This window comes from Citrobacter sp. Cpo012 (assembly GCF_030333015.1).
Classification (GTDB): Bacteria; Pseudomonadota; Gammaproteobacteria; order Enterobacterales; family Enterobacteriaceae; genus Citrobacter; species Citrobacter portucalensis.
Map to the genome: position 1 here is coordinate 344,751 of NZ_JAOWGR010000036.1, position 57,671 is coordinate 402,421.

Here is a 57,671-nt window from a genome sequence, read left to right on the forward strand (position 1 = left end):
TCTGCGTTCTCGGGGAGATTTGGCTGCGAAACAGTCTGATCTCATACAGTTCATTATTGATGGTGGCCTGAATCACTCCCTGATGCTGCTCTGCCATATTGGTAATGTTTTGCAGATTTAAATGCGGCAGCAGGTGGTCGGCAATTTTATTGCTGATAACCGTGCGGTTTGCTTCCTGATCGTGTACCAGTAGTCCCAGCGGCAGAAGGGAAACAATCTCTTCATTGATTGCGCGCAGAACACGCAGCTCATTATTTGCCGCAAGGTTTGGCGCCACTTCAGTCGAACGGGCAGGGAGGTGGCGAAAGGTGGTATAACCAAACAGCGCCAGGGCCAGCAATGCGATGTTCAATAACAGCGGCAGCAGAATGTTTTGCAGCGTATCCAGCAGCAAGGAACCGAATGGAACTTGCCATACCAGTCGCATATCCGTTGAATTCAGCGCTGAAGAGATTTCAATCTTGCCATTGTTGAAGCTGATACTGACGCTGTCTGGTGACTCTTTTTCAGTAACATGCTCGGTTGTTGAGGTGGCATCAGGTTCCAGATGGAAACCGTCCAACGGCATCCCGGGAGGGATCAGGTCATTAATGGGGAGGTCAAAGGCGACAACGGTGGCCAAATGCCCTGGCTGATTAAAGGTCGTGCGTAGCGTGAAGTAATGTCCGTTCTGCCAGACCTGGCGGCGCAAAGAAGAGAAGCTTTCACGCTCATCCAGCGCATTAGCCTGTTGCAGCATTTCAGCGCGTCGGGAATCGACAATATTCCCAATCGTCGATTCTTTAAAACCGGAGGTAAGATCTTTCAGTGGTAACGTTGAGATTAGGATCAGGCTGTTATCCTGACCATTCAGGTAATACATTGACCATGGGACATTCTCCGCGCCCCATAGAGTATCCAGATACGTTGAAATGCGCTGGGTCATTTCCAGTGTAGAACTGTCATGCGAGCCGAAAATCAGCGCTTCAGTCTTTCTGCGGGGTTTCTCAAGATAATAGATATCTTGTTTCAGACGCGTTTCCTGTAGCCCATCTGCGCCTGGCGAACTGGTTGTAGCGGCAATATTGTCATAGATTTGCCAGGTCACGTATCGCCAGGTATCGACCCTTTTATGAATGGCATGGGTAATATCGACAATCTGATAACTCTTATCCTTTAGCCAGGTGTTGACGGCGCTCTGGACCATAACACCCATCATCACCAACAGCACAACGATCAGTAATAAGAAGAAACGGGTAATACTTCCTGGTAACAGGGAGAATCGGGTGGAAACCGTTGTGTCAGACTGACTCATTCGTGTTTATGACCTGTTAAACGACGCGAAAGATGAAAGGGCAGTATAAAGGGTAATGTATGAATTACCACACTTACACCGCGCCGCCTGGCCTGCATTCTTTGCGCCTGATTTTGTTGCAGTCATGGCGGTGCAAAGGTGTACAGTGGATAAAGGTGGGTACAAATATTCGTACGGAATGTATACATTTAGCATTAAATAACAAGAAATTATTTATCAAACTTATATCTGATCGTGACGCCCGAGATAGTTAATAGTCGTTATAGTTTTTCATCGGTAGCACAGAAAGGTAAGCTTTGTGTAAAGAAGGGTAAAAAAAAACCGAACGCTGAGCATTCGGCTGAAATAGGGGTAAACAGACATTCATAAATGAATGACGGTAATAAATAAAGTTAATGATGATAGCGGGTCTATTTTAGTTGCGAGTGAAGATTTTGTTTTGTCATTCAGTGCTATAAGATATTTTTGTGTAATGTATTGATTTTAAATAAAATTGAAATGATTCTTGATTATTTGTGCTTATTTCGACTGTTTTTTGATTTTAAAAAAGTTCCCTTGTATTAACATTTAGAAACATCTATGCCGATAAATGAAACACCTTAAAAGTTTTAGTATCATATTCGTGTTGGATTATTCTGTGTTTTTGCGGAGAATGAAGTTGCCGACTGGTTAATGACCTTAATCAGTATGCAGTGGCATAAAAAAGCAATAAAGGCATATAACAGAGGGTTAATAACATGAAAGTTAAAGTACTGTCCCTCCTGGTACCAGCACTGCTGGTAGCAGGCGCAGCGAATGCGGCTGAAATTTATAACAAAGACGGCAACAAATTAGATCTGTACGGTAAAGTCGACGGTCTGCACTATTTCTCCGACAACAAAGGTGATGATGGTGACAAGACTTACATGCGTATCGGCTTCAAAGGCGAAACTCAGGTTAACGACCAACTGACCGGTTACGGCCAGTGGGAATACCAGATTCAGGGTAATGCGGCTGAAAGTGAAAACAACGCCTGGACGCGTGTGGCGTTTGCGGGTCTGAAATTCGCTGACGTAGGTTCTTTCGACTACGGTCGTAACTACGGCGTAGTTTACGACGTAACGTCCTGGACCGACGTCCTGCCAGAATTCGGCGGCGATACTTACGGTGCTGACAACTTCATGCAGCAGCGTGGTAACGGCTTCGCGACCTACCGTAACACCGACTTCTTCGGTTTGGTTGATGGCCTGAACTTTGCCATTCAGTATCAGGGTAAAAACGGTAGCGTAAGCGGCGAAGACGAGAACGGCAGAACGTTCACTGGCGTGACCAACAACGGTCGTGACGCGCTGCGTCAAAACGGCGACGGCGTTGGCGGATCTATCACTTATGATATCGGTGAAGGCTTCGCACTGGGTACTGCTGTCACCAGCTCCAAACGTACTGACGAGCAGAACCGTTTGAACTTCGGTACTGGCGACCGTGCTGAAACCTACACTGGTGGTCTGAAATACGACGCGAACAACGTGTACCTGGCAGCACAGTACACCCAGACCTACAACGCAACGCGTGCGGGCTCTCTGGGCTGGGCTAACAAAGCACAGAACTTCGAAGCTGTTGCGCAGTACCAGTTCGACTTCGGTCTGCGTCCGTCCGTGGCTTACCTGCAGTCCAAAGGTAAAGACCTGGGCCGCGGCTATGGCGACGAAGATATCCTGAAATATGTTGATGTTGGCGCGACCTACTACTTCAACAAAAACATGTCCACCTATGTTGATTACAAAATCAACCTGCTGGATGACAACCAGTTCACTCGTGATGCTGGCATCAGCACCGATGACATCGTAGCACTGGGCCTGGTTTACCAGTTCTAATCTACATTATGTCTATCAAAGGCCCTGCGGGGCCTTTTTTAATGCCGTTTTTTCGCCGTACAAACAACGATTTTTGGTGTACTCTTGCGCCCGTTCGCATGAGGATAATTACGTATGGAAATGAATTTTTATCGCGCAGCACTGCTGGCTGTGACGATCTTTTTTGTCGGGTGCGATGAGGCCCCGAAACCTGCTCAGACCACAACACCTGCCATCGTTCTGGAAGGTAAAACGATGGGCACTTTCTGGCGGGTCAGCGCGGTAGGCGTAGATGCCAAACGCGCCAGGGAACTGCAGGCCAAGATCCAGACCCAGCTTGATGCCGATGATCAACTGCTCTCCACCTATAAAAACGATTCTGCGTTAATGCGCTTTAACCTGTCGAAAAGTCTGTCGCCGTGGCCGGTTAACGACGCCATGGCGGATATCGTGACTTCGGCGCTACGCATTGGTGCAAAAACCGATGGGGCCATGGATATCACCGTGGGGCCGTTAGTCAACCTGTGGGGCTTTGGCCCGGATCAGCAGCCGTTGCATATTCCCACCCAAGCGCAAATTGACGCTGCAAAAGCGCAAACCGGGCTTTCTCATCTGAAAGTTGTGAATGAAGCGCATCAGAACTACCTGCAAAAAGACTTGCCGGATCTGTATGTTGATCTCTCGACCGTTGGTGAAGGGTACGCCGCCGATCATCTGGCTCGATTGATGGAGCAAGAGGGGATCTCCCGTTATCTGGTTTCCGTTGGTGGTGCGCTGAACAGCAGGGGAATGAATGCTGAAGGGCATCCGTGGCGAGTGGCAATCCAGAAACCCACCGATCGCGAAAACGCGGTGCAGGCGATTGTCGACATTAACGGGCACGGCATTAGCACCTCCGGCAGCTACCGGAACTATTATGAGCTGGACGGTAAGCGCCTTTCCCATGTTATCGATCCACAAACCGGTCGCCCGATCGAACATAATCTGGTGTCCGTAACGGTGATTGCGCCAACGGCGCTGGAAGCCGATGGCTGGGATACCGGATTGATGGTGCTCGGCCCGGAAAAGGCCAAAGAAGTCGTGCGTCGTGAAGGGCTGGCGGTCTATATGATTGTGAAAGAGGGTGAGGGGTTTAAAACCTGGATGTCGCCGCAGTTTAATAGCTTTCTGGTCAGCGAAAAAAATTAAAAAGCAAGATTGCGGGTTTTTATGCCCGACGATGGGGACACACTGAGGCTAAGCGCTATGCTTAACAAAGGAGTCCGAAATGAAAAATCGTTTACGCATCACTGACGATGACCGTTGGCAGTCCGTTGTGGATCGCGACGTTAACGCCGACGGTCAGTTTGTTTTTGCCGTCCAGACCACCGGTGTTTTCTGCCGTCCGTCCTGTCGGGCAAAACATGCGCTGCGCAAAAATGTCCGTTTTTTCGCCGATGCCCAGCAGGCACAGGATGCCGGGTTTCGCCCCTGTAAGCGCTGCCAGCCGGATAAAGACAGCGCGCAACAGCATCGGCTGGATAAAATTGCCCGCGCCTGTCAGTTGTTGGAGCAAGAGTCACCTCTTACGTTGGACGAGCTGGCACAGCAGGTGGCAATGAGCCCGTATCACTTGCATCGTCTGTTCAAAGCCACGACGGGCATGACCCCGAAAGTGTGGCAACAATCATGGCGTGCTCGCCGTCTGCGCGATGCCCTGGCGAAAGGTGTTTCGGTTACACAGGCGATTCTCAACGCCGGATTCCCCGACAGCAGCAGCTACTACCGCAAAGCCGATCAAGCATTAGGCATGACGGCAAAGCAATTTCGTAAAGGTGGCGATAACGTATCTGTACGCTATACCCTCGCAGATTGCGCTCTGGGTCGCTGTCTGGTGGCGGAAAGCGAGCGGGGTATCTGCGCGATCTTGCTTGGCGATGATGACGCTACGTTGGTTGCGGATCTTCATGCGCTGTTTCCCGCCGCGCAGGATGTACCTGCAGATGCCGATTTTCAGCAGCGCGTGCGCGAAGTGATCGTCGCGATCAACTCGCGTGACGCGTCGCTATCGCTACCCCTGGATATTCGGGGAACAGCCTTTCAGCAGCAGGTGTGGCAGGCGCTGTGCGCAATTCCGTGCGGTGAAACAGTGAGTTACCAACAGTTGGCCAGCGCCATCGGCAAACCGAAGGCGGTGCGCGCGGTGGCCAGTGCCTGTGGGGCCAACAAACTGGCGATTGTTATCCCGTGTCACCGGGTGATCCGTGGCGATGGCGCACTTTCGGGCTACCGATGGGGTATTGCGCGCAAGGCGCAGTTACTGCAACGGGAAACTACTGGCGAGGAAACATAATGCTCGATCTCTTTGCGGATGCTAAACCCTGGCAGGAACCGCTGGCGTCAGGTGCGGTTATTCTGCGACGTTTCGCTTTTGACTCCGCGCCCACTTTACTTCAGGCAATAGCGGCTGTCGCCAGACAGTCGCCGTTTCGCCAGATGGTGACGCCCGGCGGCTATACAATGTCGGTGGCGATGACCAACTGCGGCCATCTGGGCTGGACGACGGATCAGCATGGCTATCTTTATTCTCCGTTTGATCCACTCACCGGCACGCACTGGCCGCCGCTGCCGGATGCGTTCGCTGATCTGTGCCAACAGGCGGCGACGGCGGCGGGCTATGCTGATTTTCAACCCGATGCCTGCCTGATTAACCGCTACACGCCAGGGGCAAAACTGTCCTTACATCAGGATAAAGACGAGCCCGACCTGCGGGCGCCGATTGTCTCTGTATCGCTGGGGCTACCAGCCATCTTTCAATTTGGCGGATTGCACCGTAATGACCCTTTAAAGCGTTTGCTGCTGGAACATGGCGATGTCGTGGTGTGGGGCGGTAATTCGCGGCTGTTTTATCATGGGATCCAGCCGCTTAAAACAGGGTATCACCCATTAACCGGAGACTGTCGTTACAACCTGACGTTTCGTCTGGCTGGTAAAAAAGAATAAAAATAAGAATTATTATTGCTGTCGACGAAGAGATGTTTAAACTGCGGGCTGTTATTACTTGTCCGGGTTGTTTGCATGGAACTTTTACTTCTTGTCTGGCGGCAGTATCGCTGGCCATTTATCAGCGTGATGGCGCTCAGCCTCGCCAGCGCCGCGTTGGGGATTGGGCTGATTGCGTTTATCAACCAGCGCTTGATCGAAACGGTCGACACCACGCTGATGGTGCTACCGGAGTTTCTTGGCCTGCTGCTGTTGTTGATGGTTGTCACCCTCGGTTCTCAGCTGGCGTTGACCACGCTGGGTCACCACTTTGTCTACCGCCTGCGTAGCGAATTTATCAAACGAATTCTGGATACTCACGTCGAGCGTATTGAACAGCTTGGCAGCGCCTCGTTGCTGGCCGGTTTAACCAGTGATATCCGCAACATCACCATCGCCTTTGTTCGTCTGCCTGAGCTGGTGCAGGGGATTATCCTGACCATAGGATCGGCGGCGTATCTGGCGATGCTGTCGACCAAAATGCTACTGGTAACGGCAATCTGGATGGCAATCACCATCTGGGGCGGATTTGTGCTGGTGGCGCGGGTGTATAAACACATGGCCACCTTGCGCGAAACTGAAGACAAGTTGTACAACGATTATCAGACGGTGCTGGAAGGGCGCAAAGAGCTGACGCTTAACCGCGAGCGCGCCGAGCATATCTTTAATCAGATGTACGTCCCGGATGCCAAAGAGTATCGCCACCATATTATCCGTGCCGATACCTTCCACCTGAGCGCGGTTAACTGGTCGAACATTATGATGCTGGGTGCCATTGGCCTGGTGTTCTGGATGGCTAACAGTCTGGGATGGGCTGATACCGCCGTGGCAGCGACCTATTCTCTGACGCTGTTATTCCTGCGAACACCGTTGCTCTCTGCCGTTGGCGCGCTGCCGACACTGCTCACGGCACAGGTGGCGTTCAACAAGCTGAATAAATTCGCACTGGCACCTTTTAAGGCCGAATTCCCACGCCCAACCGCGTTTCCTAACTGGCAAACGCTGGAGCTGCGCAACGTGGTTTTCCACTATCAGGATAATGCGTTTTCCGTAGGGCCGGTGAATCTGACGATTCATCGCGGTGAACTGATCTTTCTGATTGGCGGTAACGGTAGCGGGAAATCTACGCTGGCGATGTTACTGACCGGTCTGTACCAGCCGCAGTCAGGCGAAATATTGCTTGATGGTAAGGCCGTTGCCGTTGAAAAACCGGAAGACTACCGCAAGCTCTTCTCCGCCGTGTTTACCGACGTCTGGCTGTTCGACAAACTGCTGGGGCCGGAAGGTAAAGAGGCTAATCCGCAGCTGGTCGCGAAGTGGCTGGAACATCTGAAGATGGGTCATAAGCTGGAGCTGAGCGATGGTCGTATCCTCAATCTGAAGCTGTCGAAAGGGCAGAAGAAACGCGTGGCGCTGCTGCTGGCCCTGGCGGAGGAGCGCGACATCATTCTGCTGGATGAATGGGCTGCCGATCAGGATCCCCATTTCCGCCGGGAGTTCTATCAGGTGCTATTGCCTTTGATGCAGGAAATGGGGAAAACCATTTTCGCCATCAGCCACGACGATCACTATTTTATTCACGCCGATCGTCTACTGGAAATGCGTAACGGACAGTTGAGTGAACTGTTGGGCGATGAACGTGACGCCGCCTCGCGCGACGCGGTGGCTCGCACAGCCTGATCCTTCAGTGCCGCCGGTTTTTTAGCCACCCGGCGGCACTGTTTATTGTTATTTACATAAATCGGCATCATGATTAATGATATTTCATATCATGGATTTATGATTAATGTCCGTAATAAACAAAAACAGCGCCAGACTGCGTGATGAAGAGCGTGCGCGCCTCATCTGGCTGCTGACCACTGATAAAGCCATTATATCAACGCTGTTGGGCAAGCTTACCCTGGCTGAGCAATATGACGTCGGTACGTTAGCCGACGATATTGCTGAGGTAGGGGCGCTGGTGGCCCACCTGCCACCGCCTGACCTCGCCGATACCCTTGAAGCTTTGCCCTCTGAAGAGCGCCACGCCCTGTGGCGACTGGTCGAAAATGAAAAGCGCGGTAACGTCTTGCTTGAGGCGTCTGAAAACGTCTGGGACGACCTGATCGATGAGATGAGCGACCGCGAGCTGCTGGATGCGCTGCAATATCTCGATATCGATGAACAGATTTACCTGGTGCAGCATTTGCCTCGTAACCTTACCGGTCGTCTGCTGGCGACGTTACCGGCAGAGGAGAGGACGCGCGTCCGCCAGGTGCTGCACTACGAGAAAAATAGCGTCGGCGCGATCATGGAGTTCGAAGTCATCACCGTGCGTCCGGACGTGACGCTGGAAGTGGTGCAACGCTATCTGCGGCGGCTGGGGAAAATGCCGGAGAACACCGATAAACTTTTCGTGACCGATCGCAATAAAGTGCTGGTTGGCGAACTGACGCTAACCTGCATTTTACTCAATGATGTGCAGCGAAAAGTCAGCGAGGTGATGGAAGATGACCCGCTCACCTTTTCTCCTGAAGATATCGCCGAAAACGCTGCGCGTACCTTCGAACGCGACAACCTGGTCAGCGCCGCGGTGGTTGACCCTTCCGGTAAACTGATGGGCCGTTTAACCATCGATGAGATTGTCGACGTTGTCTATGAAGAAACCGACACCGATCTGCGTCGAATGGGGGGCTTAAGCGCCGAAGAGGACGTGTTTGCGCCTGTTACCAAAGCGGTAAAAACCCGCTGGGCGTGGTTGGCCGTTAACCTCTGTACCGCCTTTATCGCCTCGCGGGTGATCGACGGTTTTGAACATACGATTTCGCAACTGGTGGCGCTGGCCTCGTTGATGCCGATTGTGGCGGGTATCGGCGGCAATACCGGGAATCAAACTATCACTATGATTGTCCGCGCGCTCGCGCTGCAAAATATTCAGCCGGGGAACCTGACGTTTCTCATCCTGCGCGAGATGGGCGTGGCGCTAATCAACGGCCTCGTGTGGGGCGGGATTATGGGGGGCATTACCTGGTGGCTGTATGATGATATGGCGCTCGGTGGTGTGATGACTCTGGCGATGATGCTCAATCTGCTGATGGCGGCGTTGATGGGGGTTATCATTCCGATGACGATGGTGAAGCTCGGGCGCGACCCGGCGGTCGGCTCGAGCGTCATGATAACCGCTATCACTGATACTGGTGGTTTCTTTATTTTTCTCGGTCTGGCAACGCTGTTTCTGATGTAGTCGCCCGTTTGCGTCTGACGATACGCGGTAGAATGAGCATCGTTATCACCCCGGCAACCACGCCAATCGCCAGGTTGCCGGTAGAAACCGTGGCAGCGACGGTCACCAGCATCACCAGCGTTTCAGTGACGGGGAGTTTCGTCAGCGTGGCGGGCTGGATGCTGTGCCAACTGAAGGTTTTTACCGCCACAATTACCATAATACCTGCCAGCACCGACATGGGTATTTCTGCCATCACTTCGCTTAACCCTGTGACTAACAGGAGTAATACCAGTCCGGCGGCAACCGTCGAGACGCGGCTGCGTCCTTTGCCCATCTCGACGTTAACGATGGTTTGACCAATCATCGCGCACCCGGCGATGCCGCCATAAAATCCGGCCAGAATATTGGCTATCCCCAGCCCGGCACTCTCGCGATTTTTATTCGACGGCGTCACCGTCAGGTCATCCACCAGACGGGCGGTTAACAGCGACTCCATCAAACCAACAAAAGCGATACTTAGCGCGCAGGGCCAGATAATCGCCAGCGTTTGCAGGTTGAGCGGAACCAACAACTGGGTGAAACCCGGCAGGCCGCCGCTCATTGAACCTTCATCACCGACGGTCGGTAACAGTTGCCCGCTGGTGACAGTGAACACGGTTAGCAGCACGATGGCGATAAGCGGTGCGGGAATTGCTTTAATAAACCGCGGAACCCACAGCACAATCAGCAGCGTCAGGACAAACAACCCCCAGATGAGCGGGCTTTTGCCCCAGAAATGCGGGACCTGGGCAAAGAAAATCAATATACCCAGCGCGTTAACAAAGCCGGTCATCACGGCCGTAGGGATGAATCGCATCAGACGTGCCATTCCCAATACACCAAACAGGATCTGAATCATCCCGGCCAGCACCACTGCAGGCAGGATGTATTGCACGCCGTGTTGATGCACCATCGGACCAATCACCAGCGCGACCGATCCTGCAGCGGCGGTAACCATTGCGGGACGACCGCCTAAAAAAGACATCGCCAGGCACAGTACGACGGAGGCGATCAAACTGACTTTAGGATCAACGCCTGCGATCACGGAAAACGAGATTACTTCCGGGATCAGCGCCAGGGCGGTTACCACACCGGCCAGCGTTTCGCGCACCAGCAGACGGGGTTGGCGGAGCACGGCACGGGTCGTGTGTTCCGAGACTGTGGCAGAGGAATGTTGAGTTGCAGACATAGTTACACTCAGGTCAAAAATGGCCTGATACAGCAGACCGACAGGCATCCGTGCGGTGAATAGTAAAGCGCAGCATAGTACCCGTCAGATGGACCGGTTTCCAGAAATGATTGTCAATAACCGCATAAACTATCAACGTATTAATAACATTTTTAAAAATTAAATATAATTTATAAACTTTATTTAATTATTTTTACTTAAGTGTTACCGTTGGTGCCGCTCGATTTTCACCTGCATTAAAAGCAAAAAAGCGATACTAAAAGTAAGGCATTAACATTATGAAAAAAGTGACTGCCATGCTCTTCACCATGGCCGTTGGGCTGAATGTTGTCTCGATGGCGGCAAAAGCGAAAGCGGCGGAAGAGCAGGAAACGGATGTACTGTTGATTGGCGGCGGCATCATGAGCGCCACGCTGGGAACCTATTTACAGGAGCTGGAGCCGCAATGGTCAATGACCATGGTTGAGCGACTGGATGGTGTAGCGCAGGAAAGCTCAAACGGCTGGAATAACGCCGGAACCGGCCACTCCGCACTGATGGAGCTGAACTACACGCCTAAAAAGGCCGACGGTAGCATCAGCATTGAAAAGGCAGTCGAAATTAACGAAGCCTTCCAGATTTCCCGCCAGTTTTGGGCCTATCAGGTCAATAATGGCGTAATGCATGAACCACGCTCGTTTATCACCACCGTTCCGCACATGAGTTTTGTCTGGGGTGACGAGAACGTGAACTTCCTGCGTGCCCGTTACACCGCACTGCAGCAGAGCACGCTGTTCCGTGGTATGCGCTATTCCGAAGACCACGCGCAGATTAAAGAGTGGGCGCCGCTGGTCATGGAAGGTCGCGATCCGCAGCAGAAAGTCGCAGCAACGCGTACCGAGATTGGTACTGACGTGAACTACGGCGAAATCACCCGCCAACTGATTACCTCATTGCAGAAAAAGCCCAACTTTGCGCTGCAGTTGAGCACCGAAGTGCGTGGCTTTAAGCGTAATGCCGACAATAGCTGGACTGTCACAGTCGCCGATCTGAAAAATAACGAAGCGGAACACGATATCAAGGCGAAGTTTGTCTTTATCGGTGCCGGTGGCGCTGCGCTGAAGCTGTTGCAGGAAACCGACATTCCGGAAGCGAAAGGCTATGCCGGATTCCCGGTTGGCGGGCAGTTCCTGGTTGCAGAAAATCCGGATGTGGTCAATCGCCACCTGGCGAAAGTGTACGGTCAGGCCTCCGTTGGCGCGCCGCCGATGTCTGTACCGCATATCGATACCCGTATCCTTGATGGCAAGCGCGTTGTGCTGTTTGGGCCATTCGCGACATTCTCCACCAAGTTCCTGAAAAACGGTTCATTGTGGGATCTGCTCAGCTCGACCACCACCTCGAACTTTATGCCTATGGTCAACGTGGGTCTGGATAACTTCGATCTGGTGAAATATCTGGTGAGCCAGGTGATGCTCAGCGACGACGACCGTTTTGCTGCGCTGCAAGAGTACTATCCGCAGGCGAAAAAAGAAGACTGGCGTTTATGGCAGGCTGGCCAGCGTGTGCAGATCATCAAAAGCGATGCGGAGAAGGGCGGCGTGCTGCGTCTGGGCACTGAAGTCGTCAGCGATAAAGAAGGCACGATTGCAGCGCTGCTGGGAGCTTCTCCGGGCGCATCAACCGCGGCACCGATCATGCTGCATCTGATGGAAAAAGTGTTTAAAGATAAAGTAGCCAGCCCCGAGTGGCAGGCGAAGCTGAAAACCATTATTCCGTCTTATGGTACTAAGCTGAACGGTAACGTTGAGGCTACGGAACAAGAGCTGCAGTACACCAGTGAGGTTCTGGGTCTGAAATATGACAAGCCGCAGGTTGCTGATGAAGCACCGAAACCACAACTGAAACCTCAGGCACAACCGCAGCCTGAACAGAAAGCCGTTGCGGATATAGCGCTGTAAAATAAAATGCCGGATGGCACTATGCTTATCCGGCATTGTTTATGCGTCTGTAGGCCGGATAAGGCGGTACGCCGCCATCCGGCACATTCTCACTTAGCGCGTGACTGCGTCCTGAATTTTGTCTTCCGCTTTCCAGATACGGTATTTAACGTCCACGTTTTCCGGGGTGTAGACCACAATCGGCAACTTGCTGTTGTAACGCAGCATTCCGTCATCACCCAGATGCGCAGTAATGAATTTCTTCTCTTTCTTACCGTCCGGGCAGGCCATCATGGTTGAAACCGGAGAGGTAACTTTGTCAAAGACATAGTAGTCATATCCCCAACCTTCCAGCGTTTTGCTGTCCAGTTCTCCGCCCAGGCGGTGTTGGTTACAGTCAACTTCCAGCGTTTGTCCGATCAGCAGTTCTACTTTCAGAGTAGATTCATCTTTCTCAGGGGTAAGCTGGATAACCTGGCGCTTCATACCCTTTTCCGCCTTGGGATAAGGGGCGACTTTTTCCAGTGGCTGAGCGGCGGTTTCGTTACTGGCAGCCCATGCAGAGGTGCTGGCAAAGGCGGCGAAAAGTACGGCAGGGACAATTGTCTTCATCTTATTGTTCACAGTGTTTCCTTTCTTCTGTCTTATGAACGAGTCTGTAGCAGGTTAACATATTTGGATAATCTATTAATCTGGATTTACTTATATTTAAAGTGTATTAGGTAGAGTTTCGTTGTAATGATAGCGATATATACTAGGAATTATCCTAATATTGAGATCTTTATCTTTTTGAATAAACCGTTATATACATTGTTATATAACTCATTGAAATGTGAGCAAAAGCGCATTTTTTCCCGCCAACTCAACACTCCTTTGATCCGGCAACAGCATTTACCCCAATTGGGGTATGCACCTCTAACACATCCTGAAATATCTTACGGCTAAAAATAACTACTCATAAATAGTGCAGTTTTTTATGTCGTTCAACCCGCCGAGGGAGGGCGTCATTATGGAAGGACAATGTCATGGTTGATTTATCCCGTCGAGGTATGTTGACAGGCAGTTGGCGAAACGCCAGCGCAGGGATCCGTCCGCCGTGGAGCAAGGAAGACTCTCACTTTCTGGCCCATTGCCTCCGTTGTGACGCCTGCATTCAGGCGTGCGAAACCGACATCCTGCAGCGAGGCCAGGGTGGTTACCCGAGCGTAAATTTCAAACACGGCGAGTGCAGCTTTTGCTATGCCTGCGCAGAAGCCTGTCCCGAATCACTTTTTCTTCCGCGCCACACCAGGGCATGGGATCTGAATTTTACGATTGGGGAAAACTGTCTCGCACATCAGTCCGTTGAATGTCACCGCTGTCAGGATAGCTGTGAGCCCATGGCAATAACCTTTCGTCCCACGCTGTCCGGCATTTATCAGCCGCAGCTCGACAATCAGGACTGTAACGGATGTGGCGCCTGTGTCGCTATCTGCCCGGTATCAGCCATTAACGCGGAGTACAACCATGGACAATAACTGGCAGGTCTGCAGCCTGGTCGTTCAGGCCAAAAGCCAGCATATCAACGATATCGCCACGCAGTTGCGTTCCTTTCCCGGTTGCGAAGTTGCACTCAGCGATGTGGAAAGTGGTCAGTTGATTGTGGTGGTGGAAGCTGAGCAAAGTGAAACGCTAATGAAAACAATTGAGTCAGTACGCAACGTTGCGGGCGTACTGGCGGTGTCGCTGGTTTATCACCAGCAGGATGAGCAAGGTGAGGAAACACCATGAAACTCAGTCGTCGTAGCTTTATGAAAGCTAACGCCGTTGCGGCCGCTGCGGCGGCTGCCGGGTTAAGCGTGCCGGGCGTTGCCCGCGCGGTAGTCGGTCAGCAAGAAGCCATTAAATGGGACAAAGCCCCGTGCCGTTTTTGCGGGACGGGCTGTGGCGTATTGGTCGGAACGCAGCAAGGGCGTGTTGTGGCATGCCAGGGCGATCCGGATGCGCCGGTTAACCGTGGGCTCAACTGCATCAAAGGTTACTTCCTGCCGAAAATCATGTACGGAAAAGACCGTTTAACGCAGCCGATGCTGCGCATGAAAGACGGCAAGTATCACAAAGAAGGCGAGTTCACCCCGATTAGCTGGGACCAGGCCTTTGACGTGATGGAAGAGAAATTCAAAACGTCGATGAAAGAGAAAGGCCCTGAGTCTATCGGTATGTTCGGCTCTGGCCAGTGGACGATTTGGGAAGGTTATGCCGCTGCCAAATTGTTTAAAGCGGGTTTCCGTTCCAATAACATCGACCCGAACGCACGTCACTGCATGGCCTCAGCGGTAGTCGGCTTTATGCGTACCTTCGGTATGGATGAACCGATGGGCTGCTATGACGATATCGAACATGCCGATGCCTTCGTCTTGTGGGGCGCGAATATGGCGGAGATGCACCCGATCCTGTGGTCGCGCATCACCAACCGTCGTCTGTCCGATCCTAACGTGAACGTTGCGGTTCTCTCCACCTTCCAGCACCGCAGCTTTGAGCTGGCGGATAACGGTATGGTCTTCACGCCGCAAACCGATCTGGTGATCCTCAACTACATCGCGAACTACATCATTCAAAACAATGCGATTAACCAGGATTTCTTTAGCAAGCACGTTAACCTGCGTAAAGGCGTGACGGACATCGGCTACGGTCTGCGTCCAACCCATCCGCTGGAAAAAGCGGCGAAAAACCCGGGATCCGATGCTTCTGAACCGATGAGCTTTGAGGATTACAAAGCCTTCGTTGCTGAGTACACGCTGGATAAAACCGCCGAAATGACCGGCGTACCGAAAGATCAGCTGGAACAGCTGGCGCAGCTGTATGCCGATCCGAAGAAAAAAGTCATCTCCTACTGGACGATGGGCTTTAACCAGCACACCCGCGGCGTGTGGGCCAACAACCTGGTCTACAACCTGCACTTGCTGACTGGAAAAATCTCCCAGCCAGGCTGCGGCCCGTTCTCTCTGACCGGCCAGCCTTCAGCCTGCGGCACCGCGCGTGAAGTCGGTACGTTCTCCCACCGTCTGCCTGCGGACATGGTGGTAACGAACGAAAAACACCGCGATATCTGTGAGAAGCACTGGAATATTCCGTCAGGGACCATTCCGGCAAAAGTTGGTCTGCACGCCGTGGCGCAAGACCGCGCGCTGAAAGATGGCAAGCTCAATGTCTACTGGGCGATGTGTACTAACAACATGCAGGCCGGTCCGAACATCAACGAAGAGCGTATGCCGGGCTGGCGTGATCCGCGTAACTTCATCATCGTCTCCGATCCGTACCCGACGATCAGCGCCCTGTCGGCTGACCTGATCCTGCCGACCGCGATGTGGGTAGAGAAAGAAGGCGCCTACGGTAACGCGGAACGCCGTACACAGTTCTGGCGTCAGCAAATTAAAGCGCCGGGCGAATCGAAATCGGATCTGTGGCAACTGGTGCAGTTCTCTCGTCGCTTCAAAACAGAAGAAGTATGGCCGGAAGAGCTGCTGGCACAAAAACCGGAACTGCGCGGTAAAACGCTGTATGACGTGCTGTTTGCTACGCCAGCAGTAACGAAATTCCCAGTGACTGAACTGGCTGAAGATCAACTGAACGATGAATCCCGCGAGCTGGGCTTCTATCTGCAAAAAGGCTTGTTCGAAGAGTACGCCTGGTTTGGCCGCGGTCACGGGCACGATCTTGCGCCATTTGACGATTACCACAAAGCGCGCGGTTTACGCTGGCCGGTCGTTGAGGGTAAAGAGACCCAGTGGCGCTACAGCGAAGGCAACGACCCTTACGTGAAAGCAGGTGAAAGCTACAAGTTCTACGGTAAACCGGACGGTAAAGCGGTTATCTTCGCGCTGCCATTTGAGCCTGCTGCTGAAGCGCCGGATAAAGAATATGACCTGTGGCTGTCTACCGGACGTGTGCTGGAACACTGGCATACCGGCAGTATGACGCGTCGTGTGCCTGAACTACACCGTGCTTTCCCGGAAGCCGTGCTGTTTATCCACCCGCTGGATGCAAAAGCACGCGATCTGCGCCGTGGCGATAAGGTCAAAGTGATTTCCCGTCGTGGCGAAGTGATTTCGATTGTTGAAACACGCGGTCGTAACCGTCCGCCGCAGGGGCTGGTGTACATGCCGTTCTTCGATGCCGCACAGCTGGTGAATAACCTGACGCTGGATGCGACGGATCCGCTCTCCAAAGAGACGGATTTCAAGAAGTGCGCCGTGAAACTGGCGAAGGTGTAACGCGTTATGTCCCGGTCAGCAAAACCCCAAAATGGCCGCCGCCGCTTTCTGCGCGATATGGTTCGCGCAGCGGGCGGGCTGGCCGTCGTTGGCGTGGCGCTGGGGTTGCAACAACAAACCGCACGCGCAACCGGCGTGCGGTTGCGCCCGCCTGGTGCACTGAGCGAGGAGGCATTCGCCAGCGCCTGCGTACGTTGCGGTCAGTGCGTTCAGGCATGTCCCTATGACACGCTGAAGCTGGCAACGCTGGCCTCCGGGCTGGCGGCCGGTACGCCATATTTTGTCGCCCGTGATATTCCTTGCGAAATGTGTGAGGACATTCCGTGTGCCAAAGTCTGCCCGAGCGGCGCGTTGGACAGGGAAATTGAATCCATTGACGATTCGCGTATGGGGCTGGCGGTACTGCTGGATCACGAAAACTGCCTCAACTATCAGGGACTACGCTGCGACGTTTGCTATCGCGAGTGCCCGAAAATTGATGAGGCGATCACCCTGGAGCTGGACCGCAATATGCGTACCGGCAAGCATGCGCGGTTTATTCCGACCGTGCACAGCGATGCCTGTACCGGCTGTGGGAAATGCGAAAAAGTCTGCGTACTGGAACAGCCAGCAATAAAAGTGCTGCCGCTGTCGCTGGCGAAAGGGGAGTTAGGACACCATTACCGCTTCGGTTGGCTGGAGGGGAACAATGGCAAATCGTAAACGTGATGCGGGGCGTGAAGCGCAGGCAAAAAAAGGGTGGTGGAAGAGTCATCGCTGGCTGCTGCTGCGTCGTTTGAGTCAGTTTCTGATACTGGCGATGTTCCTCAGCGGCCCGTGGCTTGGCGTGTGGATCCTGCATGGCAACTACAGTAGCAGCCTGTTGCTGGACGCTATCCCGTTCACCGATCCGCTGATTACTCTGCAAAGCCTGGCCAGCGGGCATCTGCCGGCGACGGTGGCGTTAACGGGAGCAGCTATCATCACGGTGCTGTATGCCCTGGCCGGTAAGCGACTGTTTTGCAGTTGGGTTTGTCCCATGAACCCGGTTACCGATTTAGCCAGTTGGTTGCGCAGAAGGTTTGACCTGAATCAGTCCGCAACCCTGCCGCGCCATATACGGTACGTCCTGCTGGTGGTTATCCTGGTCGGTTCCGCCCTGACCGGTACGCTGTTGTGGGAGTGGATAAATCCAGTCTCTCTGCTTGGACGGAGCCTGGTAATGGGATTCGGTAGCGGAGCGCTGCTGATCCTCGCGCTGTTTTTATTTGATTTACTGGTCGTTGAGCATGGCTGGTGCGGGCATCTTTGCCCACTGGGTGCGCTGTATAGCGTGGTGGGAAGCAAAGGGGCATTAACCGTTTCGGCAAAAGAACGTAACAGATGTAACCGCTGTATGGATTGTTTTCATGTTTGCCCGGAACCGCATGTGCTACGTGCGCCGGTGCTGGATGAGCAAAGTCCGGTGCAGGTAACCAGCCGCGATTGCATGGCCTGCGGTCGCTGCGTGGATGTCTGTTCTGAGGATGTTTTTACAATAACAACACGATGGAGTTCGGGAGCGAAATCATGAAAAGCCATGACCTGATTAAGACGCTGTGTCAATGGACGGCCCTGCTTGCCCTGGTCGTCAGTGGGGCCGTTTGGGCTGCAAATGGAGTGGATCTGAGCCAGTCACCGGAAGTCTCAGGAACACAGGAAGGGGCGATTCGCATGCCGAAAGAGCAAGAGCGCATGCCGCTGAACTATGTGAATCAGCCGCCGATGGTTCCGCATAGCGTTGAAGGGTATCAGGTGACGACTAACACTAACCGCTGCCTGCAATGCCACGGTGTGGAAAGCTATCGCACTACCGGTGCGCCGCGCATCAGTCCGACGCACTTTATGGACAGCGACGGCAAGGTATTGGCTGAAGTTGCGCCGCGTCGTTATTTCTGCCTGCAATGTCACGTTCCGCAGGCTGACGCCGCGCCGATTGTTGAAAATACCTTCACCCCCTCGAAAGGTTACGGGAAATAAGAGGTCATTATGGAAAATTCTAACCGTAAACCAGGCTGGATTAAGCGCGTCTGGCAATGGTGGCGTCGCCCCAGCCGTCTGGCGCTCGGCACGCTGTTGTTAATCGGCTTTGTGGGCGGCATTATTTTCTGGGGCGGCTTTAATACCGGTATGGAAAAGGCCAATACAGAAGAGTTCTGCATTAGCTGTCACGAAATGCGCAATACGGTATACCAGGAATACATGGAAACCGTACACTACAACAACCGCAGTGGTGTGCGAGCGACTTGCCCTGATTGCCACGTCCCGCATGAGTGGGGCCCGAAAATGATTCGTAAGATCAAGGCCAGTAAAGAGCTGTACGCGAAAGCACTGGGGCTGATAGATACACCGCAGAAATTTGAAGACCATCGTTTGACGATGGCGCAAAATGAGTGGCGGCGTATGAAAGATAATAATTCGCAAGAGTGCCGAAACTGTCACAACTTCGAGTTTATGGATTTAACCGCCCAGAAAGGCGTTGCGGCCAAAATGCACGACCAGGCCGTGAAAGACGGGCAAACCTGTATTGACTGTCATAAAGGGATAGCGCACAAACTGCCTGATATGCGCGAAGTCAAACCGGGCTTTTAACAGGATGTAGATAACCAGGTATGCTTGAAGCCAGAGAATTACTTTGCGAGCGAGATGACAGAATACTGTTCAGCAATCTGTCATTTCGCGTCAACGCAGGGGAATGGGTACAAATTACCGGCAGCAACGGCGCAGGGAAAACTACTCTGCTGCGGTTGCTTACCGGGCTGGCGCGTCCCGATGCAGGGGAGGTTTGCTGGCAAGAGCAGCCGCTGCATCACGTGCGGGACAGCTACCATCAGCAACTGCTGTGGATCGGACATCAGCCGGGGATAAAAACCCGGCTTTCGGCGTTGGAGAACCTGCGTTTCTTCCATCATGACGGCGACATTGCACAGTGTCTGGCTGCGCTGGCACAGGCGGGACTTGCCGGATATGAAGATATTCCGGTGAACCAGCTCTCCGCCGGACAACAGCGGCGCGTGGCGCTGGCCCGTTTGTGGCTGACCCGCGCCCGGCTGTGGATCCTCGATGAACCCTTTACCGCCATTGATGTGAACGGCGTTGAGCGACTGACTCAGCGTATGGCGCAGCATACGGAGCAGGGCGGTATTGTTATTCTCACCACCCACCAACCGCTCAATGTCGAAACCGATAAAGTGCGACGTATTGCGCTGACCAGCGAGAGGGCAACGCAATGATGTGGCGAATCTTCCGTTTAGAACTGCGAGTTGCGTTTCGTCATAGTGCGGAAATCGCCAATCCTTTATGGTTCTTCCTGATTGTTATTACGCTGTTCCCCCTGAGCATTGGGCCGGAACCGCAGCTACTGGCACGCATTGCGCCGGGCATCATTTGGGTTGCGGCGCTGCTGGCGTCATTGCTGGCGCTGGAACGCCTGTTTCGTGATGATCTGCAGGACGGCAGCCTTGAGCAACTGATGCTGCTGCCGTTACCGCTACCGGCCGTGGTGCTGGCGAAAGTGATGGCGCACTGGGTCGTGACCGGCCTGCCGCTGTTGATTCTCTCGCCGCTAGTGGCGCTGCTGCTGGGCATGGATATGTACAGCTGGAAAATTATGGCGCTGACGTTGTTACTCGGAACGCCGACGCTGGGCTTCCTCGGTGCGCCGGGTGTGGGGCTGACGGTGGGTTTAAAGCGCGGCGGCGTGTTGTTAAGCGTGCTGGTGCTCCCGCTCACCATACCCTTACTGATTTTTGCAACCGCCGCGATGGATGCGGCTTCTATGCACTTACCGGTTGAAGGGTACATGGCAATTCTGGGCGCGTTGCTGGTCGGCAGCGCCACGTTAAGCCCGTTTGCCACAGCTGCGGCGTTACGGATAAGCGTGCAGTAACGAGAATTAGATGTGTAGGCCGGGCAAGGTGCTCTGGCACAACGGATTTTAATTTATGGAGTCTGGTGACTGAACTATGTGGAAAACACTTCATCAATTGGCGATGCCCCCTCGGCTCTATCAGATCTGTGGCTGGTTTATCCCGTGGCTGGCGATTGCCAGCGCGGTGGTACTGATAACGGGATGGGTCTGGGGCTTTGGTTTTGCGCCTGCGGACTATCAGCAGGGGCAGAGCTATCGCATTATTTATCTGCACGTTCCGGCGGCAATCTGGTCGATGGGCATTTATGCCTCGATGGCCGTTGCCGCGTTTATCGGCCTGGTCTGGCAGATGAAAATGGCCAATCTGGCGCTGGCTGCGATGGCGCCGATTGGTGCAGTGTTTACCTTTATTGCGCTGGTGACCGGCTCCGCATGGGGCAAACCGATGTGGGGAACCTGGTGGGTCTGGGATGCCCGACTCACCTCTGAACTGGTGCTGCTGTTTCTCTACGTGGGCGCCATTGCGCTGTGGCATGCCTTTGACGACCGCCGTCTGGCAGGTCGTGCCGCCGGTATTCTGGTGCTGATTGGCGTGGTCAACTTACCGATTATCCACTACTCGGTTGAGTGGTGGAATACGCTGCATCAGGGTTCTACCCGCATGCAGCAAAGCATCGATCCGGCGATGCGTACGCCGCTGCGTCTGGCGATCGTCGGCTACCTGTTACTGTTTGTCACGCTGGCGCTGATGCGCATGCGTAACCTGATTTTGATGATGGAAAAACGCCGCCCGTGGGTGAGCGAACTGATCTTAAAAAGAGGCCGCCAATGACCCCTGCATTTGCATCATGGAGTGATTTTTTCGCGATGGGCGGCTACGCCTTGTATGTCTGGCTTGCCGTAGCGATGAGCGTTATCCCGCTGGTGGTGCTGGTACTGCATTCCGCGTTACAACATCGCGCAATTTTACGCGGTGTGGCGCAGCAGCGGGCGAGAGAAGCGCGTATGCGTGCGGCGCAAGTGCAACGGGAGGCGGCGTGAATATTCGACGTAAAAATCGGTTATGGATAGCCTGTGCGGTACTGGCGGGTCTGGCATTGACCATTACGCTGGTGCTTTATGCGCTGCGTTCTAATATTGACCTGTTCTATACGCCGGGAGAGATACTCTACGGTAAGCGCGAAACGCAGCAGATGCCCGAAGTCGGTCAGCGCCTGCGCGTGGGCGGAATGGTGATGCCCGGTAGCGTAAAGCGCGATCCGCAGTCGTTGAAGGTGAATTTCAGTATCTATGACGCCGAAGGTGTGGTGGATGTCACCTACGAAGGCATTCTGCCGGATCTGTTCCGCGAAGGGCAGGGTGTTGTTGTTCAGGGCGAACTGAACGAAGGAAATCATGTGCAGGCCAAAGAGGTTCTTGCCAAACATGATGAGAATTACACCCCGCCGGAAGTCGAAAAAGCGATGCAGGAAAACCATCGTCGCCCGGAAAGTGTTTATAAGGATAAAACGTCATGATGCCTGAAATTGGCAATGCGCTGTTGTGCCTTGCGCTCGGCGTGGCGTTACTACTGTCAGTCTATCCGCTGTGGGGCGTAGCGCGCGGCGACGTGCGAATGATGGCCTCCGCGCGGCCTTTTGCCTGGGTTCTTTTTATCTGCGTGATGGGGGCGTTCCTGATTCTGGTCAACGCCTTCGTGGTTAATGACTTTACTGTCACCTACGTTGCCAGCAACTCCAATACCCAGCTTCCGGTCTGGTATCGGGTCGCGGCAACCTGGGGGGCTCATGAAGGCTCGCTGTTGCTATGGGTGCTGCTGATGAGCGGCTGGACGTTCGCCGTTGCGGCGTTCAGCCAGCGTATGCCGCTGGACATCGTTGCCCGCGTGCTGGCGGTGATGGGGATGGTAAGCGTTGGCTTTCTGCTGTTTATTCTGTTTACCTCCAACCCGTTTGCCCGTACGTTGCCCAACTTCCCTATTGAAGGGCGCGATCTGAACCCGCTATTGCAGGATCCGGGGCTGATTTTCCATCCGCCGTTGCTGTACATGGGGTATGTCGGCTTCTCCGTGGCCTTCGCGTTTGCGATTGCCGCGCTGATGAGCGGACGACTGGACAGTACCTTCGCCCGTTTTTCGCGTCCGTGGACGCTGGCGGCATGGGTGTTCCTGACGCTGGGTATTGTACTCGGTTCGGCCTGGGCCTATTACGAGCTGGGCTGGGGCGGTTGGTGGTTCTGGGATCCGGTTGAGAACGCCTCGTTTATGCCATGGCTGGTGGGAACGGCGCTGATGCACTCGCTGTCGGTAACCGAACAGCGTGCCAGCTTTAAAGCCTGGACGCTGCTGCTGTCAATCTGCGCATTCTCGCTGTGCCTATTGGGTACTTTCCTGGTACGCTCCGGCGTGCTGGTATCGGTGCATGCCTTCGCCTCCGATCCGTCGCGCGGGATGTTTATTCTGGCCTTTATGGTATTGGTGATTGGCGGCTCCCTGCTGCTGTTTGCGGTGCGCGGTCACAAGGTCCGCTCACGGGTGAACAACGCGCTGTGGTCGCGTGAATCTCTGCTGTTGGGCAACAACGTTCTGCTGATTGCCGCCATGCTGGTGGTGCTCTTGGGCACGCTGCTGCCGCTGGTGCACAAACAGCTGGGTCTGGGCAGTATTTCGATTGGTGAACCGTTCTTCAACACCATGTTTACCTGGCTGATGGCGCCGTTCGCGCTGTTGCTGGGAATTGGGCCATTAGTGCGCTGGGGCCGTGACCGACCGCGTAAACTGAAAACGTTACTGATTATCGCGTTTGTCACCACGCTTGTTCTGTCGCTGCTGCTGCCGTGGTTGTTTGAGGATCGCATTGCCGCTATGACGGTGGTAGGGCTGGCGATGGCATGCTGGATATTCGTGCTGGCGATGTCCGAAGCATTCCTGCGTGTTTCCCGCGGAACGAAATTAACACCAAGCTATTGGGGCATGGTGTCGGGCCACGTTGGGCTGGCGATAACTATTGTCGGTATTGCCTTTAGCCAGAACTACAGCGTTGAACGCGATGTGCGCATGAAAGCAGGTGATAGCGTCAGTATCCATAACTATCAGTTCACGTTCCGCGAAGTGAAAGATATTACCGGACCTAACTACCGCGGTGGTGTCGCCATTATTGGCGTTACCCGAGATGGTAAACCGGAAGCCACGCTGCATGCGGAAAAACGCTTCTATAACAGCACCAGTTCGATGATGACCGAAGCGGCAATTGACGGCGGGCTCACGCGCGATCTGTACGCCGCGCTGGGTGAAGAACTGGATAACGGCGCATGGGCTGTGCGTCTGTACTACAAACCGTTTATTCGCTGGATTTGGGCCGGAGGATTGCTGATGGCGCTGGGCGGATTGTTCTGCCTGTTTGATCCACGCTATCGTCAGCGCACGCGTCCTCGCGCCGCGGTGCAAAAAAATGCGTCGGAGGCTGTATGAAGCGCAACGCACTGTTAATTCCGTTTATTATTTTTCTGATCATTGCAGCGGCGCTGCTGTGGCAGCTGGCGCGTAACGCTCAGGGAGACGATCCCACGAATCTGGAATCGGCGCTGATCGGCAAACCCGTTCCGACATTTCGCCTGGAGTCGCTGGAGAATCCGGGTCAGCATTATCAGGCCGATGTGCTGACCCAGGGCAAACCGGTACTGCTGAACGTCTGGGCGACCTGGTGCCCGACCTGTCGCGCCGAACATCAGTATCTGAACCAGCTATCTGCACAAGGCGTGCGGGTGGTGGGTCTGAACTATAAAGACGATCGTCAGAAAGCCATTGTCTGGCTGAAAGAGCTGGGCAATCCTTACTCATTAAGCCTGTTTGACGGCGACGGTATGCTCGGTCTGGATCTTGGCGTGTACGGCGCGCCGGAAACGTTCCTGATCGACGGTAAAGGTATTATTCGCTATCGCCATGCCGGTGATTTGAATGCCAGGGTGTGGGAGAGCGAGATCAAACCGTTGTGGGATAAGTACAGTAAGGAGGCTGCGCAATGAGATTTTTACTGGGCCTGCTGATGCTGGTTATCTCGGGATCTGCGCTGGCGACCATCGATGTGATGCAGTTTAAGGATGAAGCGCAGGAGCAGCAGTTCCGTCAGCTTACCGAACAGCTGCGCTGTCCTAAATGTCAGAACAACAGTATCGCCGATTCTAACTCGATGATTGCCACCGACCTGCGCCAGAAAGTGTACGAACTGATGCAGGAAGGGAAAAGCCAGAAAGAAATTGTCGATTATATGGTGGCGCGCTACGGCAACTTTGTCACCTACGATCCGCCGTTGACGCCGCTTACTGTGCTTTTGTGGGTGATGCCGGTGGTAGCGATTGGTTTGGGCGGCTGGATTATTTTTGCCCGTACTCGCCGACGCGTCCGGGTGAAGCTTGAAGAGTTTCCTGACGACGTTATCCCGGATGGCAAGCGCGGTGGATTTGGGTTGTTTGTGCCCGGCATCGTGGTGGCGCTGATCGTTGGCGCGGTGAGCTATTATGAAACCGGCAGCTATAAGCAGGTTCAGGTCTGGCAGCAGGCCACCGCTCAGGCTCCGGCGCTGCTGGAACGCGCGTTGGATCCGAAAGCTGACCCGCTCAATGAAGAAGATATGACACGTCTGGCGCTGGGGCTGCGCACGCGTTTACAAGCCGATCCTACAAACGTTGAAGGTTGGATCATGCTTGGGCGTATTGGCATGGTACTCGGTAACGCCAGTACGGCCACTGAAGCCTATGCCAATGCCTATCGACTGGATCCTAAAAACAGCGATGCGGCGCTGGGTTATGCGGAAGCACTGACCCGTTCATCCGATCCTGACGATAATCGCAGGGGAGGGGAGCTGTTACGCCAGCTGGTGCGCGGTGAACATGCCAACGTGCGGGTTCTCAGCATGTACGCGTTTAACGCTTTTGAACAGCAGCGCTTTGGTGAGGCGGTTGCGGCATGGGAGATGATGCTGAAATTATTACCGGCCAATGATACCCGTCGGGCGGTGATAGAACGCAGCATTAAGCAGGCGATGGAGCAGCTAACGCCGCAGGAGAAGTAAGAGTCCAGATTGCCCGAAGGCATGCTGCTTTCGGGCCTGTGCGTGCTTTGTAGGCCGGATAAGACGCTGTTGCGTCGCCATCCGGCATCTCATTGATTACTGCATGCCGCGTGTTTGCAAAAACAGGATGGTGGCAGCAACGCGAGAACGCACGTTGAGTTTGCGCAGCAGGTTACGAATATGCACCTTCACCGTCTGTTCGGAAATATTCAGTACCGACGCAATCTGTTTATTCGACAGCCCCTGAGCCAGCTCGTGTAACACATCCAGCTCGCGTTCGGTGAGAATGCTGAATGGATCTTCCTGCGCACCAAACAGGTCACGTTCGCGCAGATATTCGCTAACACGAGCGCTAAACGCTTTACCACCTTTTGCGCCGTTACGAATGGCTTCCAGCAAGACTTCGGGATCGCTATCTTTCAGTAAATAACCATCCGCGCCGGCATCAATTAAGGCGTACACATCGCTGGCGGCATCCGATACGGTAAGAATAATAATTTGCGCGGTGACGCCGTCCCGACGCAGCGCATTCAGGGTGTCCAGCCCGCTCATACCTTTCATATTGAGATCCAGCAGGATCACATCAAGGTCCAGACGGTTTGCCAGATCGATAGCACTTGCGCCGTCGCCTGCTTCAGCGACTACGTCAAATGCGGGATCCAGTTGCAATAATTGACTAATTCCCCGCCGCATGAGTGGGTGGTCGTCGACAATCAGCACCCGAAAAGGCGTTACTTCAGGCATACTATTCTCCTGAGCTTTTATTAGTATCATTATTGTTTTCAGCGCATCAATCGTCCAGATTCATCGCGCTGATGAGAGGATGAATTTTACCCCAATTTGTGCATGGGTAAGTAGTAAAACCTGTGCTGAAGGCTGCTGTAAAACTCAGGAATGCGGAATCGCAGACATAAAAAAACCAACCACAAGGGTTGGTTTTTTTGGGGATTTTTGGTCGGCACGAGAGGATTTGAACCTCCGACCCCCGACACCCCATGACGGTGCGCTACCAGGCTGCGCTACGTGCCGACGCTATGGCTGCTAATACTACTGCTTTCCGCTACGAATGCAAGAGGATGCCTCACTAACTGATTTATAATTAATCAGTTAGCAATAAATCGTTTCTCATCCGTCAGAACCTGTAGCAGCAGGCTGAGCTGCGGTTTCTGATCTTTTATTTTCTCGCCACGTAAATCATAGGTCTGATAATTTCCGTTGTTGTTCAGCACCAGCGTCATCTCTGGCGTAGTCACTGCCATCGTGCTGCCGTCGGCGGCGGTCACCCAGTAATGGCGACGTGTAGCATTGAACAAATCCTGCCCCTGCGAGTATTCGTTAGCCGGCGTGCTGACATGCAGCAGGCGCTGCATCAGCGTCGTCATCAGGTCTGTATGATCGGTCAGGCTATTGATACGCTGGGCAGGTGTTCCCGGCCAGTGAATCACCAGAGGAACCTGCAGATGACCGCGCGACCAGGCAAAGTTGTTCTCTTCCTGAGTCAGCGGCACACCGCGACCCGCGGTAATAATCACCACCGTGTTGTCCAGTTTACCCGAGTCGCGCAGGGCGCTAAGAACACGGTTAATATTGGCATCCACATCCTGAGCGGCGCTGGCGTAGCGTTTGGCAAAGTTCTTCTGGTTACTGTCATCAAGGTTTGTCCCGTTAAAGGAGACCCAGGAGAACCAGCGATTATCTTCCTGCGCGTAGCGTCCCAGCCAGTTAATCCATTGGCTTGCGGTTTGTTCGTCTGATTGCGTTTGCACGCTCGGCATGGAGAAATCTGACAGTAGCGCCTGACGATAAAGCGGACTGGTAAAGCCATCCGAGGAGAATAGCCCTAACTGATAACCCTGCTGGTTCAGTGCAGAGATCAGCGCCGCAGGCGTTCGGGTCGACAAAATACCGTCCATGTAGCTTGGCGATACACCATAGAACAGGCCAAAGATCCCGTTATCCGTGGTGTTGCCTGAGCTCATGTGACGCGTAAAGGAGATATTCTGCCCGGCAAACTCAGCCAGCGCAGGCATCTGTTTTTCAAAGCGTGAGTAGTTCAGGCCGTCTACGGTGATCAGCAGAACGTTCTGGCCAGTCCCCATATCGCGATAGTGCAGTTCGCTGAGCGGGTACTGCACGGAAACCGCTTCCGGATTGCCCTGTTCGATCAGGCGACGCTGATACTCTTGCGCATCCAGCAGGCCATGTTTTTCCAGAAACTTACGCGCCGTCATCGGGTAAGAGAGTGGCAGGTTTGCGCGCTGCATGGTAATCGGGCGATAGAAATTGGCATCTGCCCAGATATACACCACATGCGAGGCGATAAAAGAAACGAAGAAGAATGCCGCTAACGGTTTGGCGAAATGGCGACGACGCGTCAGGCTGCGCAGCTTTTGCCAGCTCCAGGTCGCAAACAACATTTCTATTAACAGGATAACCGGCACGCTGATAAACAACAGTTGCCAGTCACGCGCCGCTTCATTCTGGTCAGGGTTAATGACCAGTTCCCAGACGATCGGGTTGAGGTGCAGGTGGAAGCGAGTGAAAACTTCGCTGTCGATTAACAACAGCGTCATGCCAGCCGTCGCCAGAATAGCTGATAAGAATCTCATCAGCCTCTGGGACATGACGATAAACGTCAGGGGAAACAGGATTAGCAGATAGGTGGCAAACACCAGAAAGCTAAAATGCCCGACAACGCTCAGGTAGGAATATACACGACCTGCAAGGGTTGTCGGCCAGTCGGCGACAAACAGGTAACGGCTACCGAGAACCATTGCCAACAGAATGTTGAACAAGGCAAACCAGTGCCCCCAGCTAACCATCTGGGAGACTTTCTCACGGTAGCGCTGACGATGAGTTACCATAAACTGTTGTTCGTTTCCCCGGAGCAGGCTCTTAATGCGCTTGGTCGTCGTTTACCGAAGACTGCAATGCGCGGGCAAAAGAGTTGGCAATCGCCTGGCGCTGGGCCGGTGCGATGCTTGTATTGATAAGGTTAGTCACCATGTTTCCCAGAACCATCAGGGAAAGGTCGGTCGGCGCCTTATGTTTTTCCAGTACGTTGAGCATCTCATTCAGCAGTTGTTCAACGTGTTCGTCACTATAGCGGGAAATTTGTGGCATAAATCGAAATCAGTCTGTTCATGAAAGGGCAACATATTACCGTACAGACAGTTTTTTTTCTGCTTTTTTATCTTCTATTGCGTCACTGCCCGGCAGGTGGTTGAATACCGCCCGGTCTAAAAGGAGAGTTTATCATGAGTCTGGATATCAACCAGATTGCCCTGCACCAGCTTATCAAACGTGACGAGCAGAACCTTGAGCTGGTCTTGCGCGATTCATTACTGGAACCGACAGCGACGGTTGTCGATATGATGGCTGAGTTGCATCGGGTGTATAGCGCCAAGAATAAAGCCTATGGCCTGTTTAGCGAAGAGAGTGAACTGGCGCAAACGCTGCGTTTACAGCGTCAGGGCGAAGAGGATTTTCTGGCATTTAGTCGTGCCGCGACCGGACGCTTGCGGGACGAGCTGGCGAAATATCCTTTTGCCGACGGCGGCATTGTCCTGTTCTGCCATTACCGCTATCTGGCGGTAGAGTATCTGCTGGTCGCCGTGCTGAACAATTTAAGCAGCATGCGCGTCAATGAAAATTTGGATATCAATCCGACGCACTATCTGGATATCAATCATGCGGACATCGTGGCGCGTATTGATTTAACCGAGTGGGAAACCAATCCGGAGTCCACGCGCTATCTGACGTTCCTGAAAGGGCGGGTAGGGCGCAAAGTCGCCGATTTCTTTATGGATTTCCTCGGTGCCAGCGAAGGTTTGAACGCCAAAGCACAAAACCGTGGCCTGCTGCAGGCGCTCGATGACTTTACCAATGAGGCTCAACTCGATAAAGCCGAACGCCAGAACGTGCGTCAGCAGGTGTACAGCTACTGTAACGAGCAGCTGCAGGCTGGTGAAGAGATCGAACTGGAGTCGCTGTCTAAAGAGCTTTCCGGCGTCAGTGAAGTCAGCTTCAGCGAATTTACCGCTGATAAAGGCTACGAGCTGGAAGAGAGCTTCCCTGCGGATCGCAGTACGCTGCGTCAGTTAACCAAATTTGCCGGCAGCGGCGGTGGGTTAACCATTAACTTCGACGCTATGTTACTGGGTGAACGTATTTTCTGGGATCCGGCGACGGACACCTTGACCATCAAAGGTACGCCGCCGAACCTGCGCGACCAGCTCCAGCGCCGCACGTCTGGCGGGAAATAAAACTGTTTGCTGGATGGAGCGGAAACGCCTTATCCGGCAAGCGTGCTTCATCTTTACCGCCAACAAATCCCATAAAAAAACCCCGCCTTGGCGGGGTTTTTCTTCAACTTGTAGGCGATTACGCGCGAACGAAGTCGATGTGGGACAGCTTCGGCTTGAACGGGTGACGCTGTACAGCCTGAGCTTTAACTTTAACTTCTTTACCGTCAACAACGATGGTCAGAACTTCGCTGTAGAATTCAGCTTTAGCTTGCATGTTCATAACTGCATCGTGATCCAGTTCGATAGCAATCGGGGCTTCTGCGCCACCGTAGATGATTGCCGGGAACTTGTTAGCGGCACGCAGGCGGCGGCTCGCACCCTTACCCTGCTCTTTACGTACTTCAGCGTTGATAGTAAACATTTAAATCTCTCTTTAATAATTCCTGCTACAGGCGACCCAGCAACAGGTAAGTGATCTGCTTTGCGTATGCAAAAGCGGGCGAGATTCTATACTCAAACGGCTGGTACATCAATCAAAAGTAGGATTAACCGCGTAATTCATGTGCCCGACGAAAGCGTCCTTCATAATCGAAGACCTTTTCACGGACCTGCCAGTACTGACCTTTCATGCGCGCCACCACGAAATCAGGATGCCGTAACAACGCCTGCTGATTGAGGACATCGGCGGCGGTTATCCAGCGTAAGGGTATACCGGGTGTTCGGGTGTGCGGGCGAATAAACAGTTGTTCGAAGGCCGTACGCTGCGCGGGAGTGTGCAGGCGAAAGCGTTCGCTGACATCAGCGCCATCTTCATCGTAATAGGTGATTTTCAGCCATTCGCCTTTATCATCCTGCCCGTTTTGTAACACCATACCACTACAGCGCAGGACCAGCGCATCTTTGAGCCTGAGCGCGGCTTTCAGCATGTCATCCGGGTCAACCAGCACCGTGTCGCACTCCCGACAACGGCGGGCAGCAATGTCATTTTCCGCGTTGCACTGTGGACAGTTTTTAAAACGGAAACGAAAATCGCACTGTTCGCGATGGCCGTCATCATCTTCAAACCATCCCTGGCAGCGGCGGCCAAAATGTTCAATCAGCGTGCCGTCTGCCGTGGTTTTGCCCCAGAAGGTGTTTGCAAATCCGCAGGCAGGACAGAACACCTGTACCGGAACGTTGTCGCTTTTCCCTTTCGGTGCACCCACTTCCGGTGCGTACAGATCGTGCGGGTTGCCGGCATAATCGAGGATCAGACAGTCGGTTTTACCCGGTGCAAGGCGCAACCCACGACCGACAATTTGTTGGTAAAGGCTAACTGATTCCGTCGGGCGCAGAATGGCGATAAGGTCAACGTGCGGGGCATCAAAGCCGGTGGTCAGGACCGACACATTCACCAGATAGCGAAAGCGCTGGGCTTTGAACTCTTCAATCAGCACGTCGCGCTCAGCGCCTGGCGTATCTCCAGTGATTAGCGCGGCGTCGTCAGCGGGCAGCAGGCCCTGAATTTCTTTGGCGTGCTCAACGGTGGCGGCGAAAATCATCACCCCTTTGCGGGTTTGGGCAAACTCGATAATCTGGCTGATGATATGTGGCGTTATTCGCTGCTGCTTTTTCAGCTCCTGATTCAGATCTGCTTCGCTAAACAGGCCGTTACTCTGCGCCTGCAGGCGACTAAAGTCATACTGCACGACCGGCATGTCGAGGCGTTCTGGCGGCGTCAGGTAGCCGTGTTTAATCATGTAGCGCAGCGGTAATTCATAAATGCAGTCGCGAAACAGCGCTTTTTCATCGCCGCGCACCATACCATGATAATGAAAATGATAAATCCAGCCCTTACCCAAACGAAAAGGCGTGGCGGTAAGCCCGAGCAGACGTAAGTGGGGATTTACTTTAGTCAGGTGAGTGAGGATTTGCTGATACTGACTCTCTTCATCATCGCCAATACGGTGGCATTCATCGACGATCAGCAGTGAGAATTCTCCCTGAAAGGCGTCCAGATTACGCGCTACCGACTGTACGCTGCCAAAGACTACTTTCCCGTGGCTCTCTTTACGCTTTAGGCCTGCGGCAAAAATATCGGCTTCCAGCCCCAGCGCACAATATTTGGCATGGTTTTGTGCGACCAGTTCTTTGACGTGCGCCAGTACCAGTACGCGACCACGTGCCACGCGGGCCAGTTCTGCAATCACCAGACTTTTGCCCGCGCCGGTTGGCAGGACGATAACCGCCGGGGTGCGGTGGTGGCGAAAATGGTTGAGCGTGGCGTCCACGGCTTCTTTTTGGTACGGGCGAAGAGTAAAAATCATGAGCTCATTAAGGTAAACAGCAACAATGTATAGTATGCCATGAATCATTTCCCTTGAGGGATGGTGTAACACCGCTATACTGGGCGGATAAAAGTCCCACTTTTCGGGCGTAAACCCGCTTCTCGTATTTTTACAGGCAAAAATCACACTCATGCGACTTGATAAATTTATCGCTCAGCAACTCGGCGTCAGCCGCGCTATTGCCGGGCGTGAGATCCGTGCTAACCGCGTTACCGTCGACGGTGAAATCGTTAAAAACAGTGCCTTTAAGCTGCTACCAGAACACGACGTCGAATATGACGGTAATTCCCTGGTTCAACAAAATGGCCCGCGCTATTTTATGCTGAATAAGCCTCAGGGTTATGTTTGCTCAACGGATGACCCGGATCATCCGACGGTGCTCTATTTCCTTGATGAACCGGTTGCCTACAAACTGCATGCGGCAGGGCGTCTGGATATCGACACCACCGGACTGGTACTGATGACCGATGACGGACAGTGGTCGCATCGTATCACCTCTCCTCGTCACCATTGTGAGAAAACCTATCTGGTGACGCTGGAGTCGCCAGTGGCAGACGATACCGCCGAGCAGTTTGCCCATGGCGTACAGTTGCATAATGAAAAAGACCTGACCAAACCGGCTGTTCTGGAGGTCATTACGCCAACTCAGGTGCGATTGACCATCAGCGAAGGGCGTTATCATCAGGTAAAACGTATGTTTGCCGCGGTGGGTAACCACGTTGTGGAACTGCACCGTGAACGAATTGGTGACATCAGGCTTGATGACGATCTGGAGCCGGGTGAATACCGTCCATTGACCGAAGAAGAAATCGCCAGCGTTAACTTAACCCCGCGTTAATTTCAGGAGCTAAATGTGACCACCCGGCAGAACTCGTCAATTGCCATAGTCTTTATCCTTGGCTTGTTAGCCATGCTGATGCCGTTGTCGATTGATATGTATCTTCCGGCGCTACCTGTTATCTCAGAACAGTTTGGTGTGCCTGCGGGTAGCGCGCAGATGACCCTCAGTACCTATATTCTGGGGTTTGCAGTGGGGCAGTTGCTCTATGGCCCAATGGCTGACAGCATTGGGCGCAAGCCGGTGATTCTGGGCGGAACGCTGGTGTTTGCGGCGGCGGCAGTGGCCTGTGCCCTGGCGCAAACTATTGATCAACTGATCGTGATGCGTTTCTTCCACGGTCTGGCTGCCGCGGCGGCCAGCGTGGTTATCAACGCCCTGATGCGCGATATCTATCCGAAGGAAGAGTTCTCACGCATGATGTCATTCGTCATGCTGGTCACGACAATTGCGCCTTTGTTGGCACCTATCGTGGGTGGTTGGGTGCTGGTATGGCTTAGCTGGCACTATATCTTTTGGATCCTCGCCATGGCGGCTGTTCTGGCGTCGGTGATGATCTTTACGCTGATCAAAGAGACCCTGCCTGTAGAGCGTCGCCAGCCGTTTCGCCTGCGTACCACTATTGGCAACTTTGCCTCGCTGTTTCGTCATAAACGAGTGCTGAGCTATATGCTTGCCAGTGGGTTCAGCTTTGCCGGGATGTTCTCGTTTCTGAGCGCCGGACCCTTTGTTTACATTGAGATCAACCACGTTTCACCGCAGCATTTCGGTTATTACTTCGCACTGAACATCGTATTCCTGTTCGTGATGACTATCATCAACAGTCGCTTTGTGCGTCGGGTTGGGGCATTGAATATGTTCCGTACCGGTCTGTGGATCCAGTTCGTGATGGCGGGATGGATGGTCTTTAGCGCACTGTTTGGGCTGGGGTTCTGGGCTCTGGTCGTTGGCGTTGCGGCGTTTGTTGGCTGTGTATCGATGGTGTCATCAAACGCCATGGCGGTTATTCTGGATGAATTTCCGCATATGGCAGGAACGGCGTCATCGCTGGCTGGGACATTCCGCTTTGGCATTGGCGCCATTGTCGGGGCCCTGTTGTCTCTGGCGACCTTTAACTCGGCCTGGCCAATGATATGGTCGATCGCATTTTGCGCTACCTGCTCAATTCTCTTCTATCTTTACGCCAGTCGCGCTCAAAAACGGTGATCTATTACACAACCTGGGGGCCATAAGGTCTCCAGAGTTGATGTACATCAACCGCAAATCTATCATTTCCCCCGCTTATGTTTATTTTATGTAAAATCAATTTATGTAAAAAGTCACATCATTGTAGTTAAAAAGGTTGAGTTAGATCGCAGAAACGAGTACATATAGCCCGGAAATATGCCAGAACCGTTGAATAAATTTAATTACTGGGTTCTGTAAGCAGCATAAGTACTGGATGTAAACGTTTACCAACTGTCTAAAGACGTATTGTCAATGATGTGTTAATATTGATGTAAAATAATTGTGAAGTGATTGTGCTTCCAGGGAAAGAAAGTGATGACATTACAACTCTCAATCGTTCATCGTCTGCCGCAGAGCTATCGTTGGTCGGTGGGTTTCGCAGGTTCGAAAGTTGAACCGATTCCGCAAAACGGTCAGAGTAATGAGAACAGCCTGGTGGCACTCAAATTGCTCAGTCCTGATGGTGACAGCGCGTGGTCAGTCATGCATAAGCTCAGCCAGGCCCTCAGTGATATCGAGGTTCCTTGTTCCGTACTGGAATGTGAAGGGGAGCCGTGCCTGTTTGTGAATCGCCAGGACGAATTTGCCGCGACCTGCAGACTGAAAAACTTCGGCGTGGCTATCGCAGAACCGTTTTCAAACAACAATCCTTTTTGAGCGTCAGCTTAGCGCGAGCAGCTGACGCGTATAGGCCTGCTGTGGTGCGTTAAAGACGTGCTCGCATTGCCCTTGCTCCACGACCTCTCCCTGACGTAGCACAATAACCTGATGGCATAATGCGCGTACTACGTGCAAATCATGGCTGATAAAAATATAAGCCAGCCGATGCTTTTCCTGTAAGGATTTTAACAACGTCAGGATTTGCGCCTGTACGGTCCTGTCGAGCGACGATGTTGGTTCATCCAGAATGATCAGGGAAGGTTTGAGAATCAATGCTCTCGCAATAGCAATGCGTTGGCGTTGTCCGCCAGAAAACTCCGCAGGATAACGATGTCGCGTTTCGCTATCCAATCCCACTTCCGCCATTACCGCTTTCACCTGTGCCTCGCGTTGTTCGGCTGACAGGGTAGGCTGATGAACGCGCAACCCCTCCTCGATAATCTGTAGCACGCTCAGGCGTGGGTTCAGCGAGGAGTTGGGATCCTGAAATACCACCTGAATACGGTGACGGACCGGCAACAGCTGGCGTCGATTTAAGGTATGCAGTGCCAGACCATCGAACACAATGCTTCCCTGCGAGGTGATTAACCGCAGAAGCGCCAGTCCGGTAGTGCTTTTTCCGGAGCCAGACTCTCCAACCAGCCCCAGCGTTTCACCGGGCCGGAGGGAAAAACTGACATCGTTAACGACGACGTTGTGGTCCACCACGCGTTTCAGGATACCTTTGCGGATAGGAAAGGCGACGCGGAGTTTTTCCACTTCCAGCAACGGAGCTTGCCCGACAGGCAAAGGTACCGGGTCGCCGGAAGGTTCGCTGTTTAACAATTTCTTCGTGTAGGGATGCGTTGGCGCAGTGAGCAACTGTGCTGCTCTATTTTGCTCAACGCACTGGCCGTTTTGCATGACCGCCACGGTATCGGCCAGTTTTTTCACAATACTCAGGTTGTGGGTGATGAACAGTAATCCCATGTTCAGCTCGCGCTGTAGTTCCCTCAGCAATTGCAGGATCTGTGCCTGAACGGAAACGTCCAGCGCGGTAGTCGGTTCATCAGCAATAAGCAGCTCAGGTCGTGTCAGCAGTGCCATGGCGATCATCACACGCTGGCGTTCACCGCCGGACAGTTGGTGTGGGTAATCTGCGAGACGTTTGGCTGCCTGACGGATGCCAACGCGATCCAGGCAGGTCAGGATTTCTGCCCGCGCCGCTTCCCGACGCATTCCCCTATGCAGCGACAGCACTTCATAAAGCTGTTTTTCCAGATTGTGGAGCGGGTTCAGTGACACCATCGGCTCCTGGAAAATCATGGCGATTTTATTCCCCCGTACGCCGCGAAGCGTCTGCTCGTTGGCGTGAAGTAATGATTCACCATGAAAACGGATGTCCCCGGAAGGGTAAACTACCGGAGGGGACGGTAACAACCGTAGGATAGAAAGCGCGGTCACGCTTTTCCCCGATCCAGACTCGCCCACCAGCGCCAGCGTTTGTCCGGCATCAACCCGTAGTGAGAGGGCATTGACTACGGTGCGCACGGTCTCTTGTTGACGAAAACCTACCGATAAATTCTCAATGGCTAACAGAGGTTGTGTCATTTTAAATCGCCTTGTTGGGATCAAACGCATCGCGTACCGCTTCACCAATAAAGATCAGTAGCGATAGTAGCAGGGCAACGGAGATGAACGCGGTGATGCCAAGCCACGGTGCCTGCAGGTTGTTTTTACCCTGTAACAGGAGTTCTCCCAGTGATGGCGAGCCAAGCGGTAAACCGAACCCAAGAAAATCCAGTGAGGTCAGAGTAGTTATCGAGGCGCATAAAATAAACGGTAAAAAAGTCAGGGCCGCGACCATCGCGTTGGGCAGCATATGACGCAGAATAATACTGCGATCGCTTACGCCTAGCGCTTGAGCGGCTCGAATGTAATCAAAGTTTCGGGTACGTAAAAATTCCGCGCGCACCACGCCAACCAGGCTCATCCAGCCAAACAGCACAGTAATGCCCAGCAGCCACCAGAAGTTAGGCTGGACCACGCTCGACAATAGGATGATGAGAAACAGCGTTGGCATTCCTGACCAAACTTCAATGAATCGTTGCCCCCACAGGTCCACCTTGCCGCCATAATAGCCCTGAATTGCGCCAGCCATAATGCCCATCACGCTCGAACAGAGGGTGAGCATTAGACCAAACAAGACAGAAATACGTGTGCCGTAGAGGATGCGCGCCAGTACATCACCGCCGTTGGCGTCTGTTCCCAGCCAGTTTTGTGCGGAAGGTGGGGAAGGGAAGGGCTTATCGGTGGCAAAGTTAATGCTGGTGGCCCCAAAGCGTATTGGTGCCCACAGGATCCAGCCCTGGTTTTCCAGGCGCTGTTGTAGCCACGGGTCCTGATAATCAGCCTGAGTCGCCAGCGGTCCGCCGAAGTCGCTTTCACTGTAGTTTTTGAACAGGGGGAAATACCAGCTATTGTCGTAGCGCACCAGTAGCGGCTTATCATTGGCAATCAGTTCTGAACACAGGCTAAGACCGAACAGCACCAGAAAAATCCACATCGACCAGTAGCCGCGACGGTTGTGGCGAAAGCGCGCCCAGCGGGCCTGATTGACGGGGCTTAATCGCGACATTAGCGTCCCTCAAAATCAATACGAGGATCGACCAGCGTATAGCTGATGTCGCTGAGGATATTCAGCAGCAGACCGATCAGGGTGAAGATATAAAGCGTGCCAAACATTACCGGGTAGTCGCGTGATACGGTGGATTCATAACCCAGCAATCCCAGCCCGTTAAGCGAAAACATCACTTCAATCAGCAGTGAGCCGGTAAAAAACATGCTGATAAACGTTGCCGGGAAGCCGGCGATCACCAGCAACATGGCATTGCGAAACACATGTTTCCACAGAATATTTTTCTCGCTGACCCCTTTAGCGCGTGCGGTGACGACATATTGTTTGCGCACCTCATCCAGAAATGAGTTCTTGGTCAGCATAGTCAGCGCGGCAAACCCACCAACCACCGTCGCCAGCACCGGCAGGGTAATATGCCAAAGGTAGTCGGTTACTTTCTGATACCAGGGCAGGGAGTCAAAATTGGCCGAAACCAGCCCGCGAAGCGGGAACAGGTCGTAGTAGCTTCCCCCGGCAAAAAAGACGATCAGCAAAATGGCAAACAGAAAGGCCGGTATGGCATAGCCGACAATAATAAATGCGCTGCTCCAGACATCAAACCGGCTGCCGTTATGCACCGCTTTGCGGATCCCAAGCGGTATCGACACCAGATAGATGATGAGCGTACTCCACAGCCCCAGCGTGACGGAAACAGGCAGGCTGTCTTTGATAAGCGTCAGCACCGAGGCGCTACGAAACAGGCTGTCACCGAAATCGAAACGAATGTAATCCCAGAGCATTTTGAAGTAACGCTCATGAATGGGCTTATCGAACCCATAGCGGCGAGTGATTTCGGCGATCACTTCCGGGTCCAGACCCCGGCCGCCTCGATAATTACTGTCGCTGATGTTACCAACGCCGGTTTGCGCGTGGCTGGCGCGAACGCCTTCGCTACCCGCGCCGGGTAATGCCCCGCTTTGCCCGAACTCAATGGCGGCGACGGCCTGTTCAACCGGTCCGCCTGGGGCTATTTGCACGATAAAAAAGTTGATGGTGATGATGGCCCAAAGCGTTGGGATCACCAGCAGTAGACGTCGAATCAGATACGCGCCCATTTATTCTCCCTGTCGTCTGGCTGCGGGCAGTTTCGCCGCTTTGTTGACGTCATACCACCAGTTGTCGAGGCCAATGGTGTAAATTGGGCGAATAGCAGGATGCGAAAATTTATCCCACCAGGCGATGCGATCCTCTGCCATAAACCACATCGGCAACATGTAGTAGTTCCAGGTTAATACCCTGTCCAGTGCCCGGCCTAGTGGGATCAATTTGGCTTTATCACCTTGTGCCGCGATGATTTGGTCGATCAGTTTATCAATCACCGGGCTTTGTACGCCGGGGGCGTTGTAGCTGGAATCAATATATTGAGAGGCCCACAGAATTTGCAGGTCCGAACTCGGCCACGGCATCGCGCGATACAACCTCGGCATCATGTCATAGTCGCGACTGCGCAGGCGGTTCGTGATTTGTGAGTTATCCACCTGGCGGATATTCATGGTAATACCTAAGCGCTGCAGGTTATGCTGGAACGGCAGCACCCATTGACTGTTGCTGCCCGCCGGGAGCAACAGTTCAAAGCTCAGAGGTTTACCGCTGGCGCTATTTACCCGCTGCTGACCCTTTAGTACCCACCCGGCCTGCTCCAGTAAGGTATCGGCTTTCAACAGGTTGTCGCGGTCGTAGCCATCGCCTTTTGATTTTGGCGGCTGATAGATTTGGCTAAAGACCTCAGAGGGGATATCTTTTTTCAAGGGCGCGAGTACCACCAGCTCATCTGCGTCGGGGTATTTTGTCGCGGCATATTCGGTATTCTGAAAATAGCTGTTGGTCCGGCTCCAGGCATTATAGAACAGCGCTTTATTCATCCATTCAAAATCAAAGGCCAGCGTGATGGCTTCCCGTACCCGTCGGTCGCTGAATACCGGACGCTGAATATTAAATGCCAGCCAGCGGGTATCCTGCGCGGACTCGTTTTTTTGCTCATCTTTGATGATGTAATGATTCGCGAAATTTTTCCCGGTATAACGCGTCGCCCAGTTTTTGGCATCATTTTCAAGACGCAGATCAAACGCACCGGCCTTAAACGCTTCAAAGGCGACGTTATCATCCAGATAGTAGTCGTAGCGGATGGTATCAAAGTTCCAGCGTCCACGATTGACGGGCAGATTAGCGGCCCAATAATCTTTGACGCGTGAATAGACAATATACTGGCCCATCTTCCATTTCGTAATGCGATAAGGGCCGCTGGCGAGCGGTGGCGATGATAAGGGATCGCTGAGCTTATGATCTTTCCAGTACTTCTCTGGCATCACGGGTAATGAAAACAGGCTGAGCATGTCCTCTTTACCCGGTTTGGCTAATTCAATGCGTACGGTTAATGGCGCGATGGCTTTTACCGTTGTTCCCTTGTAGACCAGACGAAACTGCGGCACGCCTTCAGTCATAAATTTGTGGAAGGTGAATGCGACGTCGCGGGCGGTAATGGGTGAGCCATCGTGAAAACGCGCTCGTGGATTAATGGCAATTTCTACCCAAGAATAGTCGTTAGCATAGCGTGCGTTGTCGGCAATGAGCGGGTAATAGCTACCAGGTTCATCGTCAGAGGTCGTAAACAACGTATCGTAAAGCGTTTCGGTACGTGCGCCGGGGTTACCGCGCATCGCATAGCGGTTAAAGTTGTCAAACGTGCCAATGGCGGACAGGGTGATTTGACCCCCTTTAGGGGCTGCGGGATTCACATAATCGAAGTGATTAAAGTTAAATGCGTACTTCGGTTCACCCAGTACGGCAAAAGCATAGCTTTCTTTGATGGATTGCGCCTGGGCGCTAAACCCGATGAGGGTAATAAACAGAAGCAGTACGCGAGGGATCATATAAAAGCGATTTCCTTTTCCTGCCACAACCCGACGGGCATCATGCCTGAAAGATAAGGGATGTAGCGGCGAGTGAGAGTATATGAATCGCATACTGCGATCACCACGTCGGCTTATTGGGCTGTGCCATCCAACGCACAAAATCAGCAAGCTTTAATGGTCGGCTAATCCAGTATCCCTGGAAAAAATGCACTCCACGATCGCGCAGCCAACGGGCTTGCTCAGGAGTTTCTACCCCTTCCGCAACCGTCAGCATATTAAGACGTTTAGAAAGTGTCAACACGGCGTCCAGAACCGGAGAGGTCAGGGTTTCTGTTCCAATGGCGTTAATAAACCCACGATCGATTTTCAGGTAGTCAACGGTAAAGCGTTCCAGATAAATAAGCGCGCTATGGCCGGTGCCAAAATCATCAATCGCAATTTCAAAACCTGCGGAATGCAGCCATTCAAATAGCTTTGTGGCCTCGTGTTGATTGAGCATATCTCGTTCAGTGATTTCCAGCACTATCTGAAAATAGTTTGCGGGAAGTGAAGCGTGCAGGTGCCGGATGTCGTCTTTAAATGTCTCGCCATGCAGATGCGATGGCGCGATATTGATCCCCAATTTTGCGCCAGCGGGTAACACTTTTTGTAGCGCCGGGGCATCCTGGGCGATCAACTTAAAGAGATGCTGAGTCAGCGGGACGATCATTTTCTGTGATTCAGCGTAATGAATAAAGGCATCCGGTGGGATCTCGCCCGTTGTTGGGTGATTCCAACGTAACAGGACCTCGACGCCTTTCACTTCCAGCGTTTGCATCTCTACGACGGGCTGGTACACCACATAAAACTGGTTATGTTTGATGGCGTTGAGGATATCTTTGCCTGGGCGTAAACGGATGCTGTAGATGTAGTACCAGAGGAGAAGGGCGGCAATAATCCCGGCCATACATCCCAACAAAATAGAATACCAGACGTCGGTATAGTTCCACTCTTGTGCGTATAAGCGAATTTTAAGCGGGATCCCTTCAAGAGTGGCCTGCCGCCAGGAGGTATGAGGAAGAGCGGAGACATCGATGATTCGCGATGAGAATGTCGAAATTGCGGTATTACCGACGATAATCGCAATACCGTCAAAATCATCCTGCCGGGCGGTATAGAGTAGGTAAGGTGCCAGATTGATATTCAGTGAGGTAAATACGCCGCTATCATTGAACGACGCGTTTCGGTGCCAAATCATGATCGCTGGCTTATCCGGCATCATGGGCGTACCGGGAAGTAATTCCACATCAATATTTCTGCTGATATCGAGGTTTGGTATCAAATCCAAAATCGGAGTGAACATGGAACCTGTCGCGGAAGAGCAGAAAGCGATGCCGTCTTTTACCAGTAAGAAAGCGCGAACGTTCAGGCTGAAGGCTGCACTGGAGGTCAGTTTAGCGCCGACTTGTTGGCAACTGTTGGCAACCAGCGGCTGAAGGGCATCGGTGGTGGTTTTGAGGTCGGTGAAGTAGCTGCTGACGTAATTCTGGATATCGGCAAGGAGCGTGTCGTACTTAACTTCTCGTTTATGCCAGGTGACGAAAAACTGCAGGGTACTCACGAGTATTGCGACGATAAGCCCCGTTAACATACAGGAAAGCAGGATTTTCCGACCGGATGAAGAAGAGCGTCTGAACATAGATCCTTATTTTACCTGATTTAACCGCTTACTCTGTATGAATATAACCTGAAATGACTCATGTTGTGAGATTTTTCTTAGTCGCAGGGTGAAACAAAAAAGCACCGCCGAAGCAGTGCTTTTGGAATGTTTCATCAGGATAGCCAAGGGATAGCTGCCAAACGAAACTAACTGCGGCTCAGAACCCGGCGAGCTTCGTTGTAACGTTTTTTCCAGTAAGGCTCGTTCATGCTGGAAATGATAACGCCACTGCTGGTCGAGGCATGTACAAACTGGTTGTTACCGATATAAATACCGACGTGACGGCCAGTAGAACCAGCACGGAACAGAACCAGATCGCCTGTGCGCAGATTAGTGCGCGAAACGGATTTTCCCGTTTCCTGTTGTTCATAGGTTGAGCGCGGAAGCTCTAAACCAAATTGCTCGCGGAATGTACGCTGCACGAAGCTTGAGCAATCAATACCTTTTTTGGTGCTGCCGCCAAGGCGGTAACGCACGCCTTTCCAGTCAGCATACTGGTCCATAATACGTGATTTAACATCGATATTACGTACCATATTTTCAAATTCATCCTGAGAGGCTTGCAGTGAAGAGTTATCTCCATTGCCCACAGCATGCGTCTCAGAATGCATATTCTTGGCGGTGTTCGTTGTGCTACATGCAGAAAGCAGAACCGCAACTGCTATCGCGGGTATGCCCCGCAAGATATATCTCAAAATCGGTTGAGATTTGACCATTTTGTTTGTTTTCCCTTGAAGTCCTTAACGATAAATATCGTTATAAAAAATGCCAAACGTGACGAGACTAATTACCATCGCACGATGAGACAATTCCTTAAGGTCAAATCTGTGGCAGAACGCACAAATTTATTCTGAAAGGGAATAATTATCCCGCGAGGCAAAACGAGTTCGAGATTACCCGATCGTTCCGGTCAATGCGAGTGATTTTACGTGATTTCTTATAAGAAAAATTGATACAGAAAGTGAATAAACGGCATTGTCTAAATTAAGAACAATCAGGGTAAAAAATACGCAACCTACTCATTTTAAACATGAATAAGATGACAGGAGAATGACAATCAGAATGATGAAATATTGCCCGGCATCATCAGGGAATCAGAAGTATCCCTGATGATGTTAATTACTCTGCGTTATTTGTTTAAAAATTGTTTGTTTTTGCCGGGTAGATAATTCACGAACAGAGTGACTAATCGGTCGCTTAATGGCGTCATTAGCCACCAGGGAAGGCCAATCAAGACCACCGTCATGGAACCAACCACGATATCGGTGAGCCAATGAGCGCCAATCATTACGCGCGGGAAGGCAAAAACCACAGCAATAATAAGGCCGATTATTCCTGCGACTTTTCCGAAATAACGCAGCATAAATGCGGAAAAAATAAGCAGCATCATGCCGTGATCGCCAGGAAAACTGTCTTTCGACGCATCTTTGGTCGGAATATGCAGCAGTTCGCTGACGCGATAAATATTATCCAGCATAAGCGTGGGGCTGGCGCGTTTAACGGGAATAAGCGCCTGGCCCAGCTGATTTAATACCACTGCGGTGAGCAGCATAACCAAACCAATTGCCACAATGCGTCGGCGACCTTCCGACGTCTCTTTGAGCCAAAAGTGCAGCATCAATGCGCCCATAGCCAGCAATGAGCAGCCATCAAATGCCCGATTATTGGTGATAGCAACAACCCATAAGAACAGTGGGCTTTCAATCAATTTGTGATTAAAAAATCGGAAGACGCCCGTATCGAGTGAAGACCAGAACCCATGCCCGGCTGGAATATACCAGGACAGAAACAGTGCCAGACCAGCAATATTAAGCAGGAGGATTAAAGGGTATCGGGTTTTCATCGTCGTTTACCATTGCTAAAAACGAAGGCAACCTTACGCGCTAGCGTCTAAACGAAGTCTCAACAACGCGCTCTGTAACGCATTCCAGTCGGTCTCGGTATCGGCGATGAGTTCAATACGGCTATCCGGTGGCGCGACGTTTTGCGTTTCTATATGCCAGTCGTCTCCCTGGCGGTTAATGCGTACCAGTCCTTCTTTAATACGCATTACCCCCTTCACGCGCCCAACCGGGGCAAGACGCGACCATTCCAGCAGACCGATGGTATCGAACACCGTATCGGCGTCAAAAATCCAACCGCAGGCCTGATGGCCCTGACCGCTGTTGAGGCTACGACGCCAGCGCTGCTGTGCGGGTAAGCTCAACGCTGCCAGCCCCTTTTTGTTGGCATGGCTATGGGCGTGCTCCGCGCTTGCAGGAAGCTCCGCCAGGTTTAGTCGGGGCAAATCCAGTAGCTGTCCGTCAATTTGCCCATGGTCGGCATGAACTAACTGGCGATTACCACCGTAGTGTTGCCACCAGCTTTGTAGGGCGTTTTCGCTTTCCGTCGTGGCACGGTCGGTTTTGTTGGCAACAATGATATCAGCAGCGGCCAGCTGATCGCGGAAATTGTCATTGGCGACGCTTTTCTCATCCAGTAACAGGCGAGGATCAAGGATACAGAGGGTTGCGCGCAGATCGATCCACGGCTCATAAACCGGTGCGGTGAGTAAATCCAGAATCTGTTTGGGATGCCCGAGGCCGGTGGGTTCAATCAGCAGGCGCTCGGGTTTTCCCTGACGCAGCAGCGTATTGAGGCCAACCTGCATTGGCAGACCGTTAACACAGCACATACAGCCGCCGGGGATCTCTTTTAGCAGCGCACCGCTGTCGGCCAGCAACGCGCCATCAATGCCAACTTCACCAAACTCATTAACCAGCACGGCCCACTTCTCAGCAGGATCTTTGTTTGCCAATAAATGAAGAATAGAGGTGGTTTTGCCACTGCCGAGAAAACCGGTGATGAGATTGGTTTTAGTCACATTTACTCCAGAATCATAAATTACCGTAATGGCATTTAACAATCCTGGCGAAAAACGGGGAAAAAGAGAAGGGGTGAGAGGACGAAGAGGCGCTTCGTCCTGCTTAATGGCAGAAATCGTTAACTTTTTAACGTCTCAATGACAGCCTGATGCGCACCGTATTGGGCAATGCGTTGCCAGGCCTGCTGAATGGCCGCGACAAACTGCGGATTCTGTACGAGATCGGTGGCGAAAATCTCGCGCAGCGAAAGCAGGGCGTTGACGCGTTCTGACTCTGTGCTCTGTTTAACCAGAGCTGCAATTTTTTCACTCAACGGGTCACGAACATCAATAGCGGTGCCTGAATCATCCACGCCGCTCACATAACGCATCCAGCCCGCGACGCCGAGCGCCAGCAGTGGCCACTCGCTTTGGCGGGCTAAATGTACGCGGATCCCTTCCAACATGCGCTGGGGTAATTTCTGGCTACCGTCCATCGCGATTTGCCAGGTTTTATGTTTCAACGCTGGGTTGGCAAAACGCTCCAACAGGCTTAGGGCATACTGGTCTAAATCAACATCGGTAATTTGCAGCGTAGGTGCCTGTTCGTTGAGCATCAGGCGGTAAGCGGCTTCACGAAATGCGCTGTCCTGCATACAGTCGCTGATGTGCTGGAACCCGGCCAGATAGCCGAGATAAGCGAGAAACGAATGACTGCCGTTCAGCATCCGCAGTTTCATTTGTTCCCACGGCAACACATTTTCGACCATCTGGACGCCCGCCGTTTCCCATTGTGGGCGGCCACACACAAAATTATCTTCAATCACCCATTGGATAAACGGTTCGCAGCTGATTGCGCAAGGATCGGCAACCCCCAGCTCGCGGGCAATTTCGGCCAGTGACTCTTCAGTGGCGGCAGGGACAATGCGGTCGACCATGGTGCCAGGGAAACTGACATGCTCCTGAATCCAGGTTGCCAGTTCCGGTGAACGTTTCTCCGCCATTCCAAGGACGGCGTTTTTTACCACATGACCATTGTCCGGGATGTTATCGCAAGAGAGGACGGTAAACGGCTGTAGCCCGCGTTCACGTCGACGGTGTAGGGCTTCAACAATAATTCCGGGGGCAGAGTGCGGTTCAGTCGGTGTTTGCAGATCGTGAGCAATACGTGGATTACTGAGGTCTAGCGAGCCTGTCGCCGGATCGATGCAGTAGCCTTTTTCTGTGATGGTTAGCGAGACAATAGCCACCTGAGGTTCGCAGAATTTTTCGATAATGGCCGCCAGCGAATCCAGCCTGGCGTTGAGACATTCGTTGACGGCACCGATAACAATTGGCTGGTTGCCGTTGGCCCCTTTTTCCAGCACGGTAAATAAATGATCCTGTTCGCGCAGTTGGCTCATCAGTCGATCGCCGCTGAACAGACTGATCTCACAAATACCCCAGTCTCCACCCTGCGCATTCAGCACCCTGTCGGTTAGTAACGCCTGATGGGCGCGGTGAAAAGCACCGAAACCAAAATGCACAATCCGCGTTTTTAATTGCTGGCGGTCGTATTGCGGCATCATGACATTTTCCGCCAGTGGCGCTGAGGCAATAGTTTTCATTTAATACACCTGATTAACCATAAATTAACAATGGCAGTATAAAGTTATATGACAACAAATTGAATTGGTGTGCCTCATTTATCCGGGGAATGTGAGCTTGATCAACCAATCATCGGCAATGTGTTGATCAGTTGACGGATGCCTGTATGGTAGTCGTCATTAAGATGATTTAATTTGGTATAACAACTTGTGAGGTGAAACAATGGAACAAACCTGGCGTTGGTACGGACCTAACGATCCGGTATCGCTTGATGATGTGCGTCAGGCTGGCGCAACGGGTGTTGTGACCGCCTTGCACCATATTCCAAACGGTGAAGTGTGGCCGGTAGAAGACATTCAGCAGCGTCAGGCCATTCTGGCTGAAAAAGGGCTGACCTGGTCGGTAGTGGAAAGTATCCCTGTCCACGAAGATATCAAAACGCGTTCAGGTCAATATCAAACGTGGATTGCCAACTATCAGCAGAGTATCCGTAATCTGGCGACCTGTGGTATCGATACGGTGTGCTATAACTTCATGCCGATCCTCGACTGGACGCGTACCGACCTCGAATATCAACTGCCGGATGGTTCCAAAGCGCTGCGTTTTGACCAGATTGCTTTTGCGGCCTTCGAACTTCACATTCTGCAACGCCCGGGAGCTGAAGCGGATTATACCGCTGAAGAACAACGCCAGGCGCTGGACTACTTCAATGCCATGAGCGATGCAGAAATTGAAAAACTGACCCGCAATATCATTGCTGGCCTGCCTGGTGCAGAAGAGGGCTATACGCTGGATCAGTTCCGTGCGCGTCTCGCTGAATACGACGGCATCAGCAAGGACGATCTGCGCGATAATATGGCGGTATTCCTGCGGGCGATTGTGCCAGTGGCAGAAGAAGTCGGCGTACGTCTGGCCGTGCATCCTGACGATCCGCCGCGCCCGATCCTTGGCCTGCCGCGTATCGTTTCGACTATCGAAGATATGCAGTGGCTGAAAGAAACGGTCGACAGCATAAATAACGGTTTCACCATGTGCACCGGTTCTTACGGCGTGCGCGCTGATAACGATCTGGTGAAAATGATCGAAACCTTTGGCGATCGTATCCACTTCACGCACCTGCGCTCAACCTGTCGTGAAGATAACCCGAAAACCTTCCACGAAGGTGCGCACCTGCAGGGCGATGTGGATATGGTATCGGTGGTGGCTGCCATTTTGAGCGAAGAGCAGCGGCGTAAAAAAGCGGGCGACCTGCGTCCTATCCCGATGCGTCCGGATCATGGACACCAGATGCTTGACGATCTGCACAAGAAAACCAACCCGGGCTACTCTGCGATTGGCCGCCTGAAAGGCCTGGCAGAAGTCCGTGGCGTTGAGCTGGCGCTGAAACAAACGCAGTTCCGCGATCTGCTGTAAGTCTAACAACAGGGATTGCGCGACAGGCGCGATCCCTGTTTTTCATCAAGGCTGCGCGAGCGCCTGCTCCAGCACTGTCAGCACTTTATTGATCTGCTGTATCTGCAATCCACCAAATCCAAAAAACATAACAGCATCGCTGTTCTCTTTGCGCCATGCGGCTTCTGATCCATTTTCTATATCCGGCAGAGTGTCGAAACGGATCCCGGCCAACAGGCAGCATTGTTGCAACCTGGTGATGAATTCTGCGTGTCTGGCAATGCGTAACGAGAGGTGCAGACCTGCCGTTGCGCCAGCGATTTTCCCTTCGGGAAACAGAGTGGAAAGGCCATCGCGTAACAGGGTGAGGCGCGTCGCATAGCTGCAGGCCAGCTTGCTGATATGCGTATAGAACACCTGGTTTTGCATCAGTTCGGCCAAAAATTGCTGCAACAACCACTGACTGCCGTTGTTATTGAGCGCTTTCATATTCTGTACCGCCGGAAGCAATTCATCAGGGCAAATAAGATAGCCAAGCCGTGCGCCTGGCCCCAGCGTTTTAGAAAATGTCCCCATGTAGATAACCCGGTTGTGATAATCCATGGCTTTCAGCGCGGGAAGGGGATTTTCCCCATAGGTAAAAACGGCATCGTAATCATCTTCAATGATGTAAGCGCCGACGCGTTGCGCCCACGTTAATAATGACTGACGGCGCTCCAGTGAAAGCACGCTTCCCATCGGATACTGATGCGCTGGAGTAACATAACAAAGCTGGGTTTCATTCTCGGGTAAATTATCTGTTTGCAGCCCGTGGTTATCTACGGCAATTGACGTAATGTCTGCACCGTAATAATTAAAAAGATGCCATGCGCCAGAATAACAAGGGGATTCGGTCACAATATGGCACTTTTTTTGCTGACTGACAGCATGATGAATAATAAATATTTGGCTGAGCAGTGATAATCCTTCCTGAATCCCGTTGGTAATGATGATGTTCTCTGCTCGGGTATTAATTCCGCGGGATAAATTAAGGTATCTGACCAATTGCTCACGCAGTGAAAATAATCCACTTGGTGAATGGTATCGGGTAAATAATTGTTCTTTAAGTATGCTTGGAGCATTATTCCATTTCCGCCAGCTTGACCAGGGAAAAGCGTTGGGATCGGGGACGCCCATCCGACAGTAGCACTCTCGTCCAGGCTCGGCGTAAACATCGGTTGAGACTCCGGCAGCTTTAGGTTTTGTCGGCGGAGAACCCTGGGTAACGGGCACATGCGTTGGTGTTATACGTACAGGCGTGGTGAATATCACTTCATAGCCAATGCCGTGTCGGCTCTTGATTAACCCTGCAGCCATAAGCTTATCATAGGCCATCACTACCGTTATTTTGGCTACGTTCAATACCTGAGCCTGCTCGCGAATAGAGGGAAGCTTATCGCCACAAAGCAAATCTCCCCGCTGAATAGCCTGGAAATAAAATTGAAAAATTTGCAATTGCAGCGGAGTGCGGAGTTCTCTATTGAGCGTTAATGTAAGCATGAGGAATTCCTTATTAATATATAGCCACTATATTACGAATTTCTCGTTTTTACTATTTGATACACCTCATGGAGTAGTGGCTGTTCCTATAGCTTGCCATCGCTGTCTCTATTTTTGGTTTTTATTATCCCTTAGCGTGTCGCTATTAAAAAAATGGAGGCAAGCATGTCGTGGATAAGAAAGAACGCATTGTGGTGCGTATTGGCTGGGGCGGTGGCAATGGCCTTGGCTATTTGGGGAACGTGGCAAGGCGTTCATTACACCAGTACCACCGAATTTTGTTTATCGTGTCACTCGATGCGCACGGCTGGAGAGGAATATAAAACCAGCGTGCATTTTCGTAACGCATCTGGCGTGCGGGCTGAGTGTAAGGATTGTCATATCCCCCCGGGCGTTGTTCCAACGCTTATTCGTAAAACTGAAGCCTTAAACGACCTCTATCACACCTTTATTTCTCCTTCTATTGATACTCCTGAAAAGTTTGCTGCCAAACGCCCGGAGCTGGCCCAGCGGGAGTGGGCACGCATGAGCGCGAATAATTCAGCGGCGTGTAAATCCTGCCATAGCTATGAGGCAATGGATCATGGCAAGCAATCGGCAAACGCGGCGGCGCAAATGACCGCAGCGGCAGCAAAAGACAGTAACTGTATCGATTGTCACAAAGGAATAGCCCATCACAAACCCGATATGAGCAGCGGTTTTCGCGATCGCTATAAGCAGCTACAGCGTCAAGGAGATACGCCAACGGATGCGACCACACTGTTTTCATTAAGCGAAAAATCACTGGCGGCAACGGCAGGGAGTCCGGTCGGGAAGGCGCTGTTATTTCCTGCTACCGAGGTCAAGGTGCTGAAAAAAGAAGGCAGTAACGTGCAGCTCGAAATCACGGGCTGGCGAGAAAGCAAAGGGCGTGGACGGGTGATCACCCAGTATATGGGGAAACGCGTTTTCTCCGCCGTTCTCGATGAGCCCCTGATGGCGAACGTAAAAGTGCTACACACCCAGGTCGATCCTGACTCACATCAGGAATGGCAGCAGGTGAGCGTCACCGCCTGGACCACCGATCAGGACTTTATCAACACGCTTGCGCCAATTTGGGAGTACTCAGATCAAATGCTGCAATCCACCTGTAGCGCCTGTCATAGCACTCCTCCTACAACCCGATATACCGCTAACGGCTGGATCGCCGGACTGAAAGCCATGTCGACCTATTACCGGCTTAATCCGGTGGAGGAACGTACGTTGTTGAAATACCTCCAGACCCACGCCAGCGATGTGTCTGAAACCAACAAAAAGTAAGGATAATGTATGGATATTCATGACTTTAATCCGTCCCGCCGCCGTTTTCTCAACGGAATGCTGGCGGTGGGGGCTGCCAGTGCACTGGCGCCTAATCCGCTGATATCAAAAGTGTGGGCGGCGGGGGAAAATCCCGAACAGTGGATCCAATCTGGTTCGCACTATGGCGCTTTTGAAGCCAAAGTGGTCAACGGTGAGTGGACCGAAACCCGTCCGTTCAAACATGACAAATACCCCTGCGATATGCTGAACGCGGTGCGTGAAGTGGTCTACAACCCGTCGCGGGTGCGCTACCCGATGGTGCGTCTGGACTGGCTGCGTAAGCGTGAGAAGTCAGATCGCAGTCAGCGCGGAGATAACCGTTTTGTACGGGTCAGTTGGGATCAGGCGCTGGATCTGTTTTACGAAGAGCTGGAGAGGGTGCAAAAAACCTATGGCTCATCAGGCGTATTTACCGGGCTTGCCGACTGGCAAATGGTGGGCAAATACCATAAAGCGGGCGGGGCGATGGATCGGGGACTTGGCCTGCATGGTAGCTATGTGACAACCGTCGGCGACTATTCTGCGGCAGCGGCACAAGTCATTTTACCGCATGTGATTGGTTCGCTGGAAGTTTATGAGCAGCAGACGTCGCTCCCGCTGGTGATTCAAAACAGCAATACCATCGTGCTGTGGGGCTGCGATCCGATCAAGAACCTGCAGATCGAGTTTTTGGTTCCCGATCACGATGCGTTTGGCTACTGGCAGCAGATTAAAGAGGCGGTAGCGCAGGGTAAGATGCGCGTTATCAGTGTTGATCCGGTGCGGAGCAAGTCGCAAAACTATCTTGGCTGCGAGCAGTTGGCGTTGCGGCCACAAACCGATGTGGCGTTAATGCTGGCGCTGGCGCATACCTTGTACGAAGAAAAACTGTACGACACGGCGTTTATTACCGATTACACCGTCGGCTTTGAGCAGTTTTTGCCGTATCTGCTGGGCGAAACCGATAAACAGCCGAAAAATGCCGAATGGGCGGCAGAAATCTGCGGCCTGACGGCAGAGCAGATCCGAGACTTCGCCCGCCTGTTGGTGAAAGGCCGGACACAGTTTATGGGCGGTTGGTGCGTACAACGCATGCACCATGGTGAGCAGTATCCGTGGATGCTGGTGGTGCTGGCCAGCATGGTCGGTCAAATTGGTTTGCCCGGCGGCGGGGTAGGATTTGGCTGGCACTACAACGGCGGTGGTACGGTAACATCCGCCGGGCCTGTGCTCTCTGGGCTGGGAGGGATCACGAATCCCCCGCAGGCAAAGTACAACGCGGATTTTCGCGGCGTATCGGAGCATATCCCCACTTCGCGTATCGTTGACTGCCTGCTTGAGCCGGGCAAAAAGGTTGCCTTTAACGGCGAGACGTTAACCTGGCCTGACATCAAAATGGCGATCTACAGCGCGGCGAATCCATTTCATGCGCAGCAGGACAGGAATCGCATGATCGACGCGTGGAAGAAGCTGGAAACCGTGGTGGTGTTGGATCACCAATGGACCGCGTCGTGCCGTTTTGCCGATATCGTCCTGCCCGTTACCACCCGCTTTGAACGTAACGATATTGAGCAGTTCGGTACGCATTCGAATAAAGGGTTGATGGCGTTGCATCAGATCGTCAAACCGCAATATGAAGCGCGACATGATTTTGATGTATTTGCCGGGCTGTGTAAGCGCTTTGACAAGGAAGCGGTGTACCGTGAAAACCGTGATGAAATGCAGTGGATACAGGCGCTTTATGACGAAGGTGTGAAGATGGGGGCATCGCTCGGCGTCTCATTACCGGATTTCACAACGTTCTGGCAGGGTGACGGATATATTGAATATCCGCCGGGTCAGCCGTGGGTACGTCACGGTGAGTTTCGCGACCAGCCAGACCTGAATCCGCTGGGAACGCCGTCAGGTCTGATTGAAATCTACAGTAAAACCATCGCGGGCTTCGCCTACGAGGATTGTCCGGGGCATCCGGTGTGGATGGAACCCTTTGAGCGTACCCATAGTGGCAAAAAAGATAAATATCCACTGCATCTGCAATCCTGCCATCCGGATAAACGTCTGCATTCCCAACTGTGCTCTAGCGAGGTGTTTCGCAACACCTATGCGGTTGCCGGAAGAGAACCGCTTTATATCAGTGAACAGGATGCCACCGCTCGTGGCTTAAAAGCCGGTGATATCGCCCGCGTCTTCAACGCTCGTGGTCAGGTACTGGCTGGCGTAGTTGTCAGCCCGGATTTTTCCCCTGGCGTGGTCCGTATTCATGAAGGTGCATGGTACTCCCCGCAGGAAGGGGGGAAAGCCGGGACATTATGCACTTATGGCGACCCGAACGTGCTGAGCGCGGATATCGGTACTTCACAGCTGGCCCAGGGGCCTTCAGCGCATACCGTGCTGGTGGAGGTCGAGCGTTATCAGCAGAAAGCCCCGCAGGTGACGGCTTTCGGTGGTCCGCAGATTGTGAAAGAGGAGGGGACCAGTGCAGCATAAGCAAATTCATCAGCAGCGGGCAGCTGTGTACCAGTGGTTTTCGCAACTGTTATTTCGTGAGCTGGATGAAAAACAGCTCGCCAGTCTGGAAAACGGCGATAGCCAGGCTTGGATTGCCTCACTGGCGGCGGTTCCTGGAGTGTCTGCCGAGGTTAAACGTTTTGAGCGCAGCCTGGGCCGGGTTTTGCGGCGCGACTCCCGACAGCTGGAGCTGGCAGCAGATTTTGCCTCGCTGTTTCTGCTGGCCCCGCCGGCTAGTGTTTCTCCCTATGCAGGGCACTATCCACACACGACAGCGGCAGAAGAACGTCGGCAAATGAATGTGCTGCTGATTGAGCAAGGTCTGGCAGCGCGAGAGAATGAACCCTCCGATCATATTGCTGTGCAGTTGGCATTAATGGCGAGGATGGTTGCTAAAGAGGAGAGGCTATCGGCGCAATATTACTTTTTGCATCATCATATTCTGTGCTGGGCACCGTTATTTCGCGACGCTTGTCTGGTGCGGGATAACGAGGGGTTTTATCCTCAGGCGGTGAATCTGATAGTGCGTTTTATGCAAGAGGATGAACGGTATCTGGAGTCATTGCTGATGGATGATTTTTATTTCAGCAGCCAGCGCTGAAAATGAAAAAAGGGACAGCCTGCGTTGTAATGCCAGTCAGTTAAGCATTATGGAGCATATTTTATTGCGGCATAGGGTTCCGTTCACCTCAGCGGAGTCATTTCTCTGAAGCGCAGATACCCGTGAACGTGCAAGGGAGGCTCACCGCCGCCTCCCTTGCAACCCTGGCTCCCGGCGGGATTGTTAAGGGTACGGCGATAGTACCCTTAACACGTTCACAGGCAGTATCGTTTCAGAGAAGTGATATCACTAAAGTGAACGGAACATTTTGCCAGAGACAACATGTCATTATCTTTGGTTCACCTGTAACGACAGGAGCTTAATCTGCACGGCCCATATAGCGACGTTCTTCGATATGAATACGGATTTTTTCACCCGCACTCAGATACTCAGGAACCTGGATCACCAGACCGGTGCTCAGGGTTGCTGGTTTGTTGCGCGCACTCGCTGAAGCACCTTTAATCCCCGGTGAGGTTTCAACGATTTCCAGGTCTACGGTCTGCGGCAGTTCAAGCGCCAGCAGTTGGCCGTCCCAGGTCAGGACCTGCATGTCCGGCATCCCGCCTTCCGGCATGAACAGCAGCTCTTCTTCAATCTGGTCTTTGGTGAAGGTATACGGGGTATAGTCTTCTTTATCCATAAAGATGTATTCGTTGCCATCGACGTAGGAGAAATCAACGCCACGACGGCTCAGAGTGACGGTATCCACGATATCGTCACCTTTGAAGCGCTCTTCAACTTTCAGACCGGTACGCACATCAGAAAAACGCATTTTGTACAGCGTGGCTGCACCACGTGCAGACGGTGATTGAATATCGATATCTTTTACAATCAGCAGTTTGCCATTGTAGTTCAGTACCATACCTTTTTTAATTTCGTTCGCTCTTGGCATCGAAAAAATCCTGTAGTGAGGAGTGTCTAAAATATCGCGTAAAACTACTCGCGCCGGGGCATTCAGGCAAGCGGAATTCATGCTTTTGCTGGTGCAAAAAAGGTGGTACTGTGCCCTTCCCGCACAATCCGATGGTTTACGATAAAGAGAGTACTGTATGGAATGCCGTCCGGATTGTGGTGCATGCTGCACCGCGCCTTCAATCTCCAGTCCCATCCCCGGTATGCCTGATGGCAAGCCCGCTAATACGCCCTGCGTTCAGTTGGATGAATCCCTGCGTTGCAAAATTTTTGCGTCGCCGCTACGACCAAAGGTGTGCGGCGGTTTACAGCCCAGTGCGGAAATGTGCGGGCGGACGACGCACCAGGCCATGGTTTATCTCATCGAGCTTGAAGCGCTAACCGCGCCTTAAACGTCCTTGATGCGCGCCAGGCACGCGACGGTGGCGACGATCATCACCAGCGCAAACCAGAACACCGCGTGATAGTTCCAAATTTCAGCGGCAATCCCTGCCAACGATCCGGCAATAATCCAGCCCACGCGAATGGTATTCGTATAGAGGGTGGTGGCTGAACCTGCCTGTCCCGGCATCAGGTCCTGGAAATAGAGCATACCAATCCCGCCGAGAATACCGATGTAAATCGCGTTCAGCAGCTGTAAGCCAAGCAATATCGCCGGAGAGTGAGCCAGCAGCATACCGGCATAAAAGAAGAATCCGGCAACGACGGCAATTCTCATCAACAGACGTTTACCCAGACGCTTTGCAAAATAGCCAGCTATCAACATGGTTGGGATTTCCAGTCCGGCTGCGGTGCCCATCATGATGCCCGCCAGTTTTTCTGGCAGATGCAGTTCGTTGATGATAAACAGCGGCATATTAATGATATAGAGACTATTGGTTCCCCACATTAATGTGCAGATAACAAACAGCAGCAACGTGTCGCGTCGATTGCGGCGCGGGGCCTCAACTGCGCCTGTCGCGAGAGGCACGTTTTTACTCATTGAGGGTAAAAACAGCCAGACCATTACGCCGCATACAACAAACGCCACCGCCGCGCTGAGATACATCACCGTAAAGCTGAATCCCATGGCCAGCGCGTAGGCCAGCGGCGGGCCAATTACCCAGGCTAGCGAAACCTGCGCACGTAATATTGAGCTGAACATGACGGCTTCCCGACCTGTGCGGTCGGCGTGTTCACGGGCGAGAGCAAACATTTGCGGGTTGGCGGTCGATCCAAAGCTGCTGAGGAATACCCCGACAAACAGCAAGATAAAATAATTACGGTTCCAGGCGAACAGCACGCAGGCCAGCATCCCCAGCACGCAGCAAAACACAATCAGGTTCTTGCGATCGCCTTTTCTATCTGAACGTCCGGCCAGAAACTGACTTACCAGAATACCGATCACAGCGCTTCCGGTAAAAAAGAACCCAACCATGCCGGGACGGGCGTGGACTTCATCCGTCAGAAAAAGGCTGAGCGTTGGCGTCTGCAACGCACCGGCGATACCCGTCAGAAATGCGACAAGCAGGAACGCCGAAGACGTTAAATCAAACGCCTTGGGTGTGGCGGCTACGGGGGTGTTATGCATGTTTTGATATCAATGATGTGAAGAGACGCGGAGTTTACGCCGCTTGTCAGAAAATAAACAGGGAGCCAAATCAAAATCGGCATCAAAAATCAAAATAGCATTTCAGTCAAAGAATGCTGTTTGCTGACGTTGCTGAATCTGACAAGCTGACGGCATTTTTGCGTCAGCATTTTTTACTCCTTCGCAGAGAAAATGTGCGTTATCTCTAAATTCAGCAAGTAATTTGTCAACTTTACTTGTGTGCTGAAGAAAAAAGAGCAAGACTTCTTGAAACGTTTCGGCGTCATCTTGCCTTAACTGATGGAGTCGGGTGACGCCTTTTTTCTCATGTTAGCTGAATCGTTTCAATTCAGCGGGAGAGGAGAATCATGTTCCAGTTATCTGTTCAGGATATTCACCCGGGCGAACAGGCCGGGAATAAAGAAGAGGCTATTCGCCAGGTTGCCGCTGCCTTAGTGCAGGCGGGTAACGTCGCGGAAGGCTACGTCGATGGCATGCTGGCGCGCGAACAACAGACGTCCACGTTCCTCGGCAACGGTATTGCGATTCCTCACGGTACGACGGACACGCGCGATCAGGTACTGAAAACCGGTGTGCAGGTATTTCAGTTTCCGCAAGGCGTGACCTGGGGCGAAGGGCAGGTTGCTTATGTGGCAATCGGTATCGCCGCAAGCTCTGATGAACACCTCGGTTTACTGCGTCAGCTGACACACGTGCTGAGCGATGACTCCGTCGCTGAACAGCTGAAATCTGCGACCACGGCGGAAGAACTGCGTGCGCTGCTGATGGGTGAAAAGCAAAGTGAACAGCTGAAGCTTGATAACGAAACGCTGTCGCTGGATGTCGTGGCCAACTCGCTGGTGACGCTGCAGGCACTCAACGCGGCGCGGCTGAAAGAAGTCGGTGCGGTTGACGCCACCTTTGTAGCCAGAGCAATCAATGAGCAGCCGATGAATCTTGGTCAGGGGATCTGGCTGAATGACTGTGCTGAAGGTAACGTGCGTAGCGCCGTTGCGGTCAGCCGTGCAGCAACAGCGTTCGATGTACAAGGTGAAGCGGCAGCCCTGCTGGTGACCGTCGCCATGAATGACGATCAACCGGTTGCTGTGCTGAAACGCCTTGGCGATCTGCTGCTGAATAATAAAGCTGACCGTTTGTTGAAAGCTGATGCGGCAACGGTGCTG

52 protein-coding genes and 1 tRNA gene (2 of these 53 cut by a window edge) are annotated in these 57,671 nt (G+C 52.7%); 32 read left to right on the forward strand and 21 right to left on the reverse strand.

Annotated features, from left to right (window positions below):
- A protein-coding gene (rcsD, locus tag OGX90_RS08405; RefSeq protein ID WP_060683514.1) for a phosphotransferase RcsD crosses the window boundary here: on the reverse strand, window positions 1-1,294 show its 5' portion. 1,376 nt of this gene lie to the left of the window's left edge; the window shows 1,294 of its 2,670 coding nt (coding positions 1-1,294); it begins with the start codon at window positions 1,292-1,294; the stop codon falls past the left edge of the window.
- Window positions 1,295-2,031: 737 nt separating this feature from the next.
- Between rcsD and OGX90_RS08410 the strand changes: the two genes are divergently transcribed.
- From OGX90_RS08410 to mgtE, 6 genes are all read left to right on the forward strand, one after another.
- Entirely contained in the window at window positions 2,032-3,147 is a 1,116-nt protein-coding gene (locus OGX90_RS08410) for a porin OmpC (RefSeq protein WP_048215883.1), read from the forward strand.
- A gap of 114 nt (window positions 3,148-3,261) precedes the next feature.
- Window positions 3,262-4,314 (forward strand): FAD:protein FMN transferase ApbE, encoded by a 1,053-nt coding sequence (gene apbE / locus OGX90_RS08415; protein WP_286623526.1) that lies wholly within the window; start codon window positions 3,262-3,264, stop codon window positions 4,312-4,314.
- A 79-nt stretch (window positions 4,315-4,393) separates the two neighbouring features.
- Entirely contained in the window at window positions 4,394-5,458 is a 1,065-nt protein-coding gene (gene ada, locus OGX90_RS08420; RefSeq protein WP_250671952.1) for a bifunctional DNA-binding transcriptional regulator/O6-methylguanine-DNA methyltransferase Ada, read from the forward strand.
- Window positions 5,458-6,108, forward strand: coding sequence for a DNA oxidative demethylase AlkB (gene alkB / locus OGX90_RS08425; protein WP_079934555.1), 651 nt, complete (start codon window positions 5,458-5,460; stop codon window positions 6,106-6,108). The genes ada and alkB overlap by 1 nt, the downstream gene beginning before the upstream one ends.
- Before the next feature lie 75 nt (window positions 6,109-6,183).
- Entirely contained in the window at window positions 6,184-7,827 is a 1,644-nt protein-coding gene (locus OGX90_RS08430; RefSeq protein WP_003834645.1) for a multidrug ABC transporter permease/ATP-binding protein, read from the forward strand.
- A gap of 106 nt (window positions 7,828-7,933) precedes the next feature.
- Entirely contained in the window at window positions 7,934-9,370 is a 1,437-nt protein-coding gene (mgtE, locus tag OGX90_RS08435; protein WP_008785304.1) for a magnesium transporter, read from the forward strand.
- Here the strand turns inward: mgtE and OGX90_RS08440 are convergent.
- Complete coding sequence (locus OGX90_RS08440) at window positions 9,333-10,580, reverse strand: SulP family inorganic anion transporter (protein WP_079934599.1); 1,248 nt, start codon at window positions 10,578-10,580, stop codon at window positions 9,333-9,335. The two genes, mgtE and OGX90_RS08440, sit on opposite strands and share 38 nt — an antisense overlap.
- A 278-nt stretch (window positions 10,581-10,858) precedes the next feature.
- Between OGX90_RS08440 and mqo the strand changes: the two genes are divergently transcribed.
- Window positions 10,859-12,520, forward strand: a complete 1,662-nt coding sequence (gene mqo, locus OGX90_RS08445) for a malate dehydrogenase (quinone) (protein ID WP_003834639.1) — start codon at window positions 10,859-10,861, stop codon at window positions 12,518-12,520.
- A gap of 93 nt (window positions 12,521-12,613) precedes the next feature.
- Here mqo and eco read toward each other — a convergent pair whose 3' ends face one another.
- A complete protein-coding gene (eco, locus tag OGX90_RS08450) occupies window positions 12,614-13,111 on the reverse strand; it encodes a serine protease inhibitor ecotin (protein ID WP_032941984.1) in 498 nt (165 codons plus the stop codon).
- A gap of 413 nt (window positions 13,112-13,524) precedes the next feature.
- On the opposite strand from eco, the gene napF reads away from it, so the two are divergent.
- The 15 genes from napF to OGX90_RS08525 all read left to right on the forward strand — a co-directional run bounded on the left by napF (window position 13,525) and on the right by OGX90_RS08525 (window position 25,710).
- Entirely contained in the window at window positions 13,525-14,016 is a 492-nt protein-coding gene (gene napF / locus OGX90_RS08455; protein ID WP_003027564.1) for a ferredoxin-type protein NapF, read from the forward strand.
- The gene (gene napD, locus OGX90_RS08460; protein WP_003027560.1) at window positions 14,006-14,269 is read left to right on the forward strand and encodes a chaperone NapD; all 264 of its coding nucleotides are present in this window, start codon (window positions 14,006-14,008) and stop codon (window positions 14,267-14,269) included. Before napF ends, napD begins: the two co-directional genes overlap by 11 nt.
- Entirely contained in the window at window positions 14,266-16,752 is a 2,487-nt protein-coding gene (gene napA / locus OGX90_RS08465) for a nitrate reductase catalytic subunit NapA (protein ID WP_008785300.1), read from the forward strand. The genes napD and napA overlap by 4 nt, the downstream gene beginning before the upstream one ends.
- A gap of 6 nt (window positions 16,753-16,758) precedes the next feature.
- Window positions 16,759-17,454 carry a ferredoxin-type protein NapG gene (gene napG, locus OGX90_RS08470; protein WP_003834629.1) on the forward strand — a complete coding sequence of 232 codons (696 nt, stop codon included), beginning with the start codon at window positions 16,759-16,761 and terminating at the stop codon, window positions 17,452-17,454.
- Window positions 17,441-18,304, forward strand: a complete 864-nt coding sequence (napH, locus tag OGX90_RS08475) for a quinol dehydrogenase ferredoxin subunit NapH (protein ID WP_003027552.1) — start codon at window positions 17,441-17,443, stop codon at window positions 18,302-18,304. The genes napG and napH overlap by 14 nt, the downstream gene beginning before the upstream one ends.
- Window positions 18,301-18,750, forward strand: coding sequence for a nitrate reductase cytochrome c-type subunit (gene napB / locus OGX90_RS08480; RefSeq protein ID WP_003834627.1), 450 nt, complete (start codon window positions 18,301-18,303; stop codon window positions 18,748-18,750). The genes napH and napB overlap by 4 nt, the downstream gene beginning before the upstream one ends.
- 9 nt (window positions 18,751-18,759) lie before the next feature.
- Entirely contained in the window at window positions 18,760-19,362 is a 603-nt protein-coding gene (gene napC / locus OGX90_RS08485; RefSeq protein WP_003027548.1) for a cytochrome c-type protein NapC, read from the forward strand.
- A gap of 20 nt (window positions 19,363-19,382) precedes the next feature.
- A complete protein-coding gene (ccmA, locus tag OGX90_RS08490) occupies window positions 19,383-20,003 on the forward strand; it encodes a cytochrome c biogenesis heme-transporting ATPase CcmA (RefSeq protein ID WP_008785298.1) in 621 nt (206 codons plus the stop codon).
- Entirely contained in the window at window positions 20,000-20,659 is a 660-nt protein-coding gene (gene ccmB, locus OGX90_RS08495) for a heme exporter protein CcmB (protein ID WP_048215891.1), read from the forward strand. The genes ccmA and ccmB overlap by 4 nt, the downstream gene beginning before the upstream one ends.
- Window positions 20,660-20,735: 76 nt before the next feature.
- Window positions 20,736-21,473: a heme ABC transporter permease gene (locus tag OGX90_RS08500; protein WP_003027538.1), complete on the forward strand. Its 738-nt coding sequence runs from the start codon at window positions 20,736-20,738 to the stop codon at window positions 21,471-21,473.
- Entirely contained in the window at window positions 21,470-21,682 is a 213-nt protein-coding gene (gene ccmD, locus OGX90_RS08505; RefSeq protein ID WP_020996676.1) for a heme exporter protein CcmD, read from the forward strand. Before OGX90_RS08500 ends, ccmD begins: the two co-directional genes overlap by 4 nt.
- Window positions 21,679-22,158: a cytochrome c maturation protein CcmE gene (gene ccmE / locus OGX90_RS08510; RefSeq protein WP_016150677.1), complete on the forward strand. Its 480-nt coding sequence runs from the start codon at window positions 21,679-21,681 to the stop codon at window positions 22,156-22,158. Before ccmD ends, ccmE begins: the two co-directional genes overlap by 4 nt.
- Entirely contained in the window at window positions 22,155-24,110 is a 1,956-nt protein-coding gene (locus tag OGX90_RS08515) for a heme lyase CcmF/NrfE family subunit (RefSeq protein WP_204558305.1), read from the forward strand. The genes ccmE and OGX90_RS08515 overlap by 4 nt, the downstream gene beginning before the upstream one ends.
- On the forward strand, window positions 24,107-24,664 hold the full coding sequence (dsbE, locus tag OGX90_RS08520) for a thiol:disulfide interchange protein DsbE (protein WP_003834613.1): 558 nt from the start codon (window positions 24,107-24,109) through the stop codon (window positions 24,662-24,664). Before OGX90_RS08515 ends, dsbE begins: the two co-directional genes overlap by 4 nt.
- Window positions 24,661-25,710: a cytochrome c-type biogenesis protein CcmH gene (locus OGX90_RS08525; RefSeq protein WP_032944027.1), complete on the forward strand. Its 1,050-nt coding sequence runs from the start codon at window positions 24,661-24,663 to the stop codon at window positions 25,708-25,710. Before dsbE ends, OGX90_RS08525 begins: the two co-directional genes overlap by 4 nt.
- 96 nt (window positions 25,711-25,806) lie before the next feature.
- On the opposite strand, the gene narP is transcribed toward OGX90_RS08525, so the two are convergent.
- From narP to OGX90_RS08545, 4 genes are all read right to left on the reverse strand, one after another.
- Window positions 25,807-26,454, reverse strand: coding sequence for a nitrate/nitrite response regulator protein NarP (narP, locus tag OGX90_RS08530; protein WP_003834605.1), 648 nt, complete (start codon window positions 26,452-26,454; stop codon window positions 25,807-25,809).
- Window positions 26,455-26,662: 208 nt separating this feature from the next.
- Window positions 26,663-26,739 (reverse strand) — tRNA-Pro (locus OGX90_RS08535).
- Window positions 26,740-26,813: 74 nt separating this feature from the next.
- Window positions 26,814-28,574, reverse strand: coding sequence for an LPS biosynthesis-modulating metalloenzyme YejM (gene yejM / locus OGX90_RS08540; protein ID WP_003834595.1), 1,761 nt, complete (start codon window positions 28,572-28,574; stop codon window positions 26,814-26,816).
- A 31-nt stretch (window positions 28,575-28,605) separates the two neighbouring features.
- Window positions 28,606-28,833, reverse strand: a complete 228-nt coding sequence (locus OGX90_RS08545; protein WP_003027506.1) for a YejL family protein — start codon at window positions 28,831-28,833, stop codon at window positions 28,606-28,608.
- Between the two features lie 134 nt (window positions 28,834-28,967).
- Here OGX90_RS08545 and yejK point away from each other — a divergent pair, with 134 nt between their 5' ends.
- Window positions 28,968-29,975 carry a nucleoid-associated protein YejK gene (yejK, locus tag OGX90_RS08550; RefSeq protein WP_048234884.1) on the forward strand — a complete coding sequence of 336 codons (1,008 nt, stop codon included), beginning with the start codon at window positions 28,968-28,970 and terminating at the stop codon, window positions 29,973-29,975.
- Window positions 29,976-30,093: 118 nt separating this feature from the next.
- Here the strand turns inward: yejK and rplY are convergent, their stop codons facing one another.
- Together rplY and radD are read right to left on the reverse strand one after the other, a co-directional pair.
- Window positions 30,094-30,378 (reverse strand): 50S ribosomal protein L25, encoded by a 285-nt coding sequence (rplY, locus tag OGX90_RS08555; RefSeq protein WP_003027502.1) that lies wholly within the window; start codon window positions 30,376-30,378, stop codon window positions 30,094-30,096.
- Window positions 30,379-30,502: 124 nt separating this feature from the next.
- The gene (gene radD / locus OGX90_RS08560; protein ID WP_286623528.1) at window positions 30,503-32,263 is read right to left on the reverse strand and encodes a DNA repair helicase RadD; all 1,761 of its coding nucleotides are present in this window, start codon (window positions 32,261-32,263) and stop codon (window positions 30,503-30,505) included.
- A 151-nt stretch (window positions 32,264-32,414) separates the two neighbouring features.
- Here radD and rsuA point away from each other — a divergent pair, with 151 nt between their 5' ends.
- The 3 genes from rsuA to OGX90_RS08575 all read left to right on the forward strand — a co-directional run bounded on the left by rsuA (window position 32,415) and on the right by OGX90_RS08575 (window position 35,006).
- Window positions 32,415-33,122 (forward strand): 16S rRNA pseudouridine(516) synthase RsuA, encoded by a 708-nt coding sequence (rsuA, locus tag OGX90_RS08565; RefSeq protein ID WP_008785291.1) that lies wholly within the window; start codon window positions 32,415-32,417, stop codon window positions 33,120-33,122.
- Between the two features lie 15 nt (window positions 33,123-33,137).
- Entirely contained in the window at window positions 33,138-34,328 is a 1,191-nt protein-coding gene (locus OGX90_RS08570) for a Bcr/CflA family multidrug efflux MFS transporter (RefSeq protein ID WP_003834584.1), read from the forward strand.
- A gap of 333 nt (window positions 34,329-34,661) precedes the next feature.
- Window positions 34,662-35,006: a YejG family protein gene (locus OGX90_RS08575; protein WP_085951589.1), complete on the forward strand. Its 345-nt coding sequence runs from the start codon at window positions 34,662-34,664 to the stop codon at window positions 35,004-35,006.
- A gap of 3 nt (window positions 35,007-35,009) precedes the next feature.
- Here OGX90_RS08575 and yejF read toward each other — a convergent pair whose 3' ends face one another.
- From yejF to OGX90_RS08620, 9 genes are all read right to left on the reverse strand, one after another.
- A complete protein-coding gene (yejF, locus tag OGX90_RS08580) occupies window positions 35,010-36,599 on the reverse strand; it encodes a microcin C ABC transporter ATP-binding protein YejF (protein WP_032944026.1) in 1,590 nt (529 codons plus the stop codon).
- 1 nt (window position 36,600) lies between these two features.
- The gene (locus OGX90_RS08585; protein WP_286623530.1) at window positions 36,601-37,626 is read right to left on the reverse strand and encodes an ABC transporter permease; all 1,026 of its coding nucleotides are present in this window, start codon (window positions 37,624-37,626) and stop codon (window positions 36,601-36,603) included.
- Window positions 37,626-38,720 carry a microcin C ABC transporter permease YejB gene (locus OGX90_RS08590; protein WP_103285562.1) on the reverse strand — a complete coding sequence of 365 codons (1,095 nt, stop codon included), beginning with the start codon at window positions 38,718-38,720 and terminating at the stop codon, window positions 37,626-37,628. The genes OGX90_RS08585 and OGX90_RS08590 overlap by 1 nt, the downstream gene beginning before the upstream one ends.
- On the reverse strand, window positions 38,721-40,535 hold the full coding sequence (locus OGX90_RS08595; RefSeq protein WP_286623533.1) for an extracellular solute-binding protein: 1,815 nt from the start codon (window positions 40,533-40,535) through the stop codon (window positions 38,721-38,723).
- A gap of 100 nt (window positions 40,536-40,635) precedes the next feature.
- A complete protein-coding gene (locus tag OGX90_RS08600) occupies window positions 40,636-42,195 on the reverse strand; it encodes a cyclic di-GMP phosphodiesterase (RefSeq protein WP_048215898.1) in 1,560 nt (519 codons plus the stop codon).
- Window positions 42,196-42,362: 167 nt separating this feature from the next.
- Window positions 42,363-42,932, reverse strand: coding sequence for a bifunctional murein DD-endopeptidase/murein LD-carboxypeptidase (gene mepS, locus OGX90_RS08605; RefSeq protein WP_003834567.1), 570 nt, complete (start codon window positions 42,930-42,932; stop codon window positions 42,363-42,365).
- A gap of 413 nt (window positions 42,933-43,345) precedes the next feature.
- Window positions 43,346-44,059 (reverse strand): phosphatase PAP2 family protein, encoded by a 714-nt coding sequence (locus OGX90_RS08610; protein ID WP_048215899.1) that lies wholly within the window; start codon window positions 44,057-44,059, stop codon window positions 43,346-43,348.
- Window positions 44,060-44,092: 33 nt separating this feature from the next.
- Entirely contained in the window at window positions 44,093-45,079 is a 987-nt protein-coding gene (locus OGX90_RS08615) for a CobW family GTP-binding protein (RefSeq protein ID WP_286623535.1), read from the reverse strand.
- A gap of 119 nt (window positions 45,080-45,198) precedes the next feature.
- The gene (locus OGX90_RS08620; RefSeq protein WP_008785284.1) at window positions 45,199-46,665 is read right to left on the reverse strand and encodes a mannitol dehydrogenase family protein; all 1,467 of its coding nucleotides are present in this window, start codon (window positions 46,663-46,665) and stop codon (window positions 45,199-45,201) included.
- Between the two features lie 202 nt (window positions 46,666-46,867).
- Between OGX90_RS08620 and uxuA the strand changes: the two genes are divergently transcribed.
- The gene (gene uxuA, locus OGX90_RS08625) at window positions 46,868-48,058 is read left to right on the forward strand and encodes a mannonate dehydratase (protein WP_057066521.1); all 1,191 of its coding nucleotides are present in this window, start codon (window positions 46,868-46,870) and stop codon (window positions 48,056-48,058) included.
- A gap of 45 nt (window positions 48,059-48,103) precedes the next feature.
- Here the strand turns inward: uxuA and pdxR are convergent, their stop codons facing one another.
- A complete protein-coding gene (gene pdxR, locus OGX90_RS08630; protein ID WP_286588554.1) occupies window positions 48,104-49,576 on the reverse strand; it encodes a MocR-like pyridoxine biosynthesis transcription factor PdxR in 1,473 nt (490 codons plus the stop codon).
- A 165-nt stretch (window positions 49,577-49,741) separates the two neighbouring features.
- Between pdxR and torC the strand changes: the two genes are divergently transcribed.
- Genes torC through torD form a run of 3 tightly spaced genes read left to right on the forward strand, consistent with a single transcriptional unit; the run spans window position 49,742 to window position 54,005 of the window.
- On the forward strand, window positions 49,742-50,875 hold the full coding sequence (torC, locus tag OGX90_RS08635; protein WP_153752614.1) for a pentaheme c-type cytochrome TorC: 1,134 nt from the start codon (window positions 49,742-49,744) through the stop codon (window positions 50,873-50,875).
- 9 nt (window positions 50,876-50,884) lie between these two features.
- Window positions 50,885-53,383: a trimethylamine-N-oxide reductase TorA gene (gene torA / locus OGX90_RS08640; RefSeq protein ID WP_286623538.1), complete on the forward strand. Its 2,499-nt coding sequence runs from the start codon at window positions 50,885-50,887 to the stop codon at window positions 53,381-53,383.
- Window positions 53,373-54,005 (forward strand): molecular chaperone TorD, encoded by a 633-nt coding sequence (gene torD / locus OGX90_RS08645; protein WP_286623540.1) that lies wholly within the window; start codon window positions 53,373-53,375, stop codon window positions 54,003-54,005. Before torA ends, torD begins: the two co-directional genes overlap by 11 nt.
- Window positions 54,006-54,324: 319 nt before the next feature.
- Here the strand turns inward: torD and yeiP are convergent, their stop codons facing one another.
- Window positions 54,325-54,897, reverse strand: a complete 573-nt coding sequence (yeiP, locus tag OGX90_RS08650; protein ID WP_003027452.1) for an elongation factor P-like protein YeiP — start codon at window positions 54,895-54,897, stop codon at window positions 54,325-54,327.
- Window positions 54,898-55,054: 157 nt separating this feature from the next.
- Here yeiP and OGX90_RS08655 point away from each other — a divergent pair, with 157 nt between their 5' ends.
- Window positions 55,055-55,309: a YkgJ family cysteine cluster protein gene (locus OGX90_RS08655; protein WP_008785278.1), complete on the forward strand. Its 255-nt coding sequence runs from the start codon at window positions 55,055-55,057 to the stop codon at window positions 55,307-55,309.
- Here the strand turns inward: OGX90_RS08655 and setB are convergent.
- A complete protein-coding gene (gene setB / locus OGX90_RS08660; RefSeq protein ID WP_003834548.1) occupies window positions 55,306-56,487 on the reverse strand; it encodes a sugar efflux transporter SetB in 1,182 nt (393 codons plus the stop codon). The two genes, OGX90_RS08655 and setB, sit on opposite strands and share 4 nt — an antisense overlap.
- A 368-nt stretch (window positions 56,488-56,855) precedes the next feature.
- On the opposite strand from setB, the gene fruB reads away from it, so the two are divergent.
- On the forward strand, window positions 56,856-57,671 hold the 5' portion of the coding sequence (gene fruB / locus OGX90_RS08665) for a fused PTS fructose transporter subunit IIA/HPr protein (RefSeq protein ID WP_286623541.1). The gene runs 315 nt beyond the window's last position; the window shows 816 of its 1,131 coding nt (coding positions 1-816); it begins with the start codon at window positions 56,856-56,858; the stop codon falls past the right edge of the window.

What these genes read in the sequence shown, in the direction of transcription:
- OGX90_RS08410 (WP_048215883.1), top strand. Translation starts at nt 2,032, where the DNA reads ATGAAAGTTAAAGTACTGTCCCTCCTGGTACCAGCACTGCTGGTAGCA.
- apbE (WP_286623526.1), top strand. Translation starts at nt 3,262, where the DNA reads ATGGAAATGAATTTTTATCGCGCAGCACTGCTGGCTGTGACGATCTTT.
- ada (WP_250671952.1), top strand. Translation starts at nt 4,394, where the DNA reads ATGAAAAATCGTTTACGCATCACTGACGATGACCGTTGGCAGTCCGTT.
- alkB (WP_079934555.1), top strand. Translation starts at nt 5,458, where the DNA reads ATGCTCGATCTCTTTGCGGATGCTAAACCCTGGCAGGAACCGCTGGCG.
- OGX90_RS08430 (WP_003834645.1), top strand. Translation starts at nt 6,184, where the DNA reads ATGGAACTTTTACTTCTTGTCTGGCGGCAGTATCGCTGGCCATTTATC.
- mgtE (WP_008785304.1), top strand. Translation starts at nt 7,934, where the DNA reads ATGTCCGTAATAAACAAAAACAGCGCCAGACTGCGTGATGAAGAGCGT.
- OGX90_RS08440 (WP_079934599.1), bottom strand. Translation starts at nt 10,580, where the DNA reads ATGTCTGCAACTCAACATTCCTCTGCCACAGTCTCGGAACACACGACC.
- mqo (WP_003834639.1), top strand. Translation starts at nt 10,859, where the DNA reads ATGAAAAAAGTGACTGCCATGCTCTTCACCATGGCCGTTGGGCTGAAT.
- eco (WP_032941984.1), bottom strand. Translation starts at nt 13,111, where the DNA reads ATGAAGACAATTGTCCCTGCCGTACTTTTCGCCGCCTTTGCCAGCACC.
- napF (WP_003027564.1), top strand. Translation starts at nt 13,525, where the DNA reads ATGGTTGATTTATCCCGTCGAGGTATGTTGACAGGCAGTTGGCGAAAC.
- napD (WP_003027560.1), top strand. Translation starts at nt 14,006, where the DNA reads ATGGACAATAACTGGCAGGTCTGCAGCCTGGTCGTTCAGGCCAAAAGC.
- napA (WP_008785300.1), top strand. Translation starts at nt 14,266, where the DNA reads ATGAAACTCAGTCGTCGTAGCTTTATGAAAGCTAACGCCGTTGCGGCC.
- napG (WP_003834629.1), top strand. Translation starts at nt 16,759, where the DNA reads ATGTCCCGGTCAGCAAAACCCCAAAATGGCCGCCGCCGCTTTCTGCGC.
- napH (WP_003027552.1), top strand. Translation starts at nt 17,441, where the DNA reads ATGGCAAATCGTAAACGTGATGCGGGGCGTGAAGCGCAGGCAAAAAAA.
- napB (WP_003834627.1), top strand. Translation starts at nt 18,301, where the DNA reads ATGAAAAGCCATGACCTGATTAAGACGCTGTGTCAATGGACGGCCCTG.
- napC (WP_003027548.1), top strand. Translation starts at nt 18,760, where the DNA reads ATGGAAAATTCTAACCGTAAACCAGGCTGGATTAAGCGCGTCTGGCAA.
- ccmA (WP_008785298.1), top strand. Translation starts at nt 19,383, where the DNA reads ATGCTTGAAGCCAGAGAATTACTTTGCGAGCGAGATGACAGAATACTG.
- ccmB (WP_048215891.1), top strand. Translation starts at nt 20,000, where the DNA reads ATGATGTGGCGAATCTTCCGTTTAGAACTGCGAGTTGCGTTTCGTCAT.
- OGX90_RS08500 (WP_003027538.1), top strand. Translation starts at nt 20,736, where the DNA reads ATGTGGAAAACACTTCATCAATTGGCGATGCCCCCTCGGCTCTATCAG.
- ccmD (WP_020996676.1), top strand. Translation starts at nt 21,470, where the DNA reads ATGACCCCTGCATTTGCATCATGGAGTGATTTTTTCGCGATGGGCGGC.
- OGX90_RS08515 (WP_204558305.1), top strand. Translation starts at nt 22,155, where the DNA reads ATGATGCCTGAAATTGGCAATGCGCTGTTGTGCCTTGCGCTCGGCGTG.
- dsbE (WP_003834613.1), top strand. Translation starts at nt 24,107, where the DNA reads ATGAAGCGCAACGCACTGTTAATTCCGTTTATTATTTTTCTGATCATT.
- OGX90_RS08525 (WP_032944027.1), top strand. Translation starts at nt 24,661, where the DNA reads ATGAGATTTTTACTGGGCCTGCTGATGCTGGTTATCTCGGGATCTGCG.
- narP (WP_003834605.1), bottom strand. Translation starts at nt 26,454, where the DNA reads ATGCCTGAAGTAACGCCTTTTCGGGTGCTGATTGTCGACGACCACCCA.
- yejM (WP_003834595.1), bottom strand. Translation starts at nt 28,574, where the DNA reads ATGGTAACTCATCGTCAGCGCTACCGTGAGAAAGTCTCCCAGATGGTT.
- OGX90_RS08545 (WP_003027506.1), bottom strand. Translation starts at nt 28,833, where the DNA reads ATGCCACAAATTTCCCGCTATAGTGACGAACACGTTGAACAACTGCTG.
- yejK (WP_048234884.1), top strand. Translation starts at nt 28,968, where the DNA reads ATGAGTCTGGATATCAACCAGATTGCCCTGCACCAGCTTATCAAACGT.
- rplY (WP_003027502.1), bottom strand. Translation starts at nt 30,378, where the DNA reads ATGTTTACTATCAACGCTGAAGTACGTAAAGAGCAGGGTAAGGGTGCG.
- radD (WP_286623528.1), bottom strand. Translation starts at nt 32,263, where the DNA reads ATGATTTTTACTCTTCGCCCGTACCAAAAAGAAGCCGTGGACGCCACG.
- rsuA (WP_008785291.1), top strand. Translation starts at nt 32,415, where the DNA reads ATGCGACTTGATAAATTTATCGCTCAGCAACTCGGCGTCAGCCGCGCT.
- yejF (WP_032944026.1), bottom strand. Translation starts at nt 36,599, where the DNA reads ATGACACAACCTCTGTTAGCCATTGAGAATTTATCGGTAGGTTTTCGT.
- OGX90_RS08585 (WP_286623530.1), bottom strand. Translation starts at nt 37,626, where the DNA reads ATGTCGCGATTAAGCCCCGTCAATCAGGCCCGCTGGGCGCGCTTTCGC.
- OGX90_RS08590 (WP_103285562.1), bottom strand. Translation starts at nt 38,720, where the DNA reads ATGGGCGCGTATCTGATTCGACGTCTACTGCTGGTGATCCCAACGCTT.
- OGX90_RS08595 (WP_286623533.1), bottom strand. Translation starts at nt 40,535, where the DNA reads ATGATCCCTCGCGTACTGCTTCTGTTTATTACCCTCATCGGGTTTAGC.
- OGX90_RS08600 (WP_048215898.1), bottom strand. Translation starts at nt 42,195, where the DNA reads ATGTTCAGACGCTCTTCTTCATCCGGTCGGAAAATCCTGCTTTCCTGT.
- mepS (WP_003834567.1), bottom strand. Translation starts at nt 42,932, where the DNA reads ATGGTCAAATCTCAACCGATTTTGAGATATATCTTGCGGGGCATACCC.
- OGX90_RS08610 (WP_048215899.1), bottom strand. Translation starts at nt 44,059, where the DNA reads ATGAAAACCCGATACCCTTTAATCCTCCTGCTTAATATTGCTGGTCTG.
- OGX90_RS08620 (WP_008785284.1), bottom strand. Translation starts at nt 46,665, where the DNA reads ATGAAAACTATTGCCTCAGCGCCACTGGCGGAAAATGTCATGATGCCG.
- uxuA (WP_057066521.1), top strand. Translation starts at nt 46,868, where the DNA reads ATGGAACAAACCTGGCGTTGGTACGGACCTAACGATCCGGTATCGCTT.
- pdxR (WP_286588554.1), bottom strand. Translation starts at nt 49,576, where the DNA reads ATGCTTACATTAACGCTCAATAGAGAACTCCGCACTCCGCTGCAATTG.
- torC (WP_153752614.1), top strand. Translation starts at nt 49,742, where the DNA reads ATGTCGTGGATAAGAAAGAACGCATTGTGGTGCGTATTGGCTGGGGCG.
- torA (WP_286623538.1), top strand. Translation starts at nt 50,885, where the DNA reads ATGGATATTCATGACTTTAATCCGTCCCGCCGCCGTTTTCTCAACGGA.
- yeiP (WP_003027452.1), bottom strand. Translation starts at nt 54,897, where the DNA reads ATGCCAAGAGCGAACGAAATTAAAAAAGGTATGGTACTGAACTACAAT.
- OGX90_RS08655 (WP_008785278.1), top strand. Translation starts at nt 55,055, where the DNA reads ATGGAATGCCGTCCGGATTGTGGTGCATGCTGCACCGCGCCTTCAATC.
- setB (WP_003834548.1), bottom strand. Translation starts at nt 56,487, where the DNA reads ATGCATAACACCCCCGTAGCCGCCACACCCAAGGCGTTTGATTTAACG.